The sequence below is a fragment of the Lacihabitans soyangensis genome (assembly GCF_024343775.1).
GTDB lineage: Bacteria > Bacteroidota > Bacteroidia > Cytophagales > Spirosomataceae > Leadbetterella > Leadbetterella soyangensis.
In genome coordinates this window covers 1-57,245 of record NZ_RJUF01000016.1, presented here as the reverse complement: position 1 = coordinate 57,245, position 57,245 = coordinate 1, and the positions used below count along the sequence as shown (strand labels likewise).

The following is a 57,245-nucleotide window of genomic DNA, read 5'->3' as shown; positions in this document are numbered from 1 at the left end:
TACATTGTTATCGTCCTTGCAAATTTTACTTCTAAGAATTCTTGGATTCATGCAAATTTGAAGTGGAATTGAGTCTAAAATTACTTTCCTATTTTCACCATCAATCTGCTGAGCCACCCATTCAGAAATAGAATTTATATACCCACTTAACCTCCTTTTTCTACGATTATAATTTGATCTATCTATCAACTCGGAAAATATCATCAATAAATCATTGTTCAATTTTGAAAACATCCAATTTTCAGAATCCAAGCTAATAGTTTCAGCTAAAATGGATAGTGTAACTACCTCAATATCAGACCATTTTGGCTTATTCTTGTAAGTCTTAAAATTACCATCAGGTAATAAAAATTCATTCAAGGCCAACTTGACTATTGGCAATATTTTGTCGTAATTTGCTTTCAGGTTGTACATATTAAAGATTTGTCGTTATTTCTTTAAGTTACTGAATTTCAGTTATATGTACAACCTTTTTCTATTTATTTAAACCGCACAACGGGTTATATCAATAAAATTAAGAACTAAAAAAAACAAAAATGCTAAGAGAAAAATATAGATTTCTTTAACAAATCTCGATAAGGCTATTTTTGAAAAATAAGAATTTAGTAATAGTAAATAAAATACAACTGCTAAACAAATGGGAGACAAAAAAATAAAAAGATAGGTAAATTCACCAAATGGCTCATTAAAATTTCCTCCGAATACCAAAAAGGCAGTAACTGATAATAAGTTAGTACATATAAATAACCTTAGGTAATATTTCATTTAAACAACTTGGATTTATGGGATTGGAATCAAAAATTGTACCTACTTATTAATCGAAATTTTCTAGAGTACTATTAAAAGGCAAAAAATTGAGCTAAAGTATTGTATAAATAAATCAGGCAGCAAAAAACATTATTCATAAATATTTTAAATCTTAAAACTATAGGATTACTTAAAGAACTAATTGACGTAGATTCTTCAGACATGTCTGTACCTTGGAAAGAAAAAAGTGACATGCTTTTAGAAAACTCATACGAGAGAACAAGTCAAAAAGTAAAACCAAGACCTTCGTTAAAAAAATAACATCTGCAACAAAAGGCCTGAATTCGTTTTACTAAAATCATAAAATCTTGATTTATAACTACTTAATTTCCACTACAGAGATACACAGAGTTTTACTTTCGTACCGGTTAGCAGAGTTTCACAGAGAATTCTAAAGAAAAACTTAGCGTCCTCCCGCCTTGGCGGTTCAAACTAAAATCACCAACCCAAAGTCTCTTTCAATTCTTTGTATCCGTTTTTACTTACGCTTACTTTGGCTCCGCTTTTTAGGAGAAGTTGATATGAAGATTTCTCGTAAAGCTCTAGCTTTTGAATAAATGCCACATTGACCAAAAATGAGCGGTGAACTCTCAAAAATGTTGATGGCAACAATTCCTCAAACTCCTTCATGGTTTTTTGTTTCAAAAACTTGGCTTTCTCGGTGTAAATCCACACATAATCGCCGTAGGTTTCGAGGTGAGTAATATCCTGAAAGGGCACCATTTCTATCTTTGCTCCATCCTTTATCACGATTCTGTCCAAGGCTTTGTCGGGATGTGGCGGAGTGGCCAGCAGATTCTTGATTTCTTCTTTAGTATCTACTTTGGCCTCTATTTTTTCCTTAACTTTTTGTAAAGCCTTCTGGAATCTATCTCTTGAAAAAGGCTTCAAAAGATAATCCACAGCATTTTTTTCAAAGGCTTCAATGGCATATTGATCATAAGCCGTAGAAAAAACGACAATTGGCGGATTCGGCAAAAGCTCGAGCAACTCAAGCCCAGTTAGCTTAGGCATTTGTATGTCCAAAAAAATCAAATCAGGCTGTAATTCCGTGATTTTCTTCATTGCTTCGAAACCATCTCCAGCCTCTCCTACCACCTCAAAATCAGGATCGACTTTGATGAAATTTTGCACCAAAGTGCGAGCCAAGGCTTCGTCGTCTATTAATAATGTCTTGATTTTCATTTTCTATACTTTTTTAAAAACCGCAAAGTCGCCATGTCGCAAAGGCTATATTTTTTTTGCGGTTGTTTCAATTTACTGGAATATTTATCCAAACCACAAACTTGTTGTCTAACACTTGATTTTCGAAGATCGCCAAGTTTTTATACATCAACCTCAGCCTTTCTTTTATGTTTTTTAGGCCTGTTTTGGTACCTACTTTTTTACCACCATCTAAGTCAAAAGTATTTTCCATTATAAGTTCCAATCGGTTTTCTTCTACTCTAGCTTTAAAAAGTATTCTTTCGGGGTTGAGTGAGTTATATATGCCATGTTTTATGGCGTTTTCAAAAAGTGTCTGCAAAAGCATACTGGGCACTTCTATTTCGAGAGCCTCCACGGCAACCTGCATTTCTACATTTATTTTTTCACCAAAACGTATTTTTTCTATGTCCAAATAAGCCTCACACATTTCCAATTCTTTCTTTAATGGCACTTTCTGCATTTGTCCATAACCCACAGTATATCTCAAAAAATCCGAAAGTTTTATTACCATATCATGAGCTTTATCGGGATCAATGATAGTCAGTGAACTGATGCTATTGAGGCTATTGAATATAAAATGCGGATTCATTTGGTTTCTCAACAAAGTGAGCTCGGCTTCCTGAATTGACTCGCTCAAGCGACTTTCTATTTCTTTTTTTTCGATGTAAGAATTATAATATTTGAGCAAATAAATAGAAATCACAAAAACAATATAAGCAAAAAAGCAAAACGGGATTTTGAACGCCACCGAACCTGAAATGTAATCGTTGATATGTTGTCCAGGAAAAATTAACCTCAGAAAAAGATGTGTTAGCGAAACCCAAGAAAATGCAAAAAGCAAAAACATGAGCAAGTGATTGAAAATGAGGTAGGAAAGCTTTTGACTTTCCCACGACATAAAATTGATGGGATACCACATGCCTATCATTAAACAAGCCATTATAAAATTCTGCATAATGATGTCTACCGCAAGGAAATCTCTCTCAACTGGCACAAAATACGACATCACGAAAAAGAAAAGTATACCCAAGGTTATCCAGATAGTAAAATATCTTACCAGCTTCTTTCTACCACTCAGTATCGGATTTTGCATTATTCGCTTTTCTTAGTATCTCTTAACTTCTAAGCCACCCATCAACACCGTTCCTTTTATTTTAAGGACCTTGCCATTATCCTGTGCTACATCCTCATCTTCGGCATTGTGATCTTTAGAATCACCCATAATATTGTCTGTGTCTAGTACCACGCTCCAGTCCTTCGGTACTTTAATTTTTGCACCACCCATCATCAGAAATACATCGATGGATGCACCACTTTTAATTTCGGCGTTTGTGAGATCTATTTCAGTTCCGCCCATCACACAATTGATAATTCCACCTTTGAATTCTTTGTAATTGTACTCTTTTTTGGTTCCACCCATAAAATTATTTATCTCAAAGAAGTCATTGCGACTTTTGCCATTGTCTGACTCATCATCATTGGCTACCCTGTCTTGAAGTTTACCCAAAACACCCAAGCCACCAATTATCACCAAAACGATTACGAAGTACTTAATAAAGGTTTTTTTGCTGTCCATTTTAATATTTATTTTAAGATCTAATTTAAAAAATTTATCAATATCTCTTTATCTCCACCCCGCCCATCACTACATTTCCGGTAAGGAAAAACCTCTTCTCTTTGTTGACCACCGAATCAGGAAACTTCGTGATTTGATCCTCTACACCACCCATTATTGGCAGAACATCTATCTGCACGTTCCATTCCTTCGGTACACGGAGTTCCAAGCCGCCCATCAATATAAATACATTCAAGCCCGATTTTTCGGCCAAATCAGCCTCGGTAAGGTCTATTTGGGCTCCTCCCATCACACAGTTTATTTGACCTCCTTCGAAGTTTTTAGAGAATACCTTTTTGTTTGTGCCAGCCATAATATTAGACTCGTTTAAATATTCATAATCAGTTCCATCGGGTTTCATTTGACGTTTGGGCATGTCAAATTTCGGGTTGAAATACTTGTAAAGAATAAGCCCACCTAATCCGACCAATAGCAATGGCCAAAGTTTAAAATAAGTTGACCTTTCGGAAACAGTCAGAAAATCAGGAATGTAGAAAACCACAGCAATGGTGGTGGCAATAATACCCTCCATGTTTTTACCCTTAAGAAAGGCATTGATACCGATAATAAGTGGAATCAGTCTCCAGCTGATAATCTTAACCGGAAAACTAAAATTCAGCATTCCGAAATTTCGAAGTAAAAAAAGTCCGCCGATAGAAACTAAGAGTATCGACCAGAAGAATACAGCGTTTTTGTTATTGTTGTTCATAATTTGTTTGTTTTAATGCTTCAAAATTATAGGGTTCATTACCCAAAGAAAACAGGAATTCGGTGAGTGTTCAAACTTTTACCGATAAATGAGTGGTTTTTGTCGGTGAATGGAAATTAAAATTGCCAGTAATCAACAAAGTCTGGCCAAAAATATTCAATCCCAAATAAAATTCAACAATTTTAAAACAAATGAACCGACACTTGTTGTTTTGATGAGAGCCATTCATCTACGAATTTCATCCCTCGATAACATTTATGGCATTACTAATTCCAATATTTTTTTACCTTTGGTATCTTTATTATGCAACAACTGAAAATTTAAACAAACTATTAATTATTAAAACAAACTCTTAAATTATGACAAAAAAGCTCTTTACATTGCTATTGGCTCTGTTTGTGGGTGTTAGCTTTGGAGCAAATGCTCAAAAGAAAAAAAAGGCTGAAGAAGCCAAACCTGCGGTAGCCGAGACTCCGAAAAAACCAGAACCGCCTAAAAAACCAGAGGCACCCAAAAAAGGGCCAAAACCTTACAAAGAAGTAATTGATAGCACCGCCGTGACGCAAAGAGGGCTTATGACCGTCCATAAAATGGATGACAAATACCTTTTCGAAATCCCGGATTCTTTACTTGAAAGGGAAATCATGTCTATCACCAGATATTCCAAAACTCCAGCTGGTGGTGGAATTTTTGGTGGCGAAGAAGTAAATCGTCAGGTTGTGAAGTGGGAAAAAGGCATCAACAACAACATTTTGTTGAGATCAATTACAAAAGTGATTATGTCGCCAGATAGCTCAAAACCTATGGCTCTGGCTGTAAAAAATTCAAGTGCCGACCCAATTATTGGCAATTTTGAAATCAAAGCAATCAAAAAAGATTCAGCAGGAAAAGTTGCCCTGGGATATGTAATTGACGTAACCAGCACCTTTGATTCTGACATCCAAACATTCTCATTGGGCTCTATTGACAAACAGATTTTGAATATTGTGGCCTTCCAAAAAGACAGGTCATACATTCAAAAAATCAAATCGTATCCAATAAATACAGAGATCAGGACGGTCAAAACCTTCTCGACTACGCCACCGCGTATATCGCTGACACCTGTTCCACAGATTGGTACTAATTTGCCAGCAGCATTAGATGCAGGCGTAATCACCATGGAGTTTAATACATCTATGATATTGCTACCAAAAGTACCAATGCGAAAAAGAACATTCGATGCACGCGTAGGTTACTTTGCAAACGGCTATGGTGTTTTTGAAGAAGAATCTCACAAGGCTGACGAAGACGTTTTTGCGGTTAGATGGAGACTTGAGCCTAAGTCTAAAGAAGATGCAGAAAGACAAAAACGAGGAGAATTGATCGAACCTAAAAAACCAATCGTTTATTATATAGACCCTGCAACTCCTGAGAAATGGAGAAAATACATAAAAGCAGGTATAGACGACTGGCAGCCAGCATACGAAGCCGCAGGTTGGAAAAACGCCATCAGAGGTGAATATTGGCCAGAAAACGATACTACTATGAGTTTGGAGGACGCAAGATTCTCTGTAGTGCGATACTTTGCGGCAGATATTCAAAACGCATACGGACCAAACGTCCACGACCCACGCTCTGGTGAGATTCTTGAGAGTCATATTGGTTGGTATCACAATATTATGAGCCTGTTGAGAAACTGGTATTTGATTCAAACTGCAGCTGCAGACCCTGCCGCTAGAAAGAAAAAATTTGATGATAATTTGATGGGTGAGCTGATTCGTTTTGTGTCATCGCACGAAGTAGGCCATACATTAGGTCTTCGTCACAACATGGGTGCCTCCTCAGCAACACCCGTAGAAAAACTCAGAGACCCAGCATTTCAAGAGAAAAACGGTCATACTTCCTCTATCATGGACTACGCAAGATTTAATTACGTAGCTCAGCCAGAGGATGGCGTGAAACATTTCTTCCCTCGTATCGGCGACTACGACAAATGGGCGATCAAGTGGGGTTATAGCTATTTCGCTGATGCCAAGGACGAAGACGAAGAAAAGAAAATCTTGAATGATATGACCAAAGAGGCTTACAAAAACCGACGTCTTTGGTTCGGAACAGAAATCAGCCCGTATGACCCTCGTTATCAAACAGAAGACATCGGCGACAATGCCATGAGAGCGTCAGAATATGGTATCAAAAACCTAAAACGTATTTTGCCAAACTTGATGGAATACAGCAAAGAGAATGGTGAAAGTTACCAAGAATTGGAAGAAATGTACATGAACTTGGTGGGGCAATTCAGAAGATACATGGGCCATGTAACCAAAAACGTAGGTGGTATTTATGACAGCCCAAAAACCTATGATATGGAAGGTAATCAGTTTGAGATTACTCCAAAGGCCCTACAAAAAGATGCTGTGGCGTTTTTAAATGCCCAGTTGTTTACTACGCCATTGTGGATGATGGACCAAAACATTTTGTCGAAAATCAAACCTGAGAATGGTGTAGAAGCCATCAAAGCAATGCAAGATGCTACGCTTTCGAGCCTTTTGGCAGGAGACAGAGCCGTAAGATTGATGGAAAGTGGTGCAGCTGGAGCAGGTAATTACACCCTAGACGAAATGATGACCGACCTGAGAAATGGTATTTTCTCTGAACTAAAAACCAAAACAAGCATAGATATCTACAGAAGAAATATTCAGAAGGTATTTGTAGATAGAGTAGCCGCACTTTTGAAACCAGGCAATGCCATGGTAAGATCAGTACCTGTGGGTGTAACCTATGGTTTTAGTACCAGAGTGGTGAATTTGGCACAAACGGATTTACCTTCTATCGCCAGAGGACAATTGATCGATTTGAAAAATGAAATGAAAGCAGCCTCAGTGAGAATGACTGATAAGTTGAGTAAATATCATTTACAAGATTTGATTGCCAGAATTGATATGGCTTTGGATCCGAAATAATTTAGATATTAGGTTTTATGATGAAAGCCACCTCGATTGGGGTGGCTTTTTTGTTTTGGAAAGATAAAAATATTCGATTTATAAAAGAAGAAACCGAAGATCAAGTTATACTGATGAAATTGGATTATTAAAGAGTTTTATTGGTGGCACAACGTCGAATTTTGGTAAAAAAAATTACTTTTCCTATTTTTGATTCTTAAGGCTTGCTATTCTATCTTTCGAAAAATAAATTTTTCAACTTAGAAATGCTTCTTTTGTTGTAAATCAAGTTTGGTGAGGAAAAAAAAGTTTACTTAAAGGAGAATCAAAACAATGAACTGGATAGAAATAATTAATGGTTTTGAAAATTCGGAAGAAAAATCTTTTGAGTTTTATAATTCTGTTAACTCGGAAACAATCTTGAAATTCCACCGAACATTTAGTTTTGACTTACCGAATGAACTAAAAGACTTATTAAATCAAACTAATGGAATTGGAGAATTACTAAAAATAAATAATAAACCAAGTCCAATACATATTGGATTTTTGATTTATCAATTGGAAGAAATAATTGAAGTCAATTTGAATATGAGGAACAATTTAGATTTTCAAGACTTATATATGCCTTTCGATTGTTTATTTTTTATTTCAAATGCAGGAAACGGTGACTTATTTGGATATAGAGTATTGAATAATAAAATTAAATGGAACGAAATTTATTGTTGGAATCATGAAACAGATGAAAGAGTAATGGTAGCAAATAATTTATATGATTTTTTGAACAGATGGATAAAAGGAGAAATTAAGGTTTAGAATAAAAAAATACTGTTGAATCAATAACAAAATGAGAAATAGTATTTTTATTGTTGTTGTACTTTTAGTACTGCAAATAGCTTTTCTCAAATAAAAAACAATCAAGCTTTTGATACCTTTTTCACACAATTCAAAAAATCAAAAAGTTTTCAAATGAAAGTGGAAAAACAGAAACATTTTTTATTTCAAAAGTCAAATAGGAATTTTCTGACTTTTCAGCTTCAATGAATAAAAAATTGTTTGTTACTCAAAAAAGTATCCCTTCAAATAACCACAACGTAATTTTTCAAATTGAAGATACTGGAGTTTATGTTCAATTCCTTTTCAAGAACCAAAATGGGAAATTGTTTTTGTATGAAATGCGAGATATTTCTACGTGATTGGTAATTAGAACCTTACGATAGTTTCTACAAGTTAGTAAAGGTGTTTTTATTTTTGACTCCTAATAACCTTTAAAGATTTTATATTATCAAAGGCAAAGTCGTTGGTGATCAAAATACTTTTATGATAAATCGCACTTGCTGCAATAATGGAATCTGGTAATTTAAGCTTATTCCTTTTCCTAATTTCTAGAGTTAATGACAATAAATCTTTGTTATCATTGCCTAATCCTATTACCTCAATTCTGTCCAAAAAACTTTGAAATATTGTAATATCTTCTTCCTTTAAATTTGGATTAGCAAGAAATTCCAATTGATTTATGATAGAAATCCCTATCCAAGAGGCATTTTTTAAAACATTGACAAGGTTGTCTTTTCCTTGTAATAAAGCTGTGATGGCATTCGTATCAAGAAAGTATTTACTCCCATTCATTTCTCAATTTCTTTTGTTCTAAAAGGCCATCTCCTTTCCATGAAAGTTTTCCAGCTAAATCTGAAAAATCATAAGAATGCTTTTCTGTCATTACTACAGTAACCTCTACCTCCTCCTCAGGTGAAAACGAGGGATGTTTGAGATTCAACTCTCCTTTCTCATTAATTTTACCTTTAATGGTTACAACAGTCATACAATTTCAACATTTTGATAAAATTATAAAAATAATTTCTAATCTATTTGATACCAGACTTTTATTTTTCAATACTTAATGATGGTTAAGGCTGCATTCTGCAAAAAACTGTTTCGCATTTTTCACAACCCCAACAAAAAAGTCTTTTCCAAAGCCAAAGCTTGTATTTCTGGCATTTGGGCTTCTTGAGCGAAGTGTTTCCAGTTTTTTACAGTTTCAATTGCTTGACAAATGATTTCCTTGGGTTTCTTGATGTTCATTTGTTTTGCTACGTTTAGCAAATCACTTTGATCAATTCCCTCTCGTTTTCCGTTGACTGACATTTGATGACGAGCTATCCATTTGTTATCTGGGTTGTAGGCGTAGGTCACATCATAAGCTGGCGAAAGCTTCCATTTGCCAGAGTTGTCCATCAGAAACGAAATGTTTTTCGTATGGTCGTCTTGGTTTCTGGCAATTACATTAAAAACCATTCTGAGATACAATTGCTCGGCATCGGTATAGGGAAGCCTTAGCTCACGCATCGCCTGAAACGCCTGCTCGTATGCGTAGGCATTCGGATTGTTGTAGTCATAGTGACACAGACCGCAGAGTGTTTGCATGTGTAGTTTTTGGTTGTTGGGTAATCTATCAAACCGCTTCGTCATAAAATGAGCTCTTCCGCCTTCTTCCAATAATTTGCTTTCAGTCATATTTATGCCGCATGCTATCGCCATTTTGTAGTAGGCATATTCTATTCGGCCATAACCCATTGGGTCGCTTAACTGTTCGTTTGTTACACCATCAAACTTTACTAACCAATGTTCAAAGCCCTCAGGGGCAACAAGTTGGCCACTTCGTACCTCTTTAGTGAGCGGATTATAGGCTATTACGGCTTTTGCTCTTGCACCACCCGCTGATGTCCCCACCTTTACGATATCCATCAAAGCTTCAGCTTCCTTTTGACTTAGTGCGGTATTCAATTCGGATTTTTGTTCCAAAGCTTTTTTTGACAAAGCCACCAAATCACTTATTTCTAGATTTTTAGCTGTATCTTTTTCTTGCTTTATGGCTGGGGCAAATTCCAATGCACCCATACCTCTGTTGCCCTGATAGCAGAGTCGTTCTACAGGGTTCATACTGTTGCGTGCCCTACCCTGTGATGCCAGCCAAATATCGATCAATTGTCCACCAAATCTATCGGGAAGTGCATCGGCCAATAAACCAGGTAAACCTTGGTATGTTTCTCTTGGCAAAGCTGGGAACTGAAAAATCGTACCCTTTGATGCAATTTGAATCGGCATAGTCAGTGGGGCAATATCAAGTCCTAGACGAACGAATGCAGCATCCATCTCAAAAGAGGCTACCTCACGAGCCTCATCCCACAGAACGGCACCGACTAACTTGTCCCACAAAACCACATTTGCCAAATTTACCATTCGCTTGCGGGCTTAGTTTTCCTGCTTCCAGTAGCTCTTTTGCGATATTTGGCTTGTTGCTCGGCCACCATAAGTGGGCTTATGCTATCAGGAACAACAAAAGCCCCTAACACATCCAGCTGCTCCAAGCCTCGCAAAATCTGCACAAAACTCAGCATATTACTTACACGCCCATTCTCAATTTCGCTAATGGTACTACGAAAAATGCCACTTTTGGCAGCCAACTCTTGCTGTGTAATATTTGCCCTGATACGCATACGCTTGAGCTGCTTGCCAAGCTCTGTTATTATGGCAGCATCACTCATACTATACCAGTTTATATTGTTGTATAAATACGACATTATGATAAATTTTTAATATTAATGTTTTCTTTACACAACAAATATACCAAATAAAAATGAAATAAAAAAATATGTCGCTAAAAGACAACAATAAATTATTTTAATCACAATAATGTTGCCTAAAAACAACATTGAAAGTAAAATTAATTAAGCAAAATTCCGAAAAGATAAAAATCAAACCACAACAACTTGCCCAACTTCGAGCAAAATCAACTCTTTGTTAGCTTCTGAGAAAGCTGCCCTAGCTGCATGATGATCTATTTTGATAGGTGGGAAAGAATCAAAATGGCAACCAAAGATTTTGGAGCAAGCTATAAAATCAGCCGCAATAATGGCATCTTCATAACCCATGGTGAAGTAATCGCCTACTGGCAAAATAGCGAAATCCAAAGCTGGACAGATTTTTGGAATCAACTGCATGTCTAAGGTCAAGGCAGTGTCTCCGGCATGATAAAAGCAGTGGTTCTCGTTCCAAATCACAAAACCGTAGGGATTACCGCCATAAGTACCGTCTGGCAAAACACTTGAATGGACCGCCGTAACGAGTTTAATAGTTCCGAAATCAAAGGTAAATTTGCCTCCCGTGTTTAAACCATGAGCAACTAGTCCTTTTTTCTGATACCATTCGGCAATCTCGTAATTAGAAATTATAGGAGCATCACACTGTTTGGCAATGCTTTCAGCATCAGCAACATGATCACCATGGCCATGTGTGAGCAAAATATAATCTGCTTGAATATCAGCTATTGATACGCCACCCGCCATTGGATTGCCAGAAATGAAAGGGTCGAAAATGAGTCGTTTTCCACCAAACTCCACAATAAAACAAGAATGTCCTAAATATTGAATTTTCATATTGTAAATTTTTATTAACTACAGAACTACAAAAAAGTAGATTTCGAAATAAACGCAAGTAAACCCAAATAGGTTGTCAATTTCAATGCAAAAAAATCAAAATCTTAAACCACCCCTCCCATTTGTGGATCTGTGAAGCTCGGTTTTCCTGTTTCTACGTGGCCTGCATATTGCCAGCCAGCGTCCTTTAAACCCTTTAATCTAACCAAAAAATCATACCAAGAGTGGCTCTTGCTCAAGTCGAGCGGCACTTTCTTATATTCGTTTTTGGTGAATGTAAGCACTTTCGTTCCAGTTTTGTAGGCCAAGTCAATCACTTCTATTTGAATCGTTTTGCCACTGATATTCTTTATTTCCAAGTCAACATTTCCGTTAGGTTTTCTATCCTTTCCTTCTTGATACCAAAGCTTTGACTCAAAACCATTGGTTTCTACATTTACTTTAAAAGCCCTATAGAAACCATTCGGACCATAAACCTCAAACTTAAATTTCTCACTGTCCAAAATCCAAATGTCAGTGATAATATCGCCTGCTTTAAGGGCATAATTTCGGGTCTTTAGCTCTCCTTTTTCTCTAAAATAAACCACAAAAGGACAGCCCACCGATTTGTCACCAAAAAGCTGCTTCCCAACCTTAAACATAATCTCAAACTTATCGTCACGTTCCTTTCCCTCCACATAAAGTTCATAAGGCAAAGCACAAGCAGGCTTTATACCTTTCTCCTGCTTTGGCATCCAAGCCGATTTTTGCGGAGAGACATTCGCCTCGGCTACCTCCTCCGGCGAAAGAGCCTTGTAATTATTGGGTAGTTTTTTAAACTTGGCCGCATGTATAGAAGCTATAAATGGCACTTTTTTTACAAAATCTAAAGAAGCAATTTTCTCACCACTGTAAGGTTTAAAAACGGAAGTTAAGTCTCCGCAAACAGTTCTACGCCAATCGCTTATGTTTTCTTCCTTTATTTCTTTTTTATATTTCTTAGAAACAAATTTCTCCAAAAATTGTAAAACCGAGGTATGGTCAAAAACCTCTGAACAAACCTGTCCACCCCTACTCCAAGGCGAAGCAATGACCAACGGAACCCTAAATCCCAAGCCTATCGGACTCTCACGGGCATCTTTTTCTGGATTTTTATACTTGCGTTTCTTTTCGTGCTCAATGTTTACATGCTCCACCGAAGTATCTATCCCCGCCGACACTTTGCCGGTTTCAGGTTTCAAATGATGCGGTGGTACAAATGGCGGAACGTGGTCAAAATACCCGTCGTTCTCGTCATAGGCCAGTATAAATATCGTTTTCTTCCATATTTCAGGATTTTTTGTCAAAATTTCCATCACCTCCGACACATACCAAGCCCCATACCAGGGAGCTCCTGGGTGATCAGAGAAATTCTCAGGAGCTACCAACCACGAAACTGCCGGAAGTTTATCTTCGTTTACGTCTTTTCTGAATTGATGCAAAACATCACTTTTAGGCACTTCAAGGGTTCTTTTTGTGCCATTATCGTCATATTCAACTGTCACAAGTTCCCTATAATCGGCATCGGCACGGTTGTTTGTAAATGCCTTTTGATGAATACTCTTCTGAAAATCACTAAGTTTCTTGAAATTCTCTGGAGTGTACTCTACAATATCGACTTTTAAAACCTCTAAAAACGATTCGAGATTCGCCAATTCTCTTTTTGTTTTCTCTAATTCTTGCCCAACAAGGCTAGGAAGTGACGATTTCAAATCCGATATTCTGTTAGGAATCAAATCTCTAACTTTCAGTAGATAAGCATGATATTCTGGAGCAAATTTTACTTTGTATTGGTCAAACCATTCAATAGGATTGTCGGTAAAATTTCCCAACCAAGCATCTTGCTCTCCTTCGAAACCCGAAGTCAAACTGATTTCGTTTTGATAAATTCTCCAAGGAATACCAGCCTCTTCCAATCGCTCGGGGAAAGATTTCCAATAGGCCCATTTTCCATAATCTATATCTTCGTTTTTAACATTGGCTTTGGCTTCGAAACTTGGTTTTTCACGAATGGTGCCAGACCATAAATACAATCTGTTTGGCGTGGTACCGGTGAGCGAAGAACAGAAATTTTGGTCACAAACAGTAAAGGCATCGGCCAATGCGTAGTAAAACGGGATGTCCTCTCTGTCATAATATCCCAAAGTGAGGGGCATTTCTTTATACTCGGCATGTCCCGAGGGTTTGGCTTGGAGCCATTGGTCATATTTGCCGTCGTTTCGGGCATCTACTTGGTTTTCCCAAGAATGCGGCAGAGAACTCATCCAAGTAGCGTTCGTTTCTTTCAAATCCAATCTAAACGGTGCAAACGTCTCTCCTTTTGGGTTAGTCTGTAAAAAAACTTTGTTATTATTTGGCAGTCGAATGGCCCGAGGGTCGTTAAAACCTCTAACACCCTTTAAAGTACCAAAGCTATGGTCAAATGAACGATTTTCTTGCATCAAAATAACTACGTGTTCGGCATCCCAAAACGTGCTTCCTTCGGCCGGATTGATGGCCATGGCCTTTAGGATAGAGCTTGGCAAAGCCATTCCGGCGGCCAACATCGAAGCTTTCTTTATAAAATCTCTGCGAGAGTCCATTGATGATTGAATTTTTTCTGAAATTTCGGAATAAAACTGTTATAATTCGAAATATCGATATTTAAAAATTGTTACCATTTAAAGTTGATACTGAAACAACTCTTAAATCAACTCTTTTATTGGTATTTGCTTGGGCTTACCCCTTTCATTTTCTTAAAGATTTTGTTGAAATACGGAATATCATTGAACCCACTTTCAAAGGCTATCTGACTGACAGTGAGTTCTTTATTTTTAAGTAATTGACAAGCATACTGAATGCGGTATGAATTAACTACCTCAACAAATGTTTTACCCGTAATGGTTTTAAAATATCGGCAAAATGACGTAGGCGAAAGGTGTGCCACTTCCGCAATAGAAGGCAGTGCAATTTCTTCCCGATAATGTTCTATGAGATAAGCAAAAACTTTTTGAAACCTTGCCGTCTCTGTACCAGAATGATGAACATTAATGAAAGAGGAGTCAATTATCTCCAATTCATTACTTTCAGCGAGAAAACCTAAGATATTTAACAAAAACAGAAGCCTCTGATAATCATTTGCTTTTGATAATTCCTCTAAAGTGGCCAACACTTTAAACTTTGTTTCGCCCAATATTTTAAGCCCTGTTCTAGACTTTTGTAAAAAAATATTGACCAAATGCATTTCGGGCAGTTCTAAAAATCGCTCTCCCAAAAAATCACCCTTAAACTGCACCACTGTGGCCTCCACTTTTTCACCTTCGGTGAGAGGCTTTGAAATCCAACAATGCGGGAGATTTGAGCCCAGAAAAATCAAGTCGTCATCGTAGAAATCCTCCACATGCGTGCCTACATAACGCTGACCCTCACCCCTACGAATGTGCGTAAGTTCAAACTCTGGATGAAAATGAAAAGCAGCGTCAAAAGCTGGCAACGCAAAGTTTCTGTAGAGAAATGAATTCCTCGCATCAAGGTCTAATTTTTCTAAAACTGCCTTCATTGTTCTTTTTTATCAAAAATTGATTTATAAAATAAATAATAAAGATAATATTAGACAATATTTTGAAAAAATAATCAAAATCGGATGAGAAAATTCTTCTGAAATTGCATCATCAAAATTTAGGAAAATGAATATCAATCAACCTTACGAACTCAGCCAAGAACAAATAGATTTCTACCAAAAAAACAGATACATTAAACTCAAAAATGTATTCGATGCCGAAACCTTGGCTTATTATGGTGAAAAAATCGCCCAAAAAGTAAACGAACTCAACAACCAAGACCAGCCACTAGATGCCAGAGATACTTATGGCAAGGCATTTTTACAGATCTTTAACCTATGGCGAGAAGATGAAACCATCAAAGAATTTGTTCTTAGCCAGAGACTTGGCAAAATAGCGGCCGACTTAATGCAAGCCGATGGGGCCAGAATTTACCACGACCAGGCCTTGTTCAAAGAGGGTGGTGGCGGCATAACTCCTTGGCATGCAGACCAGTACTATTGGCCATTGGCAACCGACAAAACCGTTACGGCATGGATACCATTGCAAGCCATTCCGCTCGAAATGGGGCCGCTGGAGTTCAGTGCAGGAAGCCATGCCATAGTAGAGGGTCGCGAATTAGCCATCAGCGACGATAGCGAGAAACTCATAGCCCAAAAACTCAGAGTAACTGATTTTGAACATGTTATAGAGCCTTTTGATCTCGGCGAAGTAAGTTTTCATTCCGGCTGGGTTTTTCACCGTGCGGGAGCCAACCAAACAGATCAAATGCGGAAAGTAATGACTGTAATATATATGGACAAAGACATGATTCTTAAAGAACCAGAAAACGAAAATCAAAGGAAAGATTGGGAAGTGTGGTGTCCTGGGGCCAAAGTTGGAGAAGTGATAAATACCGAAATAAACCCCATTTGTTACCAAAAATGATTCACTGCAAAGCCGCCATTGCTGATGGCAAAGGAAATTTCAAAATAGAAACTATCTCAGTTTCAGCACCGATTGGAGACGAAGTTCTGGTACAAATAAAGGCCGCTGGTATTTGTCACACCGATTGGGATTCACAATCGTGGGGTAAAACCTTGGTAATGGGTCATGAAGGTGCAGGCGAAGTTGTAGCCATTGGCGAAGCCGTAACGAACTTTTCGATTGGTGACAAAGTAATGCTCAATTGGGCCATACCGTGCTATAAATGTTTCCAATGTCAGGAAGGTAACCAACACATTTGTGAACGAAATTCGGCAGTAACCGCTGGTAATAAGGTAAGTGGAGGACATGCTTCTTTTGAATCAACTATTTTAAACGGAAGCCCCATCGAAAAGGCATTCAGTCTCGGAACGATGTCAGAATTCACTTTGGTAAGAGAATCAGCCTGCGTTAAAATTCACGTGGATATGCCGTTTAGCTCTGCAGCAATAGTGGGTTGTGGGGTGATGACGGGCTACGGATCTGTAGTCAATGCCGCAAAAGTGAAGCCCGGAACCAATGTTGTAGTTTTAGGAACTGGTGGAGTTGGACTCAATGTGATTCAAGGTGCAAGAATAGCAGGGGCCGGAAAAATAATTGCAGTGGATGTAAACCCTCTTCGACTCGAAATGGCCTTGGAATATGGTGCAACCCATACACTTTTGGCTGAAAAAGAAGATATTGGTCTATTGAAAGCCTCAGAAAAAATCAAGGAATTATGCGGTGGAAGAGGGGCTGATTACGCTTTTGAATGTACCGCTATTCCAGAACTGGGTGCGGCTCCTTTGGCGATGATCAGAAATGCAGGAACAGCCGTGCAGGTAAGTGGTATTGAACAAGAAATCACTATAGACATGAATCTTTTTGAATGGGACAAATTGTATATCAATCCATTGTATGGCAAATGCCGACCACAAATTGATTTCCCTATTTTACAAGATTTATATGCGAAAGGTGACCTAATGTTAGATGAAATGGTGACTCGGACTTATACTTTGGAAGACCTCTCTCAAGCATTTCAGGATATGCATGAAGGCAAAAATGCCAAAGGAGTTATTCGGTTTGACAATTGATTCGATTGACGATTGATTCGTTTTGACAATTGATTCGATTGAAGATTTACTATTGCTTCGATTTTGGATTTACGATTTTGGACAATATTTTTCTCAAAGAGTAGAACGCAAAACGTGAAACATTGTGTCGTACCCTGAGATACTCCGTGACCTTATTAAAAACTAAAATGTCAACATTTTTCACTACAGAAATAGCAAATTTTCAAGGACTTGAATTCATTACAGTAAAAAGTAATGCTCTAAAAAAGCGTGCCGATATTACTGTTTTTAATCCCTCAAAAAATAACATTGAGGCTAAATCCTTACCCATAGTGATTCTTCTACACGGAGTTTATGGTAGCCATTGGGCATGGGCAATGAAAGGAAAAGTTCATGAAACAGCACAGAGACTAATTGCGGAAAGAAAAATAAAGCCGATGGTTTTGGTGATGCCCTCAGATGGACTTTTTGGTGATGGAAGTGGCTATGTACCTCACAAAACCGAAAATTATGAGAAATGGATTGCGGAAGATGTAATTGAAGTCGTGAAAGAACAAATCCTGCAAGTCGATGATGGTTCACCAATCTATATTGCAGGTTTGTCAATGGGTGGTTTTGGAGCTTTGAGATTTGGAGCAAAATACCCTAAAATCTTCAAGGCTTTTTCAGGATTATCCTCCATCACTGATTTTGAACAATTGGAAAAATTTGTTTCTGACTTTGAATCTCTGAAAGATGCAGCCACTGAGCAAGACGGTGTTATGGATTGGATGATTAAAAACAAAGCATCTCTCCCCCCTTTCCGATTCGATTGCGGCACAAATGACATTTTAATTGAACACAACAGAAAGCTACATTTGGAGCTTAAAACTCACGACATTCCGCACATATATGAAGAATACCCCGGCGAACATTCATGGGATTATTGGGAAAAACACATTGCCGAAACTTTGATATTTTTTGATTCTCAAATTTGAAGATTCTGAATATTTTTTTTGAATCTCAAAAACTCCTATATTTATTTCATAAACCCTTAAATAAATGACCTTTGACTATATTATTGTCGGTGCAGGTAGTGCTGGTTGCGTTTTAGCCAATCGTTTATCCAAAAACCCTGAAAACTCAGTTTTGCTTATAGAAGCAGGCGGAAAAGACACCAAAATGGAGATTCATATACCGGCAGGTTATGCCAAATTGCACCGATCTGAGGTAGACTGGGGCTATTACACCGAGCCACAAGAGCATATTCTCAACCGAAAAATCTATCTTCCGAGAGGAAAAGTGATGGGTGGCAGTAGCTCAACCAACGCCATGGCTTATGTAAGAGGCAATAAAGAAGACTATAATGATTGGGCAAAACTTGGCAACAAGGGCTGGGCTTATGATGATATATTGCCATTTTTCAAAAAATCAGAAAACAACCAAGACATTCAGAACGACTATCACGGAACTTCAGGCGAACTCAATGTGGAGTTTTCAAAAAACTTCAAAACACCATTTTCTGAGGCTTTTGTAAAAGGCTGCATGGAAGCTGGGTTTAAACAGAATCCGGACTATAACGGTGAAAATCAGGCGGGAACAGGACTTTTTCAATTCAGCATTAAAGACGGAAAACGTCACTCTGCCGTAGATGCCTATATAAACCCTATAAAGCACCGCAAAAATCTGACGATACTTACCAATACGAGAATTGAGAAAGTACTAATAGAAAAAGACAAAGCGGTAGGTGTGGAAGTAACCAACAAATCTACAGGCATTTACAAGGCTTCTAAAGAGGTAATTATCTCCACTGGCTCGTTTGTTTCTCCACAAATACTGATGCTATCGGGCATTGGAGATAAAGACGAACTTAAGGTACATGGAATAGAATGTAAAAAGCATTTGCTCGGAGTCGGAAAAAACCTCCAAGACCATCTTTTTTATGCCATTAGTGCACTTACCAATACCCAAGAAGGCCAAAATCACCACCTAAAGCCCTTAAACCAACTCAAAGATTTGGTACAATATTTACTTTTCAAAAAGGGAATTTTCACCATTGGTCCTTTGGAGGCCATTGCTTTTGGAAGCACTTCATTGAGTCCCGAAAGAGTTGATTATCAGTTCCATTTTGCTTCGCTACACTTGGGAGACGATTATTCTTGCGATGTGTACGACATCAAAACCTTCCCGACTGTGGACGGAGTAAGTATTCTACCCACTCTTTTAAGACCAAAAAGCAGAGGTTTTGTAAGTTTAAGCAGTAAGAATGCCAAAGACGCACCCATCATCCAGCCTAATTTTCTTTCGCATGAGGACGACCGAAAAGTATTGATAGAAGGCGGCAAAAAAGCTTTAGAAGTATTTCAAACCAAGGCTTTTTCAAAACACGTCGAAAAAATCATTACACCTCCTCTTGGAAAATCAGACGAAGCAATTTGGGATCATATCCAGAAACAAGTAGAAACGGTTTATCATCCAGTTGGAACTTGCAAAATGGGAAATGATGAAATGGCTGTAGTTGATAGTACTTTAAAAGTGCACGGCATAGAAAACCTTAGAGTGGTGGATGCTTCCATTATGCCGACCCTGGTTTCAGGCAATACCAACGCCCCCGTGTATATGATTGCAGAAAAAGCAGCCAGTATGATATTAGGGGGACAATAATCCCCCTGAATCGTAATCAAATAAGCCCTTTTGCAAAGTTCAAAACTCCGCCAAGCGAGTCTCTAACTTTGGGTTCAGCCGCAGCTCCGCCAGTTTTTAAAAGGTTTATGCTAGACATTGCTCCCGAAATTAAAGAACCACCAGAGGCGGCCGACGGGCCACCTAAAAGTGATAGTCCACTTTTCATCAATCCCAAATTGCTTGTTAGTCCAGCAGTTTTACCCAAAAGACTCTTTCCGCCCAAAATAGAACTCAATTGATTTGCTCCCAAAGCCATTTTTACCAAAGCAATGGCTTTTTGCAAAACTCCACCCTGAAGCCCTCCAGTTTTGGCCAAAGGAATCAACTTTTTCAAATTTCCAACCTGACCCAAAAGTTTGTCTTTAAACTCTCCAGAAGTATTTTCTGACGATTTCTCTATTTTTTCTACGGTTTTGGTCAATGCCGTAGCGGTAGCTTCGTGGTCGCTTCCCGCACTTAGTTTTAACACATTATCTAAAAGAATCTCGCTAGAATCTGTCACAACTTCGGCATTTTCGGGAGCTTTGGGTAGTGTCTTTGAGAATTGGCCAAAACTTGCGAATGAAATAATTAGAAATGCGATTAAAAGAATGCTTTTTGTGGTATTCATATTTAATTATTTAGTGTTTAAGCTTTGTAAAGTTAGCCAAATATTGTGTTTATAAAAGCCTTTCAAAGGCATAAAATTTCACCAAACAAAAAAAGGCAGCCTCAAAGAAGCTGCCTTTCCAATCAAATTATGAGCTATTACTGTACGGTTATCGTTAAATCCTTCTGAAGAACTTCTTTGGATTTTGGTAAAGTGATCACCAAAACGCCATCTTCGTGTTTGGCCGATATGCTTTCTACATCAACTTTGCGATTTAGGGCCACTACCCGCTCGAAGTTCTTCACGGGGAATTCTTGTTGGGTAAATTTTGGAGGATTTTCGAATTCTTTCTGACCCGTGATATATAAAACATCCTCTTTGACAGCTATGGAAATATTTTCTTTGGCAAATCCAGTGGCATATACCTGCACCTGATATTCGGTGTCATTTTCTGAAATATTCAAAGGAACATTATATTTCGGGCGACGGAAACCGCCACCGAAGTTTGGCATTTGATAAAATGCCCGATGATAATGAGATCTATCTCTACACATGATGTTAATTGTTTTGTTGGTTATTACTTTTTTGAATTTCGTGGCCTTTTTCACAATGTGAGGCTTTTGGACCACCGTGCCTGATGTTGTGGTGTCTCCAGCCAAAATGAGCTGAAAGGGCACCGAAAGTGAGCATAGCCACTAGGATACTCACAAAAAATCTTGGTCCTTTTATCATAATTTGTACGTTTTAATAATTAATCAATATTGATGATTTGACTTTTTTGGTTTCTGTTTTTGAAAACTATGCTTTCAAAGCCAGACATGGCATATACATCATTGCGAACGGTGCGATATTGGGCTTGAGTGTATCGCATTCTTCTTCTAAAACTCATGCCCATAATAAAGAAGAACATTAAAAAGAACAGCATAACAAATGGAGCAAAAAACAAGGCCGCTCCCATAACTACTCCGAACAAAATTGACTTTAACATTTTAAATTTTATTGTTTATATAAGGGAAGACGGGCTAGTGTAATTTTTACTTTAATTTATTTGAAGAAATTTTAATTACCAATTTAAAACACTAAAAATCAATAGTTTACATATTATGTTTTGAATATTCAGTATCTGGAACATTTGGTCTTTAGAAAAAGAGTATATTTGGAAATTGATTTCTGTAGAATGGCCAATTATAATATTTACATAAAAATTTCAAAATTGATTTACAAAATTGTATTAGCTATATCTGCTTTATTTTTTCTTACTGTTTATACATTTCTTCAAAAACAAAAGCTAGATTATATTCAAGAACCTCAATTTTATTGTGGGACCTGTATGGATGAAATTAACAATCCTAGTTTAAATGAAATTAACAATCCTAGTTTAATTAAAAATGTATTTGGAGAAACACTTTTCAAAAATAATTGTGCACAATGTCATAATGCTAATGCTTCCATGTTAGTTGGTCCTGGCTTAGCTGGAATTAAGGAAAGAAGAGATGAAGAATGGCTTATAAAATGGATTCAAAATCCACAAAAAGTTATTCAAAGTGGAGATAAATATGCAATTAAATTATTTGAAAAATTTAACAAAACTGAAATGACGGCCTTTACAAATTTTAAGGAAGAAGAGATTTTAGCAATATTAGAATACATTGATGAATACAATCAAAGCCAGAAAGCAATTCCTTAAATCCCCTCACTTTCCGCACCTTTGCCTCCATTGTTCTTTAAACGCCTGCTTTTCTTCATCATTCATATTCATGAATTTTTCTTTGAATTTAGAATTTGCAAAAGGTGGTTTTCGATAACCAGCACCTCTAAAATGAAAGCCTCCAAACAGAATTCTACTCAAAACAAAAAGTCCTAAGGCCTGTAGATAATTGATTTTTGACCAATGAAAAATATCAGGAATCAACCAGTTCCACAGTGACATCACCACCCAACCAAAGGCCAAAACCCCTGCTATGACTACCGGAATAAAGAAAAGCCTCTTTTTCATTGTCTTAGTAATTTAATTCTTGATACAAATAATTCAATCTATTTCTTAGATGTTTCATAGCATAACCTTTCCTACTAATGATGGTTTTAAGGTTTTCGCCCTTGAGGTCTGCAATTTCTTGTAAAGTTAAATCCTCCATTTCATTCAGCACAAAAACTTCTCGTTGGTTTTCAGGAAGTTCTTGCAGAGCCTTTTCGAGTTCCATCCAAAACGTCTCTTTGAAAAGTGCCAACTCAGGATTGTTAGCATCATCCAAAAGTAATATTTCTTTAAACATCAGTTCACCTTCCGAATCCTCAAAAGCATAATCTTCGAGTGCGTCTGTGGTTTTCTTTCTATACTTGTCAGTTACTTTATTTCGGGCTACTTGATAAAGCCAAGCACTTACATTTTCAATATCTTCCAAATTCCCAAAACTAGAAAGCTGATACCAAACATCTTGCAGAATATCTTCAGCGTCTTCGTTTGAACGAACTTTACCACGAATAAATCCGAACAGTCTTTTTCCAAAGGCCTGAATGGTGGATTTAATCGTTTTATTTTCTTCGTTCATTTGATTTTATAATAGCTTTTTTTAAGAAGACGAATGAATGGGGATTTTACTTTAAACAATTGAAAAATAATAAAATTCCCACGATAATCTTTTGAAAAACAACAATTTCAAAGAAAACATTTCATTCAATTTTTCAACAGAAAAATTCATTTTTGATAGCCATTCAAAAAAAAAGTTTATATTCGAATCACAATCAACCAAATAAAAACCTATGAGTATGAAAAGCATCTCAGAAGAAGTGAATATTGAAAAGATAAACAGGATTTTTGCGTCACAAAAAGCCCATCAGTTTGACTTGGCCAATGCCCCCATCAAAAGTCGTAAAGCTAAACTTCGAGCATTGCTAAATGCCCTAGAAAATACTTATCGCCAAGAGCTGCGAGATGCCATGATGGCCGATTTCAAAAAGCCCAAGGCTGATGTAGACCTCTCGGAGATTTTTCCAGTTACTAGTGAAATAAAGCACGCCATTAGTCATGTAGGCAAATGGACGTCAAAACAGGCCGCCGACACACCGATGGCATTTTTTGGTTCTACCTCATACATCAAATACGAACCGAAAGGTGTTTGCTTGATTATTGCTCCTTGGAACTTCCCGGTTAATTTATTGCTCAGTCCCTTGGTATCAGCAATTGCTGGCGGAAATACAGCCATTTTGAAACCCTCAGAGTTTACACCTCACACTTCAGCTGTTTTAGCCAAACTCATAAAGAGTATATTCGATGAAAACGAAGTTGCTCTCATTGAAGGCGGAATAGAAACTTCTACGGCACTTTTAGAATTACCTTTTAACCATATATTTTTCACAGGTGCACCAGCCATCGGTAAAATCGTGATGGCCGCAGCTGCAAAAAATCTTGCATCGGTTACACTCGAATTGGGAGGAAAATCTCCAACCATAATAGACGAAACCGCCTCCATAAGTACTTCAGCCAAGCGAATAGTTTGGGGAAAATTCCATAATAGTGGGCAAATATGCATAGCACCCGACTACGTTTTGGTGCATGAATCCAAAAAAGAAGCATTGATAGAAGCCATGAAGAAAACCTTGAACGACTTTTATGGATCTGATGCACAATCGTCTGATTCTTATGGACATATTGTCAACCAAAAACACGCCGAAAGAGTAAATGGCTACATACAAGACTCGGTTTCTAAAGGAGCGAAAGTGGTTTTTGGTGGGAAAACAGACACTAAAAATAGTTTTATAGAGCCCACGCTGGTAAGTGAAGTTCCTGAAGACTCGGCATTAATGCAAAATGAGATATTTGGGCCAGTTTTGCCTGTAATTTCATACAAAAATCTGGATGAGGCTATTGCCAAAATCAATGAAGGAGAAAAACCTTTGGCATTATATATTTATAGTAAAAGCGAGAAGAATATAGAACATATAATGAACAATACCCGTGCCGGTAATACTTGTATAAACAACAACGACCTTCACTACTATAATCCAAATCTACCTTTCGGTGGTTCGAACAATTCAGGAATAGGAAAGGCCCATGGTTTTTTTGGGTTCCAGGAATTCACCAATGCCCGAGGGGTTTATCGTCAGCATTTACCGCCAGCACTAGAACTGCTCATGCCCCCATACAACAGCCTTAAAGAACGCTTGATAGAATTGGTGGTGAAGTTTTTTTGATAATTCGAGGTTTGGATAGTCTGAATCACTGAATTGGTCTATTTAAAATCATTTTTTCAAAACAAAAACCCTAAATTGAATTATAATTTCATCTAAACCTATGAATAAAAATTACAAAACTTGGTTCATTATTTTTTCACTGTTATTAACTCAAATGAGTTATGCCCAAAAAATAAAAGCTCTCGTCGGAGGAACCTTGTTGGACGGTTTCGGTGGGCCACCTATTCCAAACTCTATTGTGCTCATTGAAGGCAAAAGAGTAAAAGCTGTTGGCCGAATCGGCGAATTGGCGATACCTAAAGACGCCGAAATCATCTCCACTGAAGGTATGAGTGTAATGCCTGGCTTGTGGGACATGCATGTGCATTTGATGATCAATGGCCACAGCAATTACACCCATTGGGACAGTACCTACATCAAAAAATTCGAGTCTATCATTATGCCGTCGTCTGCACATCAGCTACTTATGGCAGGTGTAACCAGTGCCAGAGACTTAGGTGCTCCACTGGAGGCAAGTATAAATGTTAGAGACAAAATAAACCAAGGTAAAATTCCTGGGCCTACTATTTACGTTTCTGGACCTTTTCTTCAACACCGCCCTTATCCCAAAACCGAGGAGTTCCGATGGGGAATTTATGGTGAAGAAGATGCCAAAGCCAAGGTTAAAAAACTGGCGGACGCTGGCGTGAACGTAATAAAACTCATCGACCACGATGAAATGACCAAGTCAGAAGCACAAACCATTGTAAATGAGGCCCATAAATATGGATTACCAGTGATAGCTCATAGCCACAGACCCAACGAAATACGAGTTGGTCTTGAAATCGGCGTGGACTGTTTTGAGCATACAGGACTTTCGTCCGCTCCAGAATATCCCGAGGACATTATAACCGCCATAAAAGAGCGTACTGCCAAAATGAACATGGGACCACTTTTTTGGACACCAACCGTCGAAGGGCTTTACAACTACGAATATGTGAGAGACAATCCCGAAAAATTGGATGATCCTTCCTGGCATTTGGGTTTACCGAAAGACATCATTGAAGACATCAAAGGCTCACTAAAATACCCAGGACAAATGCCGTATTTTCAGTTGACACCCATCAGAAAGCCAACTTTGACAAAGAAAATAAATCAGCTGAAAGATACTGGGGTAGTAATGGTGATAGGTACAGATAGCGGCATTCCAATGAAATTTCACAGCCAAAGCACTTGGAATGAGCTGGATGTGTGGGTAAACAAAATGGGAATAGATCCAATGTATGCCATAAAAGCAGCAACATATTGGCCAGCAGTAGCCATGAAAGTTGACAAAGACTACGGCAGCATAAGTGCAGGAAAATATGCCGACATCATAACAGTAAGAGGGGATGTACTTAGATATATTTCACTTTTACAAGACGTAAAAATGGTTATCAAACACGGCGAGAGAGTGAAGTAAAATTGTATCAAAATCTATCTCAAAACCTAAAAAACTCCTCAAACTAACGATTGAGGAGTTCTTTTTTGTAGAAATATCACTCATATTCACATAAATAGCTGGTCTGAAAAGGCACGTTTACCCAAAACTTCGAATTAGCCGGAACATCAAACGACTCACCATCTTCATAAACATTAATATCTTCTTCTCCCTGAATTTTAACTTCCATTTTACCCTGAATCACTGTCATTGTTTCTGCCGAACCAGTGCTAAATTCGTATTCTCCCTCGTTCATTACGCCTACTGTAGACTTGCCATTTTCTGTCGCATAACCCAATGATTTTACATTTCCTCCAAAATATTCGTTTACCGAAATCATAATTGTATTTGTTATATTTTTTTTCAAAATTAAGATTAATAAGTGGAAGTTGAAAACTAGAAGTAGGATGGCGGAATATAAAATCACCGCAAAGGCGGGAAGACGCAAAGGGATTACAATTCCGTTTTTTTGTAAATAACATTACTTTTACCAATATCCCAGTAACCAATTCACCAGTAACCAATATCACAGTAACCAATATCCCAGTAACCAGTTCACCAGTAACCAGTAACAGTGAACCCTTCTTAAAATTCCTTAAAATCCCAATCCTTAGTAATTTTCTGTTAATTTTGGGTTCGAAATATGGAAGTTGCATAAATTTAGGAATTCAAATAAAACCCTGAAATTCGCAACAGAAGGCTTGCGTCTTTGCGAGGAAGCGGTTAAAACCAACAATATGAAAATCTTAGATAAATATTTGATAAAGAAATTCTTGAGTACTTATGTGTTTGCGGTATTCATCATTGTTTTGGTTATTGTCGTGATTGATTTTGTTGAAAAAAATGACAACTTTATAGAACACCGAGCTCCTACAAAAGCCATTTTTCTTCAATATTATGCTAACCTTGCACCATATTGGGCCAACTACATCAGCCCATTGATGATATTTATTTCTACTGTATTTTTCACGGCCAAACTCGCTTCTCACACAGAAATAGTGGCCATCTTGAGCACAGGAACCAGCTTCAGAAGATTAATGTATCCTTACATTCTAGGCTCAAGTATTGTGGCGGTTTTCTCATTTTTTATGGTAGGCTGGGTATTGCCTAAAGCCAACAAAACCCGTATAGCCTTTGAAAATCAGTACATTGAGGACAAATACTACTTCGCTGATCGAGACATTCACATGGCGGTGGACAAAAATACTTATGCCTATCTTTCGTCTTATGACAACACCAGTAAAACAGCCTACGACTTCACTTTAGAAAAAGTAGAAAACAACCAATTGGTCGAAAAACTCACCTCAAGAAGGGCCGTATATATTGATTCAATAAAAAAATGGCAGTTGTACGACTACAAAATTAGAAAAGTAGGCATACTCAAGGACCAACTCACCATAGCCAGCGGTGCGGTACCCTTAGACACTGCCGTCAATATGTTTCCAACGGATTTTGAAAACACCAAAAATATCCACGAAACCATGACTATTCCGCAACTCCGAAAGCAAATAGCCTTAGTAAATAGTAGAGGAGCAGAAGGTGTGGAAATTTTCCAAATAGAGTACTATCAACGTTTTGCAACTCCTTTTGCGGTTATTATCCTCTCACTTATGGGGCTGATAGTCTCCGCCCGAAAAACCCGTGGGGGTGTTGGGCTTCAAATTGCCATTGGGTTTGTATTGGCCTTTGTCTATATCCTCTTTTATATCATGTCAAAAGGTATAGCTGAAGCCGGTGATATGCCAGCACTGCTGGCTGTTTGGCTGCCAAATTTAGTTTTCTCGTTCATAGCTACGGTTATGTACTTTACGGTTCCTAGGTAACTAAAAATCGCTCTTGGACTTATAAAGTATCAAAAGAAATCATCTCACCTCCACTTGATCTTCTTCGGATTGGAGAATAAAGTTATGATTCCGAAGACAAAAAGATAAACTGCATACAGAAAATCGAAGTACGGAATTTTCCAAGATTTTATGGTATTGCTTAGCTTTTTATTGGCTTTGGCCAAAACTATCCATTTGGTTACTAACCAAATACAGAATACAAAAAGTATTAACCGCATCCAATCGTTGAACGGGTACCAATGAGCTAAACCATACTGTTTCAAAAACTCATTGGGTATTCTAGACCATTCCGGTGCTTCGAACCAGTCGGGCCTGATAAAAAATATCGGTACAAAGAAAAACCAAGAGATCAATTCACTCATCCACAAAAGTCCCAGATTTAGTTTGTCTTTGAATTTATATCTTTTACCTACCGACAAATGCCTGCGTTTTTGAACAAACCATTCTGCCCATGTTTCTTTTGGAATAGAGTTTGTGACAGCCTCCTCGCTAATACAAATGGCCACGTTGTCTTTTGTGGCGGCATCATTTATAAACAAATCGTCGTCTCCGCTCAAAAGTCCGTAATGTCTAGTAAATCCATTGTTTTTCCAAAAAAGCGATTTTTTGTACATCAAGTTTCTTCCAACGCCCATGTAAGGCACTTTGGCCAATGCAAAAGACAAATATTGAACGGCCGTCTGAAAAGTTTCATATCGGATGAGGGCATTCAGTGCCCCTGGCATAAACTTATACTTTGAAAAACCAAGTACAATATCCTTTCCAGCATCCATTTGAGCCACCATGGTTTTAAGCCACTGATCGCTTTCGGGTCTACAGTCAGCATCAGTAAACAACAAAATATCATTTTTGGCTTTTTTTATGGCCATAGTGACAGCATACTTTTTTGCCGTAAAATGTTGCGGAAGATCCAAAATTCTCAAGAAACTCAACTTCTTAATATTTCCTTCGTTAGTCAGTAAATAGTCGTAAGTGCCATCACTCGATCTATCGTCGGCCACTAATATCTCAAAATTCGGATAATCCTGATTATCTAAAATTGGTAAAAGCTCTTGTAGATTTTGGAGTTCGTTGGAGGCAGCTACTATGATTGTTACTGGCGGAAAATCGGTTTGAGTCTCAAAATCATTGTGACTAACAAGCTTGGTGAATACAAAAAGCACATACACGAGCTGTATAGCCAATGCTACAAAGAAAATTATGGGGAAAACAAATTCCAATGTTTACGGGGTTTGAATGAAAACTTATGCAAAAATAGTATTCCTTTTTTAGAATCTTTCAAATATGAGTAATTTAAAAGGACACGCTCACAAAACTCCAATTTCAAAAAAGGTTTGTTAATCAGCCCATAAAGCCTGAAATTTGCAAAATGAAATTTGAACTTCAAAAAACAGACAGCCAAACCAAGGCCAGAGCAGGCAAAATAACCACGGATCATGGCGAAATTTTGACCCCCATTTTTATGCCCGTCGGTACGGCTGGAACAGTGAAAGGCGTACATACCAAAGAACTTTTGGAAGAAGTAGAAGCCCAAATAATACTAGGAAATACCTATCATTTATACCTCAGACCAGGCCTTGATATTCTCGAAAAAGCAGGAGGGTTACATAAATTTAACGGCTGGGATAAGCCTATCCTGACGGACTCAGGTGGTTATCAAGTATTTAGCCTTAAAGAAATCAGGAAAATCACTGAGGAAGGTGTTTATTTCAACTCTCACATTGACGGCTCGAAACATTTGTTTACACCAGAGTACGTGATGGACATCCAAAGGGTAATTGGTGCTGACATCATCATGGCTTTTGACGAATGTCCTCCCTACCCTTGCGACCACGAATATGCTCGAAAATCTATGCATCTGACACACCGATGGCTGAAAAGATGTGTGAAAAGAATAAATGAAACCGAACCCAAATACGGACACAGCCAAGCACTTTTCCCCATTGTCCAAGGTAGTGTTTTCAAAGATTTAAGAATTCAATCGGCCGAGTTCATAGCTTCTCAAGACCAACCCGGCAATGCCATAGGTGGCCTATCGGTTGGTGAACCAGCAGAAGATATGTACGAAATGCTCGAAATAGTAAACGGCATTTTACCTGAATCCAAGCCCAGATATTTGATGGGTGTAGGTACTCCAGAGAACATTTTGGAGGGTATAGCTTTAGGAACAGATATGTTTGACTGTGTGATGCCGACCAGAAATGCCCGCAATGGAATGTTGTTTACCACACAAGGAATAATAAACATTAGAAACAAAAAATGGGAAGATGACTTCAGCCCAATAGACCAAGAATTAGGCGGATATGTAAGTACTTTTTACTCAAAAGCTTACCTAAAACACCTCAACAAATGTCAAGAAATGTTAGCAGCCCAAATAGCCAGTGTCCATAATTTGAGATTTTATCTTTGGCTGGTAGGCGAAGCCAGAAACCACATTTTGGCCGGTGATTTTGCCGAATGGAAACCTCTGGCTATTAAGAAATTAATGCAAAGACTTTAGGGAAAATTTCTTCCCAAGATTGAAAGTGATTTTCATAAAAAAAGGAGCGTTCGCTCCTTTTTTTATACTCAGTTTATTTCAAAAATTATTTTTTTCTTAACCAAAATCCCAACCAAAGGCCTATGGCACCCCAACTTACTACCGCATCGAGCAAATCAATAAGGGTTTTGGTTTGGAACCATATAGAGTTGACATAAGTGACTGACAAATAACCTATTAATCCCACTGACAAAGACGAGAGAACAATGGTTTGAAAACTTGCATTGCCCATTTTCTGTATCATGAAAACCAAAAGAAAAACAGCTAATAAATCTACAACCAAACCTCTTACCAAATTCATAGTCATGGCAGTGCTCATGGCTTTGTGATAATAAATTTGAGCCCAAGGCTTACCATTGTTTTCTTCCCATTGTTTCTGTACGTCCTCAGCAGAAGTACCTGGTGCTGAGCCTGGCAAATAATAAAAACCTTCCTCTAGGTTATCACCTAGATATTTCAAAATCTCAGTTTGTTTAGGTGTGTACTGTTGAGAGTTAGAATGTAGATTTACAGCTGACCAAGAAATAAACTGCCAAATAAACAAGATAATTGCTCCGACTGAAACGCCGATAATAGTTTTTTTCATTTTATGTAAGGGTTAGATGTTCAAATAAATCCTTCCAAATTTAATAATTAATTTCAAACACTTGTTAGCTTTCAGATACTTTTTATTCCTTACCAACACCTCGTTTATTTGATAAAATATCCAATTTTTAGTCAATAAGTCATGCAAAAATTGCGTTAATGGTAAGTTAAAGAAAACATTCATGAAATGTAAATCCAAAAATTGCCTTTACATTTGAACCAAATAATACAACAACAATGAAGAAAATAAGCACTTTTATTTTAATGGCCATATTACCGTTATTTGCCGAAGCTCAAACAGCAGCTGAAGTGATTAACAAATTTCTTGCTGCCGTAGGTGGCGAAGACAAAATTTCGTCTATAAATACTTTTCAATACAAAAGAGCATATAAGGCCAATGCAGCTACCGATTTTAACGAAGAAGTAACCATAGCGAGCGATGAAAATAAATTTTCAAGGAAAAAATCCATTTTAGACAGAGACTTTTATTATGTTTTGAATGGAAATGCTGGTTGGCTGAAGATTCCGATGGGTAGTCGTGACAAAGCTCCTTCATACACTACCAAAGACCTCAATGACAAAGAGAAAGGGGATTTGATGCTCGAAGTAAAGGATGGCTTAATGCCATTTTATAATTTTGAGGACAAAGGCTATAAACTCGTGGGATCAGTTGTAGATGCCACGGTTGAGGGTGCCAATACCTCGAAATTGACCTTAGAAAAAACTGGCATCAAAAGAGAATACTTTTTTGATAAATCAAATGGAATGTTAGTAAGGGAAGTGTGGATTATTAACGGTGTAACGCATACACTGGACCATAAAAAATATGCTGACACCAAGCTTGGAGTTAAACTTCCAGTAGAATCGACCTACATCAACACCAAAGATAAAAAGGCTACGGCGGTTAGTACGGAGTGGGTTCTTGAAAACCCAACACAAGGTGTTTCTTTTATAAAATAAATCCTGCCTTTAAGGCTTTAAATATTTCGGCGTCCGCTTGGCCGTCGGTAAAAACCTCAAGAAGGGCGGCTCTCGGGTCGCCCTTTGTTATTATTTCCAAGCCCTCGGCCATCTCAATCATGTTGGTAGCTTTTAAATATCGAATACCTGATTCCATCGCCAAACTTTCTGCCGTGCGGGTTTGTGAGGTAACAAAATGACTTTCTAACTCATCTTGTTTTGAGGGACCATCAATGATCCTGAAGATATTCCCACCACCGTTGTTAATCATGACTATCCTTAAATTTTGAGGCAATTCACCAAAAAACAAGGCATTGCTATCATAAAAGAAAGAGACATCTCCTACCAAACAGACAACGGTTTTTGTAGTCTTTAGTGCCTGACCGATGGCAGTGCTAACGATTCCGTCTATTCCACTTGTACCCCTATTGGCACTTACTTCGAATCCTTCTTTAGATATTCCACCCAGAATATTGGCATAACGAACCGGCATACTGTTCCCCAAATGCAAGACAAAGTCGGCAGACAGACTTTCTAACAACATAGCAATTGCCTTGAGCTCTCCAAAGTCCACATTATTTAGAAATTTATTTAAATATCTTAATGAAACTTCCTTTAGGCCACTCCATTCCAGAAAATAGTCATTTTCTTCTTCCTCATCTCCAGTTTTGAGTTTTTGCAAATCTGTGGTCTCGAGCAATTCCTTGAAAAAATACTTAGCCGAAACCTCGATTTTATGACTAATGGACTGTGTGGGGTCTATGAGGTCAGGATGAGGTTGTATATGCCAGTGATAGCTTGGTTTATGGTTTCTGATATATTGCTTAAAACCCTTGGAAATAAAAGACTTACCCACCGTAATCAATAAATCAGGTTTAAGATTTTGGGCTTTGGATAAAAAAACATCGTGACTACTTATTTTTTCTTCCACACCTACATTTGAAATAATATCCGCCAGCACCACCACACCTTCTTCCACTGACAATCCACTTAATTCCTCATTCAAATCCTCCGAATTTTGGCCAATCGCAATCAATTTTCGTTCTGATTTTTGCCAAATATCAAGCAAATCTACCCATGCCTCTGATGACAATACAGCCTTTTGGGGAATAAAATAAACCTGCTGAACAATCGGAAAAACCCGTTCATTTCCCTCCGGATAAAAAGGTTCTCGAATGGGTACATTTACATGCACAGGGCCTTTGGGAACAGACTGGCAAAGATGAATAGCTTCATTGGCTAATCGCTGCATTTGCCACTGTGCATCTTTGTGGTTATAATCTACGGGCAGATTATACGCTTTCTTAACATGTTTGCCATAAATATTTTCTTGAAAAATAGTCTGACCGTCGTATTGATGAATCCACTCGGGTGGCCTATCTGCCGTAAGAATTAATAGTGGAATTTCCTGAAAATAAGCCTCCGCTATGGCTGGAGCGAAATTAAGTGCCGCTGAACCCGACGTACACACCAAGGCAACTGTGTCACCTGATTGCATGGCCATTCCCAAAGCCACAAAAGCCGCCGAACGTTCATCCGCAATAACTCGTGTCCTTATTCTGGAATTTCTTGCAAAAGCCAAAGTAAGTGCTGCACTTCGGGAACCCGGACAAATGATGGCATCACTTATACCATGTAATGCACACAATTCTACAATATTATACAGCGGTTCGAGCAAGGGCATTTTTCAAGAATATTTTTTACAAAGTTAAACTTATAGACTGTTTTGTTGTTCAAAAAGCGTAAGAAATACCAAAAGGTCTTGACTTTTGTTTCGTTTTTCTATAATTTCCATCTTTAATAAAAAGACGGAACAACTTTTGTGGTTAGTTTTACGTATAATTGAAAAACACATTTATCAAATGAAAATCAAATATTGGGGTTTTATTTTATTGGTTTCAGTCTCATTTTCCTGTAAAAAACTCACTGAAGTTTTTCCAAAAACTGAGGACACCACCAGCACCACCAACCCAAACGCCGAGGTAAATGGTTGGATATATGACACCATGAAAAGTTATTATCTCTGGGAAAATCAACTTACTGCCAAAGCAAGTACTAACAACAAATTGTCTCCAGCAGATTATTTCGAGTCATTGCTTATAAAACCAGGTGAATTAGATAGATTTTCTTGGATTCAAGAAGACGTGGCAGAACTAACAGCTTCATTACAGGGTGTAAACAAAGTGGTTGGAATTCGTTTTACACCTTTCTACTCCAACACTGCCAAAACCAAAGTGGCACTTTCTGTAGCCTACGCTTTGAAAGGCTCACCAGCGGACAAAGCCGGTTTAAAGAGAGGAGATTTCATTGTGAAAGTAAATGGTAACGAGTTAACCCCCGAAAATTACAATGCTGCTTTTTCAACAGATAATCTGAAATTTACAATGGGTGACTACAATGGTTCAGAAATTATCGCCAATACGAAAACGGTCGATGTTGTGAAAGCAGAAGTACAAACCAATCCTATCCAGCACTATTCTATTATTGAAAAAGGAAATAAGAAAATTGGATACTTGGTTTATTTACAATTCCTTACTCAGTTTGATTCAGACATAAGAAATGTATTCAAAGAATTCAAAGCCAAAGGAGTAAACGAATTGGTCCTCGACTTAAGGTACAATGGTGGTGGCTATATTTCTTCATCAGATATTATCAGTTCGCTAATAGTTAAAAACCTGAAACCAGGTACTTTAATGAGCAAACAAGAATGGAATACTGAACTAACAAAAGCTTACAAAAGCAAATACGGCAACGATGTATTTGATACCGATTGGCTTAATGAACCTAACAATTTGGGTACCTTGAATAGAGTTTTTGTTCTTACTTCCAAAGGAACAGCCTCAGCCAGTGAGTTGATCATAAACAACCTAAAACCTTATATGGATGTAATATTGATTGGTGACAATACCTATGGTAAAAATGTAGGTTCTATAACTTTATCTGACGATAAAAAAAGATGGAAATGGGGAATGCAACCGATTGTTTTGAGAACCGTTAACTCTTTGGGTCAGTCAGAATATGGTGGTAAAGACGGTTTTACTCCAAACTTTAAAGTTGCAGACAATGCTATACCATTCTTACCTTTTGGAGACGAAAACGAAACTTTGCTTTCAGTAGCCATCAAACAAATTACAGGTATATCTGCTAATACAACCAATGCAAATGCACGTGTAAAAGGTACAAAGAAGGTAGACGTTCTGAACACAGCCTATCCACTGGATAATCCCAAACTGGAAATACGAGATATGTTTGTTGATAAACTGCCCGGTCAGAAATAAAAAAACTAAATTTAAATGCCTGAAAATCAAATTCGGGCATTTTTTTTGCCTTATTTTTTTAGAAAAATTACTTGCTTTGACAACTAATTTAAAAAAAATAAATAACTTGCAAACTCTAATATAACAAGGTACAATGGAAACGGCAACAATGAACATCAAAATCAGGCGAACTGAGCAAAGCAGAATTAATCAATTAGACCCAAACAATATTGCGTTTGGTACACTATTTACCGACCACATGCTGGTTGCAGACTGCGTCAATGGTGTGTGGCAAACTCCTGAAATTGTGCCTTATGGCGACATCGCCTACAATCCAGCACTGGCGTCGCTGCATTACGGCCAGTCTATTTTTGAGGGGATGAAAGCTTTCAAAAACGAAGACGACGAAGTGTTGATGTTTAGACCATTAGAAAACTTCAAACGTTTTAATATATCAGCCGAAAGAATGTGTATGGCTCAGGTACCGGAAGAAATCTTCATCGGTGGTTTGGAAGAATTGTTAAGAATAGATGCAGCTTGGGTACCCAAAGGCGAAGACAACTCTTTGTATTTGAGACCTTTTATGTTTGCAAGTGACGTGTACTTGGGCGTAAGACCTTCTCAAAACTACAGATTCATGATTATCATGAGTCCTGCGGGAAAATATTACTCTACACCACCCAAAGTAAAAGTAGAGACTGAGTTTATCAGAGCTGCTCCGGGTGGTGTTGGATATGCAAAATGTGCTGGTAACTATGCATCTTCACTTTACCCTGCTAAACTGGCTGCCGAGCAAGGTTATACCCAGTTACTTTGGACGGATGCCATAGAACACAAATATTTTGAGGAGTCGGGCACTATGAACGTTATGTTTGTCAAAGAAGGCAAAATAATAACACCGGCAGTAAGTACAACTATCCTGAAAGGTATTACTAGAGATACGCTTATTCAGTTGGCCAAGTCTATGGATATTGAAGTTGAAGAAAGAAAAGTACCCGTAGTTGAAATAATCGAAGGTATTGCGGATGGCTCTGTTACTGAGGTTTTTGGAGCAGGCACTGCGGTAGTAGTATCTCCCTTCGCAGCTATAGGCTTTGAAGGCAATGATTATGTTTTGCCAGCCATTACTCACGATTCGGTCTCAAGTAAATTAAAAGATGCCCTTAATGCAATAAGAACTGGAAAAGTAGCTGATACTTTCGGTTGGGTTTGGAAGGTTTAAATAGTCTTTTTACAATAAACAGAAAAGTCTAGTATTAAAAATATTAGACTTTTTTTTATTCACAAACAACTAAATACCAGTCACTTACAAATTAAGAAGTACAGTTTATTAAGTTTTTTTACACTATTGGCATCCTATGGCAGGGTTTTTGACCTTCCGTAAATGAGTAAAATTCAAAAAAAATGAAAAAACTTGTAGCTTTTTTAATAATAACCGTAACCTTCGTTGGGTTATCTTCTTTCAAGGCCATTAAAGCCAAACCAGTCGGATTTAGTTTCTACAAAGGCACTTACGACAACATGATAAGAGAAGCTAAAAAGCAGAGAAAGCCTATCATTCTAGATTTTTGGGCTGCTTGGTGTGCTCCTTGTCAGAAACTGGACAAAGAGACCTTTTCGGACAAAGAGCTGGGAAATTATTTAAGCCAAAATTTCATTGTATACAAAGTAGACATTGACACCTTTGATGGTATGGAAATAGTAGACCGATTTGCCGTAGACGTTTTTCCTACGATGATAGTATTTGACCCAAAAAATGGCCAAATAGGAAAATTTAAAGGTTTTTATCCTCCGGGATATTTGCAAAAAGAACTTGAGAAAATACAGGCAAAACATAACTTGTACCCTGTAAGCACACAAGATGGATTAGCTATTAACAGATAAAACACTAAACACACAATAAAAAATCTTGCCCCTTTTGGGGCATTTTTTTTGCACTGCGTTTTATCTTTTCAATCAAAAAAACATCCAAAAGACAATTATCTGCGTAATTTTGCGATATGAAATTACAGAACGATTTATTGCTTAGAGCCGCTAAAGGCCAACAAGTAGAGAGAATTCCGGTTTGGATGATGCGTCAAGCAGGAAGGATATTGCCGGAATACCGAAAAGTGCGAGAACAAGCCGGAAGTTTTATAAAACTGGCCACTACACCTGAAATGGCCGCTGAGGTCACCATTCAACCTGTTGATATTTTAGGAGTTGATGCAGCCATCATATTTTCTGATATTTTGGTGGTTCCAGAAGCCATGGGATTACCCTATGAAATGATAGAATCCAAAGGGCCCATATTCCCGGAAACAATAAAATCAAAAGCTGACCTTGATAAGCTTTCAAAAGGTAATCCAGTTGACCATTTGGTTTATGTTTTGGATGCCCTTGATATTGTAAAAAAAGAGTTAAACGGACGAGTACCCTTGATTGGTTTTGCCGGTGCACCGTTCACTATATTTTGCTATATGGTAGAAGGTCACGGCTCAAAGACCTTTTCAAGAGCCAAAAAAATGATGTATTCTGAGCCAGAATTGGCTCACGCCTTGCTTCAGAGAATTACAGATGCCACCATGGCTTATCTTAAAGCTCAAATTGTTCACGGGGCAGATATCGTTCAAATTTTCGACTCCTGGGCGGGTATACTTTCACCTGAACAATATAGAGAATTTTCATTACCTTACATTGCACAAATCTGTGATGCCATTGATGAGGCTCCCATAACGGTTTTTGCAAAAGGAGCATTTTTTGCAAGAGAAGAAATAGGAAAAACAGCTTGTAATGTGGTAGGTCTGGATTGGAACATGGACATTGCCGAATCTCGTAAACTAATACCGAACAAAACTCTTCAGGGAAATCTAGACCCATGTGTGTTATACGCACCAACATCCGAAGTGGAAAGGCACACCAAAGCCATGCTCACGGCATTTGGAAAGCAGAATTACATAGCCAATCTTGGTCATGGGGTTTATCCTGACACCGACCCAGACAAAGTAAAATGCTTTATAGAAACGGTAAAAGCCTTCTAGGGTAATTTTTGCAAGAAATTTCCGTTTGATACTTTAAAACAAAATTCGTTTTTTTGTATTAAACATATATCGAAATTCGGGCTTTACATTACCAATTCACCCATGAGAGTTCTATTACTGTTTGTCTTTTTCATAAATTCATTTACATCATTTGCCCAAAAAGTAGAAACACTTGGTGGTGCGGTGAACACCGAATATAGCGAAATTCACCCATTGATAGCCCCCGACGGACAAACCCTTTATTTTGTAAGAGTTAGCCATCCGTCTAACAACTATGGCAAAGACGGTAGTAACGACGTGTGGTTCTCAGACCTCATGAGCGACAAACGTTGGGCTGTTGCTCGCAAAATGGCCAATACCATCAACAAAGACCGTTATAACGATTTGTTCAGTATAACTCCAGACGGTAACACAGCTCTTATAAGAGGCGTTTACGCCAACGGCCGCAAAACCGATGAGGTTGGAATCTCGATATGCAAAAAGAAAGGAACCACTTGGGGACAACCCAACAAACTGGACATACCGAAACTAGACGCCATGGTGAAAGGACAGTTCCTGACGGCGTTTTTGAGTAATAGCGGAAAGGTATTGATCTTGGCATTTAGCGAAAAAAAGAATTCAAAAGAAGACGACCTGTACATCAGCCTTTTGGATAAATCAGGAAAATGGTCTAAGCCAGAGAGTTTGGGCAGTGACTTGAACACCTCGGCTTCTGAAACCACCCCATTTTTGGCTGCTGATAACAACACACTTTATTTTGCTTCTGACCGAAAAGGTGGCGAGGGTGGCTTTGATATATGGGTGAGTAAACGAAAAGGTAAATCTTGGACTGGCTGGAATAAACCAGTGAATCTCGGAAAAGATATAAACTCTGACAAAGACGATATGTACTTTTCGATAGAAGCCTCTGGTGAATTTGGTTACATGTCGAGTAAAAACAAGGCCATTGGAAAGTCTGACCTATTCAAAATCAGGCTAAAAGAAGAGATAAAAAAAGCATCTGACGATGCGGCACTTACGGCCTCAAAAAATGCAGAAACTAAAGAAAAAACAGATAAAAAGGATGAAACTCCGATACTTGCTCCTACGCCGACGATACTTTTGAGTGGAGTTGTAAAAGACCAAAAAACAGGAAAACCCGCTGAAGCAAGAATAATATACGAAGACCTCGATAGTGGAGAAGAACTCGGAGTAGCAGACTCAAATCCAGTGACCGGGGAATACAAAATTTCTCTTCCATATGGCAATAGATATGCCATAAGAGCCGAAGCCAGAGACTTTATACCCGTCTCAAAAAACATAGACTTAACCATCCAAGGAGGATTCAAAGAGATTAAAGACCTCGACTTGGCCATAGCTCCTATTCAAACTGGTGTAACTGTACAGCTTTACAATATTTTCTTCAAATTTGGCCAAGCAGCTCTTGAGCCAGAATCGTTTTTTGAACTCGACAGAATGATAGCCGTTATGAACCAAAACCCTACGATGGTGATTGAGGTTCAAGGACATACCGACAACGTGGGTTCAGAAGAGGCCAATTTACGACTTTCACAACAAAGAGCTGATGCCGTTAGAGATTATTTTGTCTTGAAAAAAATAGCGATGGACAGGGTAAAAAGTGTTGGATTTGGTGAATCTAAACCTATAGCCTCAAACGCTACCACAGAAGGCCAAGCCAAAAACCGTAGGGTGGAATTTGAGATTAAAAGGAAGTAGTTTTGCAATTTCCTTGAAGTTCCCGAACTGTATTTTTGCACATGGACTAATCACCCTCTTTAACCATACCTATTAAAAAGATTCTTACAAATCTTTAAACAGAAGTAGCTAATTTATAGTATATTGAACATATTTTTCAGCCTAAAAACCAAAAGATTATGTTTAAGAAACTATTTTTTATTTCGGTTCCAGTTTTCTTCATTTTAGATATGCTTTGGCTAGGCTTGGTGGCTAAAAGCTTTTATGCCAAGCAAATTGGATTTATGATGAAATCTGAGGTAAACTGGACAGCTGCAATCATATTTTACCTGATTTTCTTGGCGGGATTAACCGTGTTTGTAATTACTCCAGCGGTAGAAAAAAACAATTGGAAAGACGCCTTACTTTATGGTGCTTTTTTCGGACTTGTAACTTATGCAACCTTTGATTTAACCAATCTAGCCACCATAAAAAACTGGCCACTAACGGTGACTATCGTCGATTTGATTTGGGGTATGGTGCTATCTGCATCGGTGAGTGTTATTACCTTTTTTATCGCTTCAAAAATTCGCTAATGGCACATTTTATCTACCTAGCCATCATATTGTTTGTTTACATGAGCGGTTGTTTCGTGTTGGCTTATTTCAAAAAAAGAAACGATATAGCCGATGTGGCATGGGGACTGGGATTTGTCCTGATGGCTTGGAGTTCTTATTATTTTTCAACTACAAAAACATCGTTTTCCATATTTACCAATGTCTTGGTCAGCATCTGGGGAATACGCTTGGCTTGGCATATATACGCAAGAAATAAAAACAAAGCAGAAGATTTCAGATACTTGGCGTGGCGAAAAGAATGGGGTAAATGGTTTGTAATTAGGTCATTTTTTCAAATTTATATGCTTCAAGGCTTTTTTTTATTTATCATTAGCATTCCTGTAATTTTAATAAATAGAACCGAAACTCCAGAAAATAATATACCGATCTGGTTAGGTGCTTTTTTATGGCTGATTGGTTTTCTCTTTGAAACAATCGGCGACGCCCAGTTGGCCAACTTCAAGAAATTGAATAAAGGAAAGATTATAGAAACAGGATTGTGGAAATACACACGACACCCAAATTACTTTGGAGAGGTTTTACTTTGGTGGGGAATATGGGTGATGAGTATATGTAATTTTCAGAACTTTTGGGGGATTATTGGCCCCATAACTATCAACTATTTGATACTCTATGTGTCGGGAGTACCTATGTTGGAAAGGAAATATGTGGGGAACAGTGATTTTGAAAATTATATAAAAAGAACAAGCAGGTTCTTACCTTGGTTTCCAAAAAATGACCAATAACCCTCTTGAGGCTATCGGTCATAGTTTTGTATTAATGCTGTACGCCACCTTCCCCATGGACGTGTCCATGGTCAAGTTCTTCAGGAGTTGCGTCTCTAATGCCAATAACTTTACCTTCAAACTTTAGAGTCTTTCCTGCCAATGGATGGTTAAAGTCTACCTGGACGGTGTCGCCCTCCACGGCATAAATTCTACCCGTGATTTGGCTTCCGTCGTCATTGGTAAATGGCACGAAATTGCCGATTTCTAACAAATCAGCTGGTACTTCGCCATTCTCTATCTTAAACATATCCAATGGAAAGTCGGCAACGTCTTCTTCAGAGAAATCTCCGAAACCTTCCTGTGGCCCCAATTCGAAGTCAAACTCCTCTCCTACCTTTAGTCCGGCCATTTTGACCTCAAAATCCACTGGAAGGCCACTGTGACCCGCTAAATACACCATAGGTTGGTCTTCGCCCACCACTTCAACTATTTCGTAGTCATCACCATCACTCTGAATATACAACTCATACGTAATCGTAACTACTTTCTTTTCAGATATTTGCATTTTTTGATTGATTTTTTAAAAGTAGATAAAAATACGATTTTTAAAGATGAAGGTCTCCACCAGTAAAGAATATTAAGCTACCTTTGCGGTTTAAAATTTTACAGCAAAACTACGAATAAATTTATGTCAAAAAATTATTTAGGCCTTTTAATGCTCTTCTTGTTGGTCTCTAAAAGTTTTGCACAAAAGAAAAACAACGACTTCAATTACTACATAAAAAAAATAGACAGCAAAATAAAAATTGACGGAAAATCAGACGACGCAGCATGGGCAAATGCTCAAATTGCCACCGATTTCTATCAGGTTTTGCCCATGGACACCAGCATGGCCAAAGTAAAAACCGATGTGAAGTTTTGCTATGATGATAAAAACCTGTATGTGCTTTTTATTAACTACAACTACGTAAAAGGCTCCAACATGGTAGAGTCTATGAAACGTGACTGGAGTTTTGGAAAAAATGACAATGACCTTCTTTTCTTTGATACTTTCAACGACCTCACTACCGGTTTCTCATTCGGTTCGAACGCCCGCGGTGGCCAGTGGGACGGCCTCATGTCTGGTGGTTCTTCGATAAATTTGAGTTGGGACAACAAATGGCAGTCCGAGGTAAGTTTCGATGAAAATCAATGGACTTGGGAAGCGGCCATTCCTTTCAAAACTTTGAGATATAAAGAAAATGTAGGTACTTGGGGCTTAAACTTTAGCCGATTAGACCTAAAAACGACCGAAAAATCGTCTTGGACGCCTATTCCAAGGCAGTTCCCTACGGCTTCATTGGCATTTACAGGCAATTTGGTATGGGATACCCCACCACCATCTCCAGGTGCCAATATCAGCGTAATTCCATTCATTACCACCGGAATCAATAAAAATCACGCTGCAAAAACCGATGCAAGGGGAGAATTTGGAGCGGGATTTGATGCCAAGTTTGGCCTGACTTCTTCTCTTAATCTCGACCTAACTGTACTACCCGATTTTTCTCAGGTAGAGGTTGATGTTCAACAAACTAACCTAGATAGATTCGAGTTGTTTTTCCCTGAAAGAAGGCAATTTTTTATAGAAAATGGTGATATTTTTAACAATTTTGGTTCAGCTAGTTTACGTCCTTTTTTTTCAAGAAGGGTAGGCTTAGACGCTCCAATATATTATGGTTCGAAAGTATCAGGAAAACTCAATGAGAACTGGAGAATCGGCGGCATGAATATGCTCACAGGTAAAAACTCCGAGGGAGTGGCTGGTTCAAATTACACCGTGCTTTCAACCCAAAGGAAAATCTTCAAAAGATCCTACATCGGAGCCATTTTTGTAGATAGAGAAACTACCCTCAAAAAAGGTAAAGACCCAAAAAGTACCTTAGCTGATTTCAACAGAACCTTTGGTTTGGAGTATTACTTGGCCTCCGCAGACAACAAATGGTTGGGGAAAGCATTTGCATTTAAGACTTTCTCGCCGGGAATTGAAGGACGAAATAATGTAGCCTCCGTGAATGTTTCGAGAACCAATAGAAAATATATTTTATCGTACACAGCTGAGTCTGTAGACATGGACGTAAGAGCAAACGAGGTGGGCTTTGTACGCCGAAACAACTACGTACACTCCAAACCAGAGGCTTCGTACTTGTTTTTCCCAAAAGGCGGAAAAGTGCTTTCTCATGGTCCGAGTGTTATGCTTTCTTATTATTTCTCTCAAAACTTATTGGAGAAAAACGAAAATACGAATGTGATCTTTTACAAGTTTAACCTCCGAACACAAGGAACTTTCACGGTTTGGACAGCTACGGATTTTGTAAAACTAACGGGTAAATTTGACCCCACAGGTTATAAAAAACAGTACTTGGACTCGGCTCAAGTACACACTTGGAAGTCGTGGGGAACCATGTTTACCTCTAAGCCACAATCTGTATTTACTTATGGCTTTGAAACAAGATATGGTGGATATTATGCTGACGGTAAAAGACTTAGACTCGATGCAGAAGTGGCTTATAGATTCCAACCTTATGTTTCAATAGCCTTAAAGAGTAACTTTAACCAACTAACTTTTGAACAAGATAAACGCCTACCAGAAACATTAAAAAAGACGACTCACAATCTTTGGCTTTTAGGGCCTCGGTTAGATGTTACGCTATCCAACAAGATGTTTTTCACGAACTTTATGCAGTATAATAACCAAACGAATAATTTCAATATCAACACCAGGTTTCAGTGGCGTTATAGCCCGGCGTCTGATTTGTTTTTGGTATATACCGACAACTATTTTGCAGATACCTTTGCACCAAAAAACAGGGCAATTGTGTTAAAGTTCACTTACTGGTGGAATGTGTAGTTCGCCTTGAGCGAAGTTGATGGGGTTAATTCTCACCCAGAGCTAACTCGAAGGGGATTGATTCTTGCCCTAAGCGAAGGTGGTTAATTCTTGCCTTGAGTGAAGTCGAAGGGGGTTGATTGGTTGTTGAAAAGTCTGATTTATTGTTATCTGGTTCCAAAATACACTAAATATTTTTAGTGAAAACCAAATGGATTTTAAGCTAAACTAGTCCCTTCATCAAAGAATCAAATTCTATTAGACAGCAATTTCTTTAAAGTTCAATGGCCCAATTCCTGCATCTTTTAGATTTTTCAGTAAATTGCTTTATAAAACCTCTAACATGGACAAAAGGCAATTCTTGAAAACTATTGGACTTTCGGCACTTTCTACGCCGGTTTTTAGCAAATCCTTTCATTCTCTATTGAAAGAAAAAGAGCACCTTTCAGCTGGAGAATTAGCCCAAGACGAAGTCTTTTGGAAAAAAATAAGGGCTGATTATAAACTTAATCCCGCATTTATCAATCTTGAAAACGGATACTATTGTATAAGTCCGACTCCGATTAAGAATTCTTGTCTGAAAAACATTGATGAGGTAAACATGCTCGGCTCTTACTACATGCGTAAGATGCGATTTCCTGATAATGAGAAAGTTAGAGCAAAACTCGCTGAAGCGGCAGGATGTACCTACGAAGAAATAATAGTGACCCGAAACACCACAGAATCCATTGATACTGTGGTGTCAGGCTATGACTGGAAGCCTGGAGATGAGGCCATAATGGCTGAACAAGACTATCCTTATATGATTCAGCACTTTGAACTGATGGCCCAAAGATACGGCATGACCAACAAGATTTTGTCTGTGCCGATGCATCCAAAAAACGATGAGGAAATCGTGAAAATGTATGAATCGGCCATAACGCCGAAAACTCGTCTTTTGATGGTAAGCCATATCATAAATATTACTGGGCAAATACTTCCGATAAGAAAAATATGTGACATGGCCCACAGTCATGGAGTAGATGTCGTAGTGGATGGAGCTCATGCATTTGGTCAATTTGAGTACAAAATCTCTGACCTTAATTGCGACTATTATGGCACCAGCCTTCATAAATGGCTCTCAGCACCACTTGGAGCAGGTTTTCTCTATATCAAGAAAGATAAAATAAAAAACCTCTGGGCTATGTTTGCCGATAACGGCTACGCACAGGACGATATCAGAAGGGTGGTTCACACTGGTACGCCGGCAGTTCATACCGAAATCAGCATCATGAATGCACTTGACTATCTGAACTTTATAGGAATTAAACGCAAAGAAGCTCGCTTAAAATTTATTAGAAATTATTGGATGGAACGTCTAAAAGATGTGCCTAATGTAATGATAAACACCCCAAATGATGACTCACGAGCATGTGGAATAGGAAATGTGGGACTGAAAAACATGAAGCCCACCGAAATGGCTGAAAAACTATTGGCCAATCATAAAATATGGACCGTTGGCATAGAAGGACAGAGCGTTTTTGGTTGTAGAATTACACCGAATATTTATACCAGCACGGCCGAATTAGATGCTTTTGTGGCTGCAGTAAAAAGTCTAGCCAAATTATAGTTTTCCTGGTTAAGACAACAATAATTGACCTAAATTCGTATATGAGATTAACCTAAATTAAAATAAATGAATTCTTGCCTCGCTCATCGTTTTTTAACCTTAGTTATTTCTCCTGCTTTTTTGTTCATTGGCTTCAATGCTGCAGCACAATCCAAAAAAGACATCAAAAACAACAAGGTAAAGGCAATCACCGAAATTGTTACAAAGGATGGGAAAGTGACCAAAGATACATTTGTGAAATATGACAAAAATGGTAATGCGTTAGAAGAAATAAATTTTGATAACCTCGGAAAAATTAAGGAGCGAACTGTCTATAAATATAACAACATCAACGAAAAAAGCGAAAAAGTAAGTTTTGATGCCAACGGTAAACAAATAACCAAAGAAACCTACAAGTACAATGCTGATGAGGAAAAAATAGAGGAAAACATTTATAATGGCAATAACATTTTAGTAAGTAAGTCCGTATATACTTTTAACGGCAAGGGTTTGAGAAAAGAAAAAAAGACTTTTGATGCTAAGGGAAACCTAATTCAAACCAAAACTTACCAATATGAGTACTGACAATTTGCTGGACAAAATAAATGAAGAAGCTTGGCTTTTTGAGAAGATTACACTGGACGAAATGGACAGTGTGAAACTCATGGACAGGATGGATGTAAAGTATTTGATTCCCCTAAATTTACTCCCCGAGGTACTCCAAGAAGCCAGGCCATTTTATAAGCTGCTCGAAATAAACAATGAACGCCTTTGCTCCTACGAAACCCTCTATTATGACACGGAAGATTATAAACTTTATCACTCTCATCAGTCAGGTAGGCTGAATAGATATAAGGTGAGATTCAGAAATTACGTAGGTTCTAACCTTTCTTTTTTTGAAATAAAACACAAAAACAACAAAGGCCGAACACTGAAAACGAGAATAAAACAACCCAGTACTTTTGAGGAAGTTTTAAACAAAGAAAAAGCTGATTTCTTAGAAAAAACCACGCCTTTGTTGGCAAATGAACTCAAAGGCAACCTGATGGTAAATTATAAAAGGATGACCTTGGTCAATAAAACTTCTAAAGAGAGGTTGACAATGGACCTAGATTTGACATTTATAAAAGATCAAAATGAAGTGATATATAACCAACTGGTGGTGGCAGAGGTGAAGCAGGAGAAACTCGGAGCATCGCCCATTATTGATATTTTCAAAAAACACAATTTACGAGCGGGTTCCATCAGCAAATACTGTCTTGGGGTGATGAGCACCGACCGGGAAATGAAACATAACAGATTTAAAACCAAATTTTTACATCTAAAAAAAATAATAAACCAATATGATTCTTTTGCAGGAGCTGGTATCTAACACCGAGACATTCCAATGGTTTGACAAGGTATCTTTCAAGTTTTTATCACGGTTTTTGGTAAATATTGTGGCTGTATTTATTCTTGTCAGATTTATATATTTTCGTCACTATCGTCGCACTGACCTTTTCTTGACCTTTTTTGGGTTCAATATTATCATCTTCTTGATCACCTACCTGCTCAATAAAGTAGAGATGAGCATGGGGGCGGCATTTGGATTATTTGCAGTATTCTCGATGTTGAGATACCGCACCGAAAACATATCGGCCAAAGACATGACCTATTTGTTTTTCTCTATCGCCCTGGGCCTTATTACTGCCATTAGTAAAGGTTCTTGGGACGACCTCGGCATCATGTGCTTGATTCTATTGACACTTACAGGCTTACTTGAAGGAGGCTGGTTGATGAAGAAAGAGAATACCAAAATCATTACCTATGATAAAATTCAACTGATTACCCCCGAGAGAAGAGAGGAACTTTTGGCAGATTTGAAGCAAAGAACCGGCTTAAACATACATAGAGTAAACATTCAGGAGATTGACTTTCTGAAAGATGCGACTCAAATTACCATATTTTACTACGAAAACTAAAAACATTAGAATGAAAAAGTTATTTTTTTTAATAATCCTTTTTTGTGGAATACAATCAACACAAGGTCAGGACGGTGTAGGTCTCAGAAGCGGAATTAATCTTCAGAAAAAAGTTACAAAAAAGGTCACACTAAACCTCAACGGTCAAGCCAGATTTAATAATGATATATCTTACTTGCAAACCTACCTTTTCGAGTTAGGGAGTGAATACAAAATTTCGAAGTCCTTCGATGCTGCCGTTTACTACCGATTTGTCAATAGAAAAAAAGACGAAACCAAAGATTTCAAACAAAGACATAGGTTTTATGCTGACTTGAGTTATGGTAAAAAGTTTGGCTCAATAAAGTTTGAAAACAGGCTGAGGTACCAACATCAGTTTAAAGACAACGATGGTGTGACAGAATTTGACGCCAGTTATATCAGAAACAAAATAGAGGCGTCCTATTCCAACAAATCGAAGTTTACTCCTTATGTTTCCAACGATTTTTTCTTTCAAATTGGAGGCACTTTAGATCAACTGCGACCAAAAATTGGGGTTAGCTATAAAATCAACAAGAAAAACGCTGTTGACGCGAGTGTTTTTAAAGACATAGACTTAGTAGGTACCGAAAATCCGGGGCCAGTATTGGGCCTGATTTATAAGTTGAAGTTGTAAAGAACCATATTAAATTAAAGACTACTGAGAGGTGGTCTTTTTTTTTCTACAAGAAATTCAAGTCCTAAAACAACCTTTCTCTTTTACCCCATTTTTTTCTGGTATTCTTTATTTTAATGAATTAAATTTGCAGTTCATTCCAATCAAAGATAAAATGATTCATTTCTTCGGAAGCCAATCTGACACCGTTTTTGCAGTTCAAACCCTCGAAATCATAGCACTTGAAAACCTTCCAAAGCTGTTTTGGTTGTTCAATGCTACAGCCGACAATCAGTTTTCCAAAGTAAACCAACCTGATGCTCAACTAAATGTAGTATTCGTAGGCCCAAGAGCAGCGATGATAACTCCTTGGAGTACAAATGCGGTGGAAATTACCCAAAACATGGGTATAGAGGGCATTATCAGAATCGAAGAATTTCATTCTGTTGCTGCCGATTTCAAGGATTTTGACCCTATGCTTTCGCAGAAATATACAGAATTGAATCAGTCAATTTATACCATAAATATTCAGCCAGAGCCAATTCTTGAGATTGAAAACATTGACGAATACAACAAAAAAGAAGGTTTGTCTTTAAGTCAAGAAGAAGTAGAATATTTAGAGAATTTGGCCAAAAAACTAGGCAGAAAACTTACTGATTCTGAAGTTTTTGGTTTTTCACAGGTGAATTCCGAACACTGCCGTCACAAAATTTTCAACGGAACTTTTGTGATAGATGGAGAAGAAAAACCAAGTTCACTTTTCAAACTTATTAAGAAAACTTCTCAAGAAAACCCGAACGATATTGTATCGGCATATAAAGACAATGTGGCTTTTGTGAAAGGTCCAAAAGTGACGCAATTTGCTCCAAAATCTGCTGACAAACCCGATTTTTACCAAGAGACAGAATTCGAATCGGTTATATCACTAAAAGCCGAAACGCATAATTTCCCAACGACTGTAGAACCGTTCAATGGTGCAGCCACTGGTGCTGGCGGTGAAATCCGTGACCGTTTGGCAGGGGGTCAAGGTTCTTTGCCATTAGCAGGGACGGCGGTGTACATGACCTCCTACTCAAGATTAGCCGACGAAAGACCTTGGGAAAAGGCAATGGAAGCTCGTCCGTGGTTGTACCAAACACCCATGGACATATTGATAAAAGCATCAAACGGTGCCTCTGATTTTGGAAATAAATTTGGTCAACCTTTGATTACTGGCTCACTCCTTACATTCGAACACGAAGAACACTTCGACAAGCTCAGTGACCAACGTAGAAAACTTGGATACGATAAAGTAATCATGATGGCAGGTGGAATTGGTTATGGAAAAGCCAGCCAAGCCATTAAACAATCGCCAACCGAGGGAGACAAAGTGGTGATTTTGGGAGGAGAAAACTATCGAATTGGAATGGGTGGAGCCGCGGTTTCATCGGCAGATACTGGTGCGTTTGGCTCTGGTATAGAGTTGAATGCTATACAAAGATCCAACCCAGAAATGCAAAAAAGAGCAGCCAATGCCATCAGAGGCTTAGTGGAAGCTGAACATAATCCAATAGTTTCAATACACGACCATGGTGCGGGTGGTCACCTCAACTGCCTTTCTGAATTAGTAGAAGTAACAGGTGGATTGATAGATTTGGACAAATTGCCTGTTGGTGACCCTACACTTTCGGCAAAAGAAATCATCGGAAACGAATCGCAGGAGCGTATGGGTCTGGTCATTGGCGAAAAAGATTTGGAAACGCTAAAAACTATTGCAGACCGTGAACGTTCACCAATGTATACGGTAGGTGATGTAACCAATAACCACAGATTTACATTTGAGTCGAAGACGACTGAAATAAAACCAATGGATTTTGCGATTGCTGACATGTTTGGCAGTTCGCCAAAAACCATCATGGCAGACAAAACCATTGATAGAAACTATTCAGATTTAAGCTACACGAAAGAAAATATAGAAACCTACTTAAAACAAGTGCTTCAACTAGAGGCAGTTGCATGTAAAGACTGGTTAACCAACAAAGTGGATCGTTGTGTTGGTGGACGTGTTGCGAAGCAACAATGTGCTGGTCCATTACAATTGCCACTTAACAACGTGGGCGTAATGGCTCTTGATTTTAAGGGAAAAGAAGGTATTGCAACAACTATTGGACATTCTCCTGTTTCTGCTTTGGTAGATCCTGTGGCTGGTTCAAGAAACGCCATTGGCGAGGCACTTTCCAACATCGTTTGGGCACCATTGAAAGATGGTTTGAAGTCAGTTTCGCTTTCGGCCAACTGGATGTGGGCTTGTAAAAATGAGGGCGAAGATGCCAAATTGTATGAAGCGGTCAAAGGTTGTTCGGACTTTGCCATCGAGTTGGGAATCAATATTCCAACAGGAAAAGATTCGCTTTCGATGAAGCAAAAATATCCGAATGATGAGGTAATTGCTCCAGGAACGGTTATCATTTCAGCAGGTGCTAGTTGCTCGGATATCAAAAAAGTGGTTGAGCCTGTTTTGCAAAGAAATGGAGGAAACATTTATTACGTAAACCTTTCGAAAGACGGTTTCAAATTAGGAGGAAGTTCGTTTGCCCAAATATTGAACAAAGTCGGGAAAGATGTTCCGACTATCAAAGACTCAACATACTTTGCCACGGCTTTTAACCTAATTCAAGATTTAATAAAAGCCAACAAAATCAAGGCAGGACATGACATCGGAAGCGGTGGTTTAATTACCACGCTTTTGGAAATGAGTTTTGCAGATGTGAATTTGGGTGCAAAATATGATTTAAGTCTACTTAATGAATCTGATTTAGTAAAAATCCTATTCTCAGAAAACATTGGACTGGTTTTACAGGCTGGTACTGAAATAGAAACGGAATTCAAAAACAAAGGCATAGAACTTCATAAAATAGGAGAAGTTGAAGAAGGAAATACCATTTCCATAAAACACAATTCTGACGATTTAAACTTAAATATCAGCGAGTTGCGTGATGTTTGGTTCAAGACTTCATTTTTACTAGATCGCCGTCAATCTAAAAATGAAAGAGCTGAGGCACGTTACGAAAACTACAAAAATCAACCTTTAAAATATAATTTCCCGAAACATTTCACAGGTAATTTACCTGTCTCCCTTCCCACCGGGGAGGGCCGGGGTGGGGCTGTAAAAGCCGCCATTATCCGTGAAAAAGGCAGTAACTCAGAAAGAGAAATGGCAAATGCCATGTTCCTTGCAGGTTTTGATGTGAAAGACGTTCACATGACAGATTTGATTTCTGGAAGAGAAACCTTGGAAGATATTCAGTTCATTGGAGCTGTTGGTGGATTCTCCAATTCTGATGTTTTGGGTTCAGCCAAAGGCTGGGCAGGAGCATTTTTATATAACGAAAAAGCCAATACGGCCCTCAAAAAATTCTTTGCCAGAGAAGATACACTTTCTGTTGGTATTTGCAATGGATGTCAGTTGTTTATGGAGTTGGAATTAATCAATCCTGAGCATGAAATCCATGGCAAAATGCTTCACAATGAGTCACATAAACACGAGAGTATTTTCACTTCCGTTACAGTTCAGAAAAACCACTCGGTAATGCTTTCGACTTTAGAAGGAGCCACTTTGGGCGTTTGGGTATCCCACGGAGAAGGAAAATTCCACCTTCCATACGGCGAAGAAAAATACAATATTGTTGGAAAATATGGCTACGAAAGCTACCCAGCCAACCCGAATGGTTCGGATTTCAACACAGCCATGATGTGCGATGCAACCGGTAGACATTTGGTAATGATGCCCCACATTGAGCGTTCAACTTTCCCATGGAACTGGGCACATTACCCAGCAGACCGCAAAAATGATGAAGTAAGCCCATGGTTAGAGGCGTTTGTAAATGCAAAAAAATGGGTGGATGCTAAAAATACTAAGTAATTTATAATTAAATATTTAGCTACTAACTTCCTATTGTGCTCTATGTGCCTATGTGTTTATTTTATTAACAAATAGGCACATTGTTATCATAGATATTTAAAATTGACGCATAAGACCTCCATTTTGTCTTATTCTACTCACCAAGAGCCACTACATTTTTGATACATTTGTAAAAATTTCAATCTTTTACAAATTATGCAAACGCTAAAATTTTCAGCTCTAATCAACGCCACCAGAGAAAAAGTATGGGACACTATGCTTCAAGACACAACGTATAGAATGTGGACCAAAGAATTCTCCGAAGGCTCACATTATGAGGGTTCTTGGGAAAAAGGCAGCGAAATACGTTTCCTTGGACCAGTCGAAGAAGGTGACATGGGCGGTATGTATTCCAGAATCAAAGAAAATGTGGAACATGAATTTATTTCGATTGAGCACCTTGGGTTCATTAGCAAAGGAATTATAGACACCACTAGCGAAGGAGTAAAAAAATGGACTCCAGCCTTCGAAAACTATATTTTGCTACCGAAAGAAAATCAAACGGAGCTTTTGATAGAAATGGAAACCTCTCCTGAATATGCTCCTATGTTTGAAGAAATGTGGCCCCGAGCTCTTTCTACACTAAAAAACCTTTGCGAAAAATAATTAAATACCGATATGACAGAAGAAATATTTCCTTGTTTGTGGTTTGACGGAAAAGCCAAAGAGGCTGCTGAATTTTACTGCGGAATTTTCAAAAACTCCAAAATCCTTTCCGAAAATCCAATGGTCGTGAATTTCGAACTTAACGGCAAGAAGTTCATGGGCTTAAACGGTGGTCCCATCTTTAAATTTAACGAGGCGGTTTCTTTTGTAATTACCTGTGACGATCAAGCTGAAATTGACCATTACTGGAATAAACTCACTGAAAACGGAGAGGAAAGCATGTGCGGCTGGTTGAAAGACCAATTTGGCGTTTCTTGGCAGGTCGTACCAAGTATATTGGTCAGTTTAATGTCGGATCCAACTAAAGCACAAAGGGTCTCGAATGCGTTTATGCAGATGAGAAAAATGGATATTGAGAAACTTGTAAATGCCTGAAAATAATGGATAAAAACACAGAAGTTCCAGAAAACGTAGACCAATATATCCAGAATTTCCCAGTTGAAATAAAAGATAAACTTCTGGAAATAAGGAATCTGATAAAGTCGACCGTACCTGATGTGGAAGAATACATCAGTTATGGTATGCCAGCCTACAACCACCATGGCGTGCTAGTTTACTTTTCTGCATTCAAAAATCACATAGGTCTTTTTTCTGTACCGAATCTCCACCCCGATTTCGTAGAAAAATTTAAACCTTATAAGACAGGAAAAGGCTCGGTACAATTTCCTCATAACAAACCTCTTCCTGTAGATTTTATTAAAGAAATTTTAGAGTTTCGTGTTCAGGACAATTTAAAAAAAGCGAAATAGAACATCAATGACTAAGCCTTTAGACAGATTACGGGATGATAAAATAGATCTAGCTCCCCTCTCCTGCGGAGAGGGGTTGGGGGTGAGGTTAAATTATAAACGAAATGAAAAAATATTGCAGTGTTGAAGAATACATGCTGGATTTTCCGGAAATAGCTCAATCCAGAATGCAAGAGCTACGAGAAATTATAGCATCTGTTGCCACGAACTGCAAAGAAATCATCAGCTATAACATGCCTGCTTATAAACAAAACGGCATAGTGGTTTATTTTGCAGCCAACAAAAACCACATTGGTTTTTACCCAACACCCAGCGGAATTACAACTTTCGAACATCAACTTACCAAATACAAATACTCCAAAGGAGCCATTCAGTTCCCAATAGACCAGCCACTTCCCAAAGAACTGATTCAAGACATCGTGAGATTCCGAATAGAAGAAGATTTTTTGAAAAAGAGAAAATAAGGTTTACTTTTGCTTTACCTGAAATTTTAAAAATTCTACTTCAAAAATGAAACAAACACTTGGTTTTCTATTCGTTCTATCCGTTATTTTTTCTTGTACAAATTCTCAAAATGATGCCACCGATACACTTGCCATTCAAGATTCATTAAGGCTAGACTCCATCAACAACGTAAAAAAGCTAATGAGTGAAGATGCCAAAACTTGGTTGATTAAAAGCATCGAAAATGAGTTTGCCGACCCGCTTTTTGAGGACGAAAACCAAGACAAAAAAGTGAGCATTTACACCAAAAGCTATGAAGAATACAAAACAGACGCCATAAGCATTGACTACGACGGAGGCATGACCGAAGAGGCTTTCAAGAAAAAATGGGGCGGAAAATATGACACGAAATATGCTGGAATCGGTACTGGATTTCTAATTTCCGGACAGGATTGGGTAAAAATTAGCATTACAAACTGCACCCTCAAAAGCGACTTGTCGACCGACTCCACCATGGTTTTTGATGTAATGATAGAAGACAAAGAAGCCAAAGCAAAATACAAAAGAGACATAAAGGTCATTAAATCAGGCAATTCATTCCTCATCGATGACGTTCTAGAGTATCAATAATCGCTCATTTTAAAAATCCTTTCTCAAAAGTCATAAGTCACATTTTATGAAAAAAACGCACCTATTTTTGATTTTTGCAGCATTGGTATTCACCCTTGGCTTTAAATGCACTCCGAAAATTTACCATTCGGCAGCGGAACCCATTAAGACTGGTGCAGAACAAACAGACAAATATCTGTCGCTTTTGAAAGGAAAAAGAGTCGGGATATTGGCCAATCCAACAACTATAATTGGGAAAAGACATTTGGTGGATAGTCTGCAAAAATTGGGAATCGATATCGTAAAGGTATTTGGTCCTGAGCATGGCTTTAGAGGAAATGCTTCTAATGGTGCTAAAGTCAGTGACGAAACCGACCCAGCTACAGGCATAAATATCATTTCGCTCTACGGCAAAAAACGCAAACCATCTGCCGAAGATTTGGCCAATGTGGACCTCATGATATTTGATATTCAAGATGTTGGGTGTAGATTTTATACCTACATCAATGTTTTGCGAGACGTGATGGAAGCCTGTGCCGAACACAACAAAACGCTCTTGATTCTCGATAGACCCAATCCCAACGGCTACCTCATCGACGGCCCCATCATGGATATGCGTCTAAAATCGGGCATCGGGCAGTTCCCGATTCCGATAGCCCACGGCATGACCATCGCTGAGTTTGCCCAGATGATAAACGGCGAAGGTTGGTTGCCCAATCAAGCGAAGTGTAAGCTCGAAATCGTAAAAGTGGCTAATTATAAGCATGATATGGCGTATATTTTACCCATAAAACCCTCTCCCAACCTCAATACCCAACAGAGTATTATGCTTTATCCAACTACCTGTATGTTTGAAGGCACCATTCTCAGCCAAGGCCGCGGCACACAAGTTCCATTTACGGTTTTGGGAGCTCCGTTATTAAAAGGCAAATACACTTTCAACTTTACGCCCAAAAGCATCCCCGGCATGAGTGAGTCACCCCTACACATGAATGAAACCTGCTACGGCATAGATTTGATGAGTTATGACATCAAAAACCTGAGAAAAACCAAGCGAATCAACCTGCAATGGATGATTGACCTCTACAAAGCCTATCCAGACAAAGCCAAATTTTTTGACAGAACCCAAAGCAAACAAATGGGAAACATAGATTTTCTTGCTGGCGTTTATGAATTCAGAAAGCAAATAGAAGATGGAAAAACCGCTGAAGAAATCCAAAAATCATGGGAACCGGGTCTTTCAGTATACAAAAAAATGAGATTGAAGTATGTTTTGTATGATTGAGTGGGATTGAGAATACTATCAGTTTGTACGGTTTTGCATTTCAATTCTGTCAAAAATAGAGATACCAACCCTTATCCCGGAACCATCAAAGAATACAATGTTTATTATTAAAAACGATTAAGAAGTGAAACTCTTATATTTCGGTAATAGTCTGATTATTTTATGTTTTGCACTCCTAAGTGCTTGCGTTAAACAAACAAAAACTGATGAAAATAAAATTAATCTTTTTTTCAATCAAGGATTTCTAACTTATGGAGATTATTCTCATCAAGAAGTGAAAATAAAAAAATACATAAAAAGAACCGATTCAAAATGCACAGACCATTACATTACTGAAATAAACTTTGACAATTTGCCCTATTTTCAAAAGCATAAAATTAAAGGTACTTGTAGTTTAAAACAAACTGTTTTAGGATGCAACCCCTTCTCATTGAATGATTCACGCTTAACAGTTCAAAATAATAAAAACTTATTTTATGAAATTGAACATATTCAAGACGTCCTAAATACACAGTTCCCTGAATCTAAAATTCATAAAATATCAGCACGAACAGTTAATTTAGATAGTATACCTTCCTCGAATTTTTCATATCTGATTAGTAATCAACATTCTACCATTTATCAAAGTGTGTACGCTTTAAGTTGGAGAGATAATGCAATAGAAATTATTTTTGAAGTAAAAGGGCAGTTTACGTTAGAAACAGAAATTTTTGAAAACAAATTTATAGACAATTTAAATTTTAAAAATCCTTAATATTTAAAACTATTTTAGCTGGCTCTGCGGAGTTTATTGCTTTCCTAGGTGTGAAATGATGGTTCCACCAGCATAAAATGAATGCTAAACAGATTTTGAATAACGTAAAATTATTCTTTTGATCAAACCACTAAATGTTTGGCTCAAGCCAAATAGTGGTGAAAATTTCACAGACTCCATCTAAAGATGGAGGGAATTCAACATCGTGTTTTGGACCAAGGTTTCAATTGCCACTGGCTTTAGCCAGTGGATACTGAATATAGATTCCATTTCGACTTTAGTCAAAAAGATACTATATTTATATTCATCTTAGCTGGCGTTTACGAATTCCGAAAGCAAATAGAAGAAGGAAAAACCGCCGA

Annotated in this window: 56 protein-coding genes; 33 read left to right on the top strand and 23 right to left on the bottom strand. The window is 38.1% G+C overall.

What is annotated here, in order from left to right:
* The 5 genes from EGI31_RS07925 to EGI31_RS07905 all read right to left on the bottom strand — a co-directional run.
* A partial coding sequence (locus EGI31_RS07925) for a transposase family protein (protein WP_510186410.1) occupies positions 1-414 on the bottom strand: 414 nt, incomplete at its 3' end.
* A gap of 831 nt (positions 415-1,245) precedes the next feature.
* Positions 1,246-1,992, bottom strand: coding sequence for a LytR/AlgR family response regulator transcription factor (locus EGI31_RS07920; protein ID WP_255036672.1), 747 nt, complete (start codon positions 1,990-1,992; stop codon positions 1,246-1,248).
* Between the two features lie 67 nt (positions 1,993-2,059).
* Entirely contained in the window at positions 2,060-3,106 is a 1,047-nt protein-coding gene (locus EGI31_RS07915) for a sensor histidine kinase (RefSeq protein WP_255036671.1), read from the bottom strand.
* A gap of 12 nt (positions 3,107-3,118) precedes the next feature.
* Complete coding sequence (locus tag EGI31_RS07910) at positions 3,119-3,589, bottom strand: LiaF domain-containing protein (protein WP_255036670.1); 471 nt, start codon at positions 3,587-3,589, stop codon at positions 3,119-3,121.
* Between the two features lie 37 nt (positions 3,590-3,626).
* On the bottom strand, positions 3,627-4,337 hold the full coding sequence (locus EGI31_RS07905) for a LiaF transmembrane domain-containing protein (RefSeq protein WP_255036669.1): 711 nt from the start codon (positions 4,335-4,337) through the stop codon (positions 3,627-3,629).
* 359 nt (positions 4,338-4,696) lie between these two features.
* Here EGI31_RS07905 and EGI31_RS07900 point away from each other — a divergent pair, with 359 nt between their 5' ends.
* Both EGI31_RS07900 and EGI31_RS07895 read left to right on the top strand, forming a co-directional pair.
* Entirely contained in the window at positions 4,697-7,276 is a 2,580-nt protein-coding gene (locus tag EGI31_RS07900; protein WP_255036668.1) for a zinc-dependent metalloprotease, read from the top strand.
* A gap of 312 nt (positions 7,277-7,588) precedes the next feature.
* Positions 7,589-8,068, top strand: a complete 480-nt coding sequence (locus EGI31_RS07895) for an SMI1/KNR4 family protein (protein ID WP_255036667.1) — start codon at positions 7,589-7,591, stop codon at positions 8,066-8,068.
* 429 nt (positions 8,069-8,497) lie between these two features.
* On the opposite strand, the gene EGI31_RS07890 is transcribed toward EGI31_RS07895, so the two are convergent.
* From EGI31_RS07890 to EGI31_RS07860, 7 genes are all read right to left on the bottom strand, one after another.
* Positions 8,498-8,881 carry a PIN domain-containing protein gene (locus EGI31_RS07890; protein WP_255036666.1) on the bottom strand — a complete coding sequence of 128 codons (384 nt, stop codon included), beginning with the start codon at positions 8,879-8,881 and terminating at the stop codon, positions 8,498-8,500.
* On the bottom strand, positions 8,868-9,074 hold the full coding sequence (locus EGI31_RS07885) for a hypothetical protein (RefSeq protein WP_255036665.1): 207 nt from the start codon (positions 9,072-9,074) through the stop codon (positions 8,868-8,870). Before EGI31_RS07885 ends, EGI31_RS07890 begins: the two co-directional genes overlap by 14 nt.
* 122 nt (positions 9,075-9,196) lie before the next feature.
* The gene (locus EGI31_RS07880) at positions 9,197-10,492 is read right to left on the bottom strand and encodes a type II toxin-antitoxin system HipA family toxin (protein WP_255036664.1); all 1,296 of its coding nucleotides are present in this window, start codon (positions 10,490-10,492) and stop codon (positions 9,197-9,199) included.
* Positions 10,486-10,833: a helix-turn-helix domain-containing protein gene (locus tag EGI31_RS07875; protein WP_255036662.1), complete on the bottom strand. Its 348-nt coding sequence runs from the start codon at positions 10,831-10,833 to the stop codon at positions 10,486-10,488. The genes EGI31_RS07880 and EGI31_RS07875 overlap by 7 nt, the downstream gene beginning before the upstream one ends.
* A gap of 174 nt (positions 10,834-11,007) precedes the next feature.
* Positions 11,008-11,688 (bottom strand): metal-dependent hydrolase, encoded by a 681-nt coding sequence (locus tag EGI31_RS07870; protein ID WP_255036661.1) that lies wholly within the window; start codon positions 11,686-11,688, stop codon positions 11,008-11,010.
* Positions 11,689-11,792: 104 nt separating this feature from the next.
* Positions 11,793-14,288: a phosphocholine-specific phospholipase C gene (locus EGI31_RS07865; protein WP_255036660.1), complete on the bottom strand. Its 2,496-nt coding sequence runs from the start codon at positions 14,286-14,288 to the stop codon at positions 11,793-11,795.
* Positions 14,289-14,404: 116 nt separating this feature from the next.
* Positions 14,405-15,244 carry an AraC family transcriptional regulator gene (locus tag EGI31_RS07860; protein WP_255036659.1) on the bottom strand — a complete coding sequence of 280 codons (840 nt, stop codon included), beginning with the start codon at positions 15,242-15,244 and terminating at the stop codon, positions 14,405-14,407.
* A 127-nt stretch (positions 15,245-15,371) separates the two neighbouring features.
* Between EGI31_RS07860 and EGI31_RS07855 the strand changes: the two genes are divergently transcribed.
* The 4 genes from EGI31_RS07855 (at position 15,372) to EGI31_RS07840 (ending at position 19,903) form a co-directional block, all read left to right on the top strand.
* The gene (locus EGI31_RS07855; protein ID WP_255036658.1) at positions 15,372-16,172 is read left to right on the top strand and encodes a phytanoyl-CoA dioxygenase family protein; all 801 of its coding nucleotides are present in this window, start codon (positions 15,372-15,374) and stop codon (positions 16,170-16,172) included.
* Positions 16,169-17,281 (top strand): Zn-dependent alcohol dehydrogenase, encoded by a 1,113-nt coding sequence (locus tag EGI31_RS07850; protein ID WP_255036657.1) that lies wholly within the window; start codon positions 16,169-16,171, stop codon positions 17,279-17,281. The genes EGI31_RS07855 and EGI31_RS07850 overlap by 4 nt, the downstream gene beginning before the upstream one ends.
* Before the next feature lie 167 nt (positions 17,282-17,448).
* Positions 17,449-18,237, top strand: coding sequence for an alpha/beta hydrolase (locus EGI31_RS07845; protein ID WP_255036656.1), 789 nt, complete (start codon positions 17,449-17,451; stop codon positions 18,235-18,237).
* A gap of 64 nt (positions 18,238-18,301) precedes the next feature.
* Positions 18,302-19,903 (top strand): GMC family oxidoreductase, encoded by a 1,602-nt coding sequence (locus tag EGI31_RS07840; protein WP_255036655.1) that lies wholly within the window; start codon positions 18,302-18,304, stop codon positions 19,901-19,903.
* Positions 19,904-19,919: 16 nt separating this feature from the next.
* Here EGI31_RS07840 and EGI31_RS07835 read toward each other — a convergent pair whose 3' ends face one another.
* The 4 genes from EGI31_RS07835 to EGI31_RS07820 form a co-directional block, all read right to left on the bottom strand.
* The gene (locus EGI31_RS07835) at positions 19,920-20,534 is read right to left on the bottom strand and encodes a hypothetical protein (RefSeq protein ID WP_255036654.1); all 615 of its coding nucleotides are present in this window, start codon (positions 20,532-20,534) and stop codon (positions 19,920-19,922) included.
* 137 nt (positions 20,535-20,671) lie between these two features.
* Positions 20,672-21,067 carry an Hsp20/alpha crystallin family protein gene (locus EGI31_RS07830; RefSeq protein WP_255036653.1) on the bottom strand — a complete coding sequence of 132 codons (396 nt, stop codon included), beginning with the start codon at positions 21,065-21,067 and terminating at the stop codon, positions 20,672-20,674.
* 4 nt (positions 21,068-21,071) lie between these two features.
* Positions 21,072-21,245 (bottom strand): hypothetical protein, encoded by a 174-nt coding sequence (locus EGI31_RS07825; RefSeq protein WP_255036652.1) that lies wholly within the window; start codon positions 21,243-21,245, stop codon positions 21,072-21,074.
* A gap of 19 nt (positions 21,246-21,264) precedes the next feature.
* Positions 21,265-21,501: a hypothetical protein gene (locus EGI31_RS07820; RefSeq protein WP_255036651.1), complete on the bottom strand. Its 237-nt coding sequence runs from the start codon at positions 21,499-21,501 to the stop codon at positions 21,265-21,267.
* 189 nt (positions 21,502-21,690) lie between these two features.
* Here EGI31_RS07820 and EGI31_RS07815 point away from each other — a divergent pair, with 189 nt between their 5' ends.
* Positions 21,691-22,200 carry a c-type cytochrome gene (locus EGI31_RS07815; protein WP_255036650.1) on the top strand — a complete coding sequence of 170 codons (510 nt, stop codon included), beginning with the start codon at positions 21,691-21,693 and terminating at the stop codon, positions 22,198-22,200.
* Between the two features lie 6 nt (positions 22,201-22,206).
* Here EGI31_RS07815 and EGI31_RS07810 read toward each other — a convergent pair whose 3' ends face one another.
* Both EGI31_RS07810 and EGI31_RS07805 read right to left on the bottom strand, forming a co-directional pair.
* A complete protein-coding gene (locus tag EGI31_RS07810) occupies positions 22,207-22,509 on the bottom strand; it encodes a hypothetical protein (protein WP_255036649.1) in 303 nt (100 codons plus the stop codon).
* A 4-nt stretch (positions 22,510-22,513) separates the two neighbouring features.
* Positions 22,514-23,062, bottom strand: coding sequence for an RNA polymerase sigma factor (locus EGI31_RS07805; protein WP_255036648.1), 549 nt, complete (start codon positions 23,060-23,062; stop codon positions 22,514-22,516).
* A gap of 211 nt (positions 23,063-23,273) precedes the next feature.
* Here EGI31_RS07805 and EGI31_RS07800 point away from each other — a divergent pair, with 211 nt between their 5' ends.
* Together EGI31_RS07800 and EGI31_RS07795 are read left to right on the top strand one after the other, a co-directional pair.
* A complete protein-coding gene (locus tag EGI31_RS07800) occupies positions 23,274-24,704 on the top strand; it encodes an aldehyde dehydrogenase family protein (protein WP_255036646.1) in 1,431 nt (476 codons plus the stop codon).
* A gap of 100 nt (positions 24,705-24,804) precedes the next feature.
* Positions 24,805-26,145 carry an amidohydrolase family protein gene (locus EGI31_RS07795; protein ID WP_255036645.1) on the top strand — a complete coding sequence of 447 codons (1,341 nt, stop codon included), beginning with the start codon at positions 24,805-24,807 and terminating at the stop codon, positions 26,143-26,145.
* A gap of 76 nt (positions 26,146-26,221) precedes the next feature.
* Here EGI31_RS07795 and ppnP read toward each other — a convergent pair whose 3' ends face one another.
* Positions 26,222-26,503: a pyrimidine/purine nucleoside phosphorylase gene (gene ppnP, locus EGI31_RS07790; protein ID WP_255036644.1), complete on the bottom strand. Its 282-nt coding sequence runs from the start codon at positions 26,501-26,503 to the stop codon at positions 26,222-26,224.
* Positions 26,504-26,900: 397 nt separating this feature from the next.
* Between ppnP and EGI31_RS07785 the strand changes: the two genes are divergently transcribed.
* Positions 26,901-27,986: an LptF/LptG family permease gene (locus tag EGI31_RS07785; RefSeq protein WP_255036643.1), complete on the top strand. Its 1,086-nt coding sequence runs from the start codon at positions 26,901-26,903 to the stop codon at positions 27,984-27,986.
* Between the two features lie 44 nt (positions 27,987-28,030).
* On the opposite strand, the gene EGI31_RS07780 is transcribed toward EGI31_RS07785, so the two are convergent.
* On the bottom strand, positions 28,031-29,227 hold the full coding sequence (locus tag EGI31_RS07780; RefSeq protein WP_255036642.1) for a glycosyltransferase: 1,197 nt from the start codon (positions 29,225-29,227) through the stop codon (positions 28,031-28,033).
* Positions 29,228-29,376: 149 nt separating this feature from the next.
* Here EGI31_RS07780 and tgt point away from each other — a divergent pair, with 149 nt between their 5' ends.
* Positions 29,377-30,507, top strand: coding sequence for a tRNA guanosine(34) transglycosylase Tgt (tgt, locus tag EGI31_RS07775; protein ID WP_255036641.1), 1,131 nt, complete (start codon positions 29,377-29,379; stop codon positions 30,505-30,507).
* 85 nt (positions 30,508-30,592) lie between these two features.
* Here tgt and EGI31_RS07770 read toward each other — a convergent pair whose 3' ends face one another.
* Complete coding sequence (locus EGI31_RS07770) at positions 30,593-31,132, bottom strand: hypothetical protein (protein ID WP_255036639.1); 540 nt, start codon at positions 31,130-31,132, stop codon at positions 30,593-30,595.
* 236 nt (positions 31,133-31,368) lie between these two features.
* Between EGI31_RS07770 and EGI31_RS07765 the strand changes: the two genes are divergently transcribed.
* A complete protein-coding gene (locus EGI31_RS07765) occupies positions 31,369-32,091 on the top strand; it encodes a hypothetical protein (RefSeq protein ID WP_255036638.1) in 723 nt (240 codons plus the stop codon).
* Here the strand turns inward: EGI31_RS07765 and menD are convergent.
* On the bottom strand, positions 32,081-33,775 hold the full coding sequence (menD, locus tag EGI31_RS07760; protein WP_255036636.1) for a 2-succinyl-5-enolpyruvyl-6-hydroxy-3-cyclohexene-1-carboxylic-acid synthase: 1,695 nt from the start codon (positions 33,773-33,775) through the stop codon (positions 32,081-32,083). The two genes, EGI31_RS07765 and menD, sit on opposite strands and share 11 nt — an antisense overlap.
* Before the next feature lie 178 nt (positions 33,776-33,953).
* Between menD and EGI31_RS07755 the strand changes: the two genes are divergently transcribed.
* The 7 genes from EGI31_RS07755 to EGI31_RS07725 all read left to right on the top strand — a co-directional run bounded on the left by EGI31_RS07755 (position 33,954) and on the right by EGI31_RS07725 (position 41,405).
* Positions 33,954-35,369: a S41 family peptidase gene (locus EGI31_RS07755; protein ID WP_255036635.1), complete on the top strand. Its 1,416-nt coding sequence runs from the start codon at positions 33,954-33,956 to the stop codon at positions 35,367-35,369.
* A 133-nt stretch (positions 35,370-35,502) separates the two neighbouring features.
* Positions 35,503-36,570, top strand: a complete 1,068-nt coding sequence (locus tag EGI31_RS07750; protein ID WP_255036634.1) for a branched-chain amino acid aminotransferase — start codon at positions 35,503-35,505, stop codon at positions 36,568-36,570.
* Between the two features lie 182 nt (positions 36,571-36,752).
* Positions 36,753-37,232: a thioredoxin family protein gene (locus EGI31_RS07745; protein ID WP_255036633.1), complete on the top strand. Its 480-nt coding sequence runs from the start codon at positions 36,753-36,755 to the stop codon at positions 37,230-37,232.
* Between the two features lie 116 nt (positions 37,233-37,348).
* A complete protein-coding gene (hemE, locus tag EGI31_RS07740; RefSeq protein WP_255036632.1) occupies positions 37,349-38,368 on the top strand; it encodes a uroporphyrinogen decarboxylase in 1,020 nt (339 codons plus the stop codon).
* Positions 38,369-38,470: 102 nt separating this feature from the next.
* Positions 38,471-40,084 carry an OmpA family protein gene (locus tag EGI31_RS07735; RefSeq protein WP_255036631.1) on the top strand — a complete coding sequence of 538 codons (1,614 nt, stop codon included), beginning with the start codon at positions 38,471-38,473 and terminating at the stop codon, positions 40,082-40,084.
* Positions 40,085-40,242: 158 nt separating this feature from the next.
* Entirely contained in the window at positions 40,243-40,638 is a 396-nt protein-coding gene (locus EGI31_RS07730) for a DUF2177 family protein (RefSeq protein ID WP_255036630.1), read from the top strand.
* On the top strand, positions 40,638-41,405 hold the full coding sequence (locus EGI31_RS07725) for a DUF1295 domain-containing protein (RefSeq protein WP_255036629.1): 768 nt from the start codon (positions 40,638-40,640) through the stop codon (positions 41,403-41,405). Before EGI31_RS07730 ends, EGI31_RS07725 begins: the two co-directional genes overlap by 1 nt.
* 31 nt (positions 41,406-41,436) lie before the next feature.
* Here the strand turns inward: EGI31_RS07725 and EGI31_RS07720 are convergent, their stop codons facing one another.
* Positions 41,437-41,952 carry an FKBP-type peptidyl-prolyl cis-trans isomerase gene (locus EGI31_RS07720; RefSeq protein WP_255036628.1) on the bottom strand — a complete coding sequence of 172 codons (516 nt, stop codon included), beginning with the start codon at positions 41,950-41,952 and terminating at the stop codon, positions 41,437-41,439.
* A 123-nt stretch (positions 41,953-42,075) separates the two neighbouring features.
* Between EGI31_RS07720 and EGI31_RS07715 the strand changes: the two genes are divergently transcribed.
* From EGI31_RS07715 to EGI31_RS07650, 14 genes are all read left to right on the top strand, one after another.
* On the top strand, positions 42,076-44,274 hold the full coding sequence (locus EGI31_RS07715; protein WP_255036626.1) for a DUF5916 domain-containing protein: 2,199 nt from the start codon (positions 42,076-42,078) through the stop codon (positions 44,272-44,274).
* Positions 44,275-44,596: 322 nt separating this feature from the next.
* A complete protein-coding gene (locus EGI31_RS07710) occupies positions 44,597-45,862 on the top strand; it encodes an aminotransferase class V-fold PLP-dependent enzyme (protein WP_255036625.1) in 1,266 nt (421 codons plus the stop codon).
* 66 nt (positions 45,863-45,928) lie between these two features.
* Positions 45,929-46,426 (top strand): hypothetical protein, encoded by a 498-nt coding sequence (locus EGI31_RS07705; protein WP_255036624.1) that lies wholly within the window; start codon positions 45,929-45,931, stop codon positions 46,424-46,426.
* Positions 46,416-47,213 carry a polyphosphate polymerase domain-containing protein gene (locus EGI31_RS07700; protein WP_255036623.1) on the top strand — a complete coding sequence of 266 codons (798 nt, stop codon included), beginning with the start codon at positions 46,416-46,418 and terminating at the stop codon, positions 47,211-47,213. The genes EGI31_RS07705 and EGI31_RS07700 overlap by 11 nt, the downstream gene beginning before the upstream one ends.
* The gene (locus tag EGI31_RS07695) at positions 47,185-47,802 is read left to right on the top strand and encodes a DUF4956 domain-containing protein (RefSeq protein ID WP_255036622.1); all 618 of its coding nucleotides are present in this window, start codon (positions 47,185-47,187) and stop codon (positions 47,800-47,802) included. Before EGI31_RS07700 ends, EGI31_RS07695 begins: the two co-directional genes overlap by 29 nt.
* Positions 47,803-47,812: 10 nt before the next feature.
* Positions 47,813-48,457: a DUF2490 domain-containing protein gene (locus tag EGI31_RS07690; protein ID WP_255036621.1), complete on the top strand. Its 645-nt coding sequence runs from the start codon at positions 47,813-47,815 to the stop codon at positions 48,455-48,457.
* Positions 48,458-48,611: 154 nt separating this feature from the next.
* Positions 48,612-52,337 carry a phosphoribosylformylglycinamidine synthase gene (gene purL, locus EGI31_RS07685; protein WP_255036620.1) on the top strand — a complete coding sequence of 1,242 codons (3,726 nt, stop codon included), beginning with the start codon at positions 48,612-48,614 and terminating at the stop codon, positions 52,335-52,337.
* Between the two features lie 195 nt (positions 52,338-52,532).
* Positions 52,533-52,982, top strand: a complete 450-nt coding sequence (locus EGI31_RS07680; RefSeq protein ID WP_255036619.1) for an SRPBCC family protein — start codon at positions 52,533-52,535, stop codon at positions 52,980-52,982.
* Positions 52,983-52,994: 12 nt separating this feature from the next.
* Positions 52,995-53,417 carry a VOC family protein gene (locus EGI31_RS07675; protein ID WP_255036618.1) on the top strand — a complete coding sequence of 141 codons (423 nt, stop codon included), beginning with the start codon at positions 52,995-52,997 and terminating at the stop codon, positions 53,415-53,417.
* Positions 53,418-53,422: 5 nt separating this feature from the next.
* On the top strand, positions 53,423-53,791 hold the full coding sequence (locus tag EGI31_RS07670; protein ID WP_255036617.1) for an iron chaperone: 369 nt from the start codon (positions 53,423-53,425) through the stop codon (positions 53,789-53,791).
* A 104-nt stretch (positions 53,792-53,895) separates the two neighbouring features.
* Positions 53,896-54,255 (top strand): iron chaperone, encoded by a 360-nt coding sequence (locus EGI31_RS07665; protein WP_255036616.1) that lies wholly within the window; start codon positions 53,896-53,898, stop codon positions 54,253-54,255.
* Between the two features lie 46 nt (positions 54,256-54,301).
* Entirely contained in the window at positions 54,302-54,865 is a 564-nt protein-coding gene (locus EGI31_RS07660; RefSeq protein WP_255036615.1) for a hypothetical protein, read from the top strand.
* 46 nt (positions 54,866-54,911) lie between these two features.
* A complete protein-coding gene (locus EGI31_RS07655; RefSeq protein WP_255036614.1) occupies positions 54,912-56,129 on the top strand; it encodes an exo-beta-N-acetylmuramidase NamZ family protein in 1,218 nt (405 codons plus the stop codon).
* Between the two features lie 124 nt (positions 56,130-56,253).
* Positions 56,254-56,883, top strand: a complete 630-nt coding sequence (locus EGI31_RS07650; RefSeq protein ID WP_255036613.1) for a hypothetical protein — start codon at positions 56,254-56,256, stop codon at positions 56,881-56,883.
* Positions 56,884-57,245: the final 362 nt, after the last annotated feature.

Coding starts and splice junctions, on each gene's coding strand:
- EGI31_RS07920 (WP_255036672.1), bottom strand. CDS start 1,992: ATGAAAATCAAGACATTATTAATAGACGACGAAGCCTTGGCTCGCACT.
- EGI31_RS07915 (WP_255036671.1), bottom strand. CDS start 3,106: ATGCAAAATCCGATACTGAGTGGTAGAAAGAAGCTGGTAAGATATTTT.
- EGI31_RS07910 (WP_255036670.1), bottom strand. CDS start 3,589: ATGGACAGCAAAAAAACCTTTATTAAGTACTTCGTAATCGTTTTGGTG.
- EGI31_RS07905 (WP_255036669.1), bottom strand. CDS start 4,337: ATGAACAACAATAACAAAAACGCTGTATTCTTCTGGTCGATACTCTTA.
- EGI31_RS07900 (WP_255036668.1), top strand. CDS start 4,697: ATGACAAAAAAGCTCTTTACATTGCTATTGGCTCTGTTTGTGGGTGTT.
- EGI31_RS07895 (WP_255036667.1), top strand. CDS start 7,589: ATGAACTGGATAGAAATAATTAATGGTTTTGAAAATTCGGAAGAAAAA.
- EGI31_RS07890 (WP_255036666.1), bottom strand. CDS start 8,881: ATGAATGGGAGTAAATACTTTCTTGATACGAATGCCATCACAGCTTTA.
- EGI31_RS07885 (WP_255036665.1), bottom strand. CDS start 9,074: ATGACTGTTGTAACCATTAAAGGTAAAATTAATGAGAAAGGAGAGTTG.
- EGI31_RS07880 (WP_255036664.1), bottom strand. CDS start 10,492: ATGGTAAATTTGGCAAATGTGGTTTTGTGGGACAAGTTAGTCGGTGCC.
- EGI31_RS07875 (WP_255036662.1), bottom strand. CDS start 10,833: ATGTCGTATTTATACAACAATATAAACTGGTATAGTATGAGTGATGCT.
- EGI31_RS07870 (WP_255036661.1), bottom strand. CDS start 11,688: ATGAAAATTCAATATTTAGGACATTCTTGTTTTATTGTGGAGTTTGGT.
- EGI31_RS07865 (WP_255036660.1), bottom strand. CDS start 14,288: ATGGACTCTCGCAGAGATTTTATAAAGAAAGCTTCGATGTTGGCCGCC.
- EGI31_RS07860 (WP_255036659.1), bottom strand. CDS start 15,244: ATGAAGGCAGTTTTAGAAAAATTAGACCTTGATGCGAGGAATTCATTT.
- EGI31_RS07855 (WP_255036658.1), top strand. CDS start 15,372: ATGAATATCAATCAACCTTACGAACTCAGCCAAGAACAAATAGATTTC.
- EGI31_RS07850 (WP_255036657.1), top strand. CDS start 16,169: ATGATTCACTGCAAAGCCGCCATTGCTGATGGCAAAGGAAATTTCAAA.
- EGI31_RS07845 (WP_255036656.1), top strand. CDS start 17,449: ATGTCAACATTTTTCACTACAGAAATAGCAAATTTTCAAGGACTTGAA.
- EGI31_RS07840 (WP_255036655.1), top strand. CDS start 18,302: ATGACCTTTGACTATATTATTGTCGGTGCAGGTAGTGCTGGTTGCGTT.
- EGI31_RS07835 (WP_255036654.1), bottom strand. CDS start 20,534: ATGAATACCACAAAAAGCATTCTTTTAATCGCATTTCTAATTATTTCA.
- EGI31_RS07830 (WP_255036653.1), bottom strand. CDS start 21,067: ATGTGTAGAGATAGATCTCATTATCATCGGGCATTTTATCAAATGCCA.
- EGI31_RS07825 (WP_255036652.1), bottom strand. CDS start 21,245: ATGATAAAAGGACCAAGATTTTTTGTGAGTATCCTAGTGGCTATGCTC.
- EGI31_RS07820 (WP_255036651.1), bottom strand. CDS start 21,501: ATGTTAAAGTCAATTTTGTTCGGAGTAGTTATGGGAGCGGCCTTGTTT.
- EGI31_RS07815 (WP_255036650.1), top strand. CDS start 21,691: ATGGCCAATTATAATATTTACATAAAAATTTCAAAATTGATTTACAAA.
- EGI31_RS07810 (WP_255036649.1), bottom strand. CDS start 22,509: ATGAAAAAGAGGCTTTTCTTTATTCCGGTAGTCATAGCAGGGGTTTTG.
- EGI31_RS07805 (WP_255036648.1), bottom strand. CDS start 23,062: ATGAACGAAGAAAATAAAACGATTAAATCCACCATTCAGGCCTTTGGA.
- EGI31_RS07800 (WP_255036646.1), top strand. CDS start 23,274: ATGAGTATGAAAAGCATCTCAGAAGAAGTGAATATTGAAAAGATAAAC.
- EGI31_RS07795 (WP_255036645.1), top strand. CDS start 24,805: ATGAATAAAAATTACAAAACTTGGTTCATTATTTTTTCACTGTTATTA.
- ppnP (WP_255036644.1), bottom strand. CDS start 26,503: ATGATTTCGGTAAACGAATATTTTGGAGGAAATGTAAAATCATTGGGT.
- EGI31_RS07785 (WP_255036643.1), top strand. CDS start 26,901: ATGAAAATCTTAGATAAATATTTGATAAAGAAATTCTTGAGTACTTAT.
- tgt (WP_255036641.1), top strand. CDS start 29,377: ATGAAATTTGAACTTCAAAAAACAGACAGCCAAACCAAGGCCAGAGCA.
- EGI31_RS07770 (WP_255036639.1), bottom strand. CDS start 31,132: ATGAAAAAAACTATTATCGGCGTTTCAGTCGGAGCAATTATCTTGTTT.
- EGI31_RS07765 (WP_255036638.1), top strand. CDS start 31,369: ATGAAGAAAATAAGCACTTTTATTTTAATGGCCATATTACCGTTATTT.
- menD (WP_255036636.1), bottom strand. CDS start 33,775: ATGCCCTTGCTCGAACCGCTGTATAATATTGTAGAATTGTGTGCATTA.
- EGI31_RS07755 (WP_255036635.1), top strand. CDS start 33,954: ATGAAAATCAAATATTGGGGTTTTATTTTATTGGTTTCAGTCTCATTT.
- EGI31_RS07750 (WP_255036634.1), top strand. CDS start 35,503: ATGGAAACGGCAACAATGAACATCAAAATCAGGCGAACTGAGCAAAGC.
- EGI31_RS07745 (WP_255036633.1), top strand. CDS start 36,753: ATGAAAAAACTTGTAGCTTTTTTAATAATAACCGTAACCTTCGTTGGG.
- hemE (WP_255036632.1), top strand. CDS start 37,349: ATGAAATTACAGAACGATTTATTGCTTAGAGCCGCTAAAGGCCAACAA.
- EGI31_RS07735 (WP_255036631.1), top strand. CDS start 38,471: ATGAGAGTTCTATTACTGTTTGTCTTTTTCATAAATTCATTTACATCA.
- EGI31_RS07730 (WP_255036630.1), top strand. CDS start 40,243: ATGTTTAAGAAACTATTTTTTATTTCGGTTCCAGTTTTCTTCATTTTA.
- EGI31_RS07725 (WP_255036629.1), top strand. CDS start 40,638: ATGGCACATTTTATCTACCTAGCCATCATATTGTTTGTTTACATGAGC.
- EGI31_RS07720 (WP_255036628.1), bottom strand. CDS start 41,952: ATGCAAATATCTGAAAAGAAAGTAGTTACGATTACGTATGAGTTGTAT.
- EGI31_RS07715 (WP_255036626.1), top strand. CDS start 42,076: ATGTCAAAAAATTATTTAGGCCTTTTAATGCTCTTCTTGTTGGTCTCT.
- EGI31_RS07710 (WP_255036625.1), top strand. CDS start 44,597: ATGGACAAAAGGCAATTCTTGAAAACTATTGGACTTTCGGCACTTTCT.
- EGI31_RS07705 (WP_255036624.1), top strand. CDS start 45,929: ATGAATTCTTGCCTCGCTCATCGTTTTTTAACCTTAGTTATTTCTCCT.
- EGI31_RS07700 (WP_255036623.1), top strand. CDS start 46,416: ATGAGTACTGACAATTTGCTGGACAAAATAAATGAAGAAGCTTGGCTT.
- EGI31_RS07695 (WP_255036622.1), top strand. CDS start 47,185: ATGATTCTTTTGCAGGAGCTGGTATCTAACACCGAGACATTCCAATGG.
- EGI31_RS07690 (WP_255036621.1), top strand. CDS start 47,813: ATGAAAAAGTTATTTTTTTTAATAATCCTTTTTTGTGGAATACAATCA.
- purL (WP_255036620.1), top strand. CDS start 48,612: ATGATTCATTTCTTCGGAAGCCAATCTGACACCGTTTTTGCAGTTCAA.
- EGI31_RS07680 (WP_255036619.1), top strand. CDS start 52,533: ATGCAAACGCTAAAATTTTCAGCTCTAATCAACGCCACCAGAGAAAAA.
- EGI31_RS07675 (WP_255036618.1), top strand. CDS start 52,995: ATGACAGAAGAAATATTTCCTTGTTTGTGGTTTGACGGAAAAGCCAAA.
- EGI31_RS07670 (WP_255036617.1), top strand. CDS start 53,423: ATGGATAAAAACACAGAAGTTCCAGAAAACGTAGACCAATATATCCAG.
- EGI31_RS07665 (WP_255036616.1), top strand. CDS start 53,896: ATGAAAAAATATTGCAGTGTTGAAGAATACATGCTGGATTTTCCGGAA.
- EGI31_RS07660 (WP_255036615.1), top strand. CDS start 54,302: ATGAAACAAACACTTGGTTTTCTATTCGTTCTATCCGTTATTTTTTCT.
- EGI31_RS07655 (WP_255036614.1), top strand. CDS start 54,912: ATGAAAAAAACGCACCTATTTTTGATTTTTGCAGCATTGGTATTCACC.